This is a genomic window from Arthrobacter sp. V1I7, from assembly GCF_030817015.1.
GTDB lineage: Bacteria > Actinomycetota > Actinomycetes > Actinomycetales > Micrococcaceae > Arthrobacter.
The window spans coordinates 4,445,439-4,503,109 of the sequence record NZ_JAUSYS010000001.1; the positions used below are offsets into that span (position 1 = coordinate 4,445,439).

The 57,671-nt window shown below is 63.8% G+C and carries 50 protein-coding genes, 3 pseudogenes and 1 riboswitch; of the genes and pseudogenes, 36 read left to right on the plus strand and 17 right to left on the minus strand.

The features are described 5' to 3' along the window. Window positions 1–189 precede the first annotated feature (189 nt). Window positions 190–1,311 (plus strand): phosphotransferase, encoded by a 1,122-nt coding sequence (locus QFZ69_RS20515; RefSeq protein WP_306914056.1) that lies wholly within the window; start codon window positions 190–192, stop codon window positions 1,309–1,311. A gap of 126 nt (window positions 1,312–1,437) precedes the next feature. Here QFZ69_RS20515 and QFZ69_RS20520 read toward each other — a convergent pair whose 3' ends face one another. Beyond that, window positions 1,438–2,901: a YdiU family protein gene (locus tag QFZ69_RS20520; protein WP_306914058.1), complete on the minus strand. Its 1,464-nt coding sequence runs from the start codon at window positions 2,899–2,901 to the stop codon at window positions 1,438–1,440. 252 nt (window positions 2,902–3,153) lie between these two features. Here QFZ69_RS20520 and QFZ69_RS20525 point away from each other — a divergent pair, with 252 nt between their 5' ends. Further along, window positions 3,154–3,438, plus strand: coding sequence for a hypothetical protein (locus QFZ69_RS20525; protein ID WP_306914060.1), 285 nt, complete (start codon window positions 3,154–3,156; stop codon window positions 3,436–3,438). A 139-nt stretch (window positions 3,439–3,577) separates the two neighbouring features. Next, window positions 3,578–3,844: a hypothetical protein gene (locus QFZ69_RS20530; protein ID WP_306914062.1), complete on the plus strand. Its 267-nt coding sequence runs from the start codon at window positions 3,578–3,580 to the stop codon at window positions 3,842–3,844. 248 nt (window positions 3,845–4,092) lie between these two features. On the opposite strand, the gene QFZ69_RS20535 is transcribed toward QFZ69_RS20530, so the two are convergent. Continuing rightward, window positions 4,093–4,239, minus strand: a complete 147-nt coding sequence (locus QFZ69_RS20535; RefSeq protein WP_306914064.1) for a hypothetical protein — start codon at window positions 4,237–4,239, stop codon at window positions 4,093–4,095. A gap of 497 nt (window positions 4,240–4,736) precedes the next feature. Then, window positions 4,737–4,949 carry a hypothetical protein gene (locus QFZ69_RS20545; protein ID WP_306914066.1) on the minus strand — a complete coding sequence of 71 codons (213 nt, stop codon included), beginning with the start codon at window positions 4,947–4,949 and terminating at the stop codon, window positions 4,737–4,739. A gap of 510 nt (window positions 4,950–5,459) precedes the next feature. On the opposite strand from QFZ69_RS20545, the gene QFZ69_RS20550 reads away from it, so the two are divergent. Both QFZ69_RS20550 and ppk2 read left to right on the plus strand, forming a co-directional pair. After that, window positions 5,460–5,807, plus strand: coding sequence for a hypothetical protein (locus QFZ69_RS20550; protein WP_373461744.1), 348 nt, complete (start codon window positions 5,460–5,462; stop codon window positions 5,805–5,807). Between the two features lie 153 nt (window positions 5,808–5,960). Continuing rightward, window positions 5,961–6,896 (plus strand): polyphosphate kinase 2, encoded by a 936-nt coding sequence (ppk2, locus tag QFZ69_RS20555; RefSeq protein WP_306914068.1) that lies wholly within the window; start codon window positions 5,961–5,963, stop codon window positions 6,894–6,896. 48 nt (window positions 6,897–6,944) lie between these two features. On the opposite strand, the gene QFZ69_RS20560 is transcribed toward ppk2, so the two are convergent. Next, window positions 6,945–7,529, minus strand: coding sequence for a heme-binding protein (locus tag QFZ69_RS20560; protein ID WP_306914071.1), 585 nt, complete (start codon window positions 7,527–7,529; stop codon window positions 6,945–6,947). A gap of 215 nt (window positions 7,530–7,744) precedes the next feature. Between QFZ69_RS20560 and QFZ69_RS20565 the strand changes: the two genes are divergently transcribed. Together QFZ69_RS20565 and QFZ69_RS20570 are read left to right on the plus strand one after the other, a co-directional pair. Then, window positions 7,745–8,938 carry a sensor histidine kinase gene (locus tag QFZ69_RS20565; protein ID WP_306914073.1) on the plus strand — a complete coding sequence of 398 codons (1,194 nt, stop codon included), beginning with the start codon at window positions 7,745–7,747 and terminating at the stop codon, window positions 8,936–8,938. Continuing rightward, window positions 8,935–9,561, plus strand: coding sequence for a response regulator transcription factor (locus tag QFZ69_RS20570; RefSeq protein ID WP_306914074.1), 627 nt, complete (start codon window positions 8,935–8,937; stop codon window positions 9,559–9,561). The genes QFZ69_RS20565 and QFZ69_RS20570 overlap by 4 nt, the downstream gene beginning before the upstream one ends. A 24-nt stretch (window positions 9,562–9,585) precedes the next feature. Here the strand turns inward: QFZ69_RS20570 and QFZ69_RS20575 are convergent, their stop codons facing one another. After that, window positions 9,586–10,890: a serine hydrolase gene (locus QFZ69_RS20575; protein ID WP_307000397.1), complete on the minus strand. Its 1,305-nt coding sequence runs from the start codon at window positions 10,888–10,890 to the stop codon at window positions 9,586–9,588. 215 nt (window positions 10,891–11,105) lie between these two features. Here QFZ69_RS20575 and QFZ69_RS20580 point away from each other — a divergent pair, with 215 nt between their 5' ends. The 4 genes from QFZ69_RS20580 (at window position 11,106) to QFZ69_RS20595 (ending at window position 15,887) form a co-directional block, all read left to right on the plus strand. Then, window positions 11,106–11,432, plus strand: coding sequence for a helix-turn-helix transcriptional regulator (locus tag QFZ69_RS20580; RefSeq protein ID WP_306914077.1), 327 nt, complete (start codon window positions 11,106–11,108; stop codon window positions 11,430–11,432). Beyond that, window positions 11,429–12,157, plus strand: coding sequence for a cation diffusion facilitator family transporter (locus QFZ69_RS20585; RefSeq protein WP_373461745.1), 729 nt, complete (start codon window positions 11,429–11,431; stop codon window positions 12,155–12,157). Before QFZ69_RS20580 ends, QFZ69_RS20585 begins: the two co-directional genes overlap by 4 nt. Further along, complete coding sequence (locus QFZ69_RS20590; RefSeq protein WP_306914079.1) at window positions 12,154–13,065, plus strand: cation diffusion facilitator family transporter; 912 nt, start codon at window positions 12,154–12,156, stop codon at window positions 13,063–13,065. Before QFZ69_RS20585 ends, QFZ69_RS20590 begins: the two co-directional genes overlap by 4 nt. Window positions 13,066–13,298: 233 nt before the next feature. Then, complete coding sequence (locus QFZ69_RS20595; protein WP_306914080.1) at window positions 13,299–15,887, plus strand: AMP-binding protein; 2,589 nt, start codon at window positions 13,299–13,301, stop codon at window positions 15,885–15,887. Window positions 15,888–15,930: 43 nt separating this feature from the next. Here the strand turns inward: QFZ69_RS20595 and QFZ69_RS20600 are convergent, their stop codons facing one another. Then, a complete protein-coding gene (locus QFZ69_RS20600) occupies window positions 15,931–16,281 on the minus strand; it encodes a metalloregulator ArsR/SmtB family transcription factor (RefSeq protein ID WP_306914082.1) in 351 nt (116 codons plus the stop codon). A 112-nt stretch (window positions 16,282–16,393) separates the two neighbouring features. On the opposite strand from QFZ69_RS20600, the gene arsB reads away from it, so the two are divergent. The 5 genes from arsB to QFZ69_RS20625 all read left to right on the plus strand — a co-directional run bounded on the left by arsB (window position 16,394) and on the right by QFZ69_RS20625 (window position 20,889). Further along, window positions 16,394–17,491 (plus strand): ACR3 family arsenite efflux transporter, encoded by a 1,098-nt coding sequence (gene arsB, locus QFZ69_RS20605; RefSeq protein WP_306914085.1) that lies wholly within the window; start codon window positions 16,394–16,396, stop codon window positions 17,489–17,491. A 30-nt stretch (window positions 17,492–17,521) separates the two neighbouring features. Further along, entirely contained in the window at window positions 17,522–17,956 is a 435-nt protein-coding gene (locus QFZ69_RS20610) for an arsenate reductase ArsC (protein ID WP_306914087.1), read from the plus strand. 30 nt (window positions 17,957–17,986) lie between these two features. Continuing rightward, window positions 17,987–18,964 (plus strand): thioredoxin-disulfide reductase, encoded by a 978-nt coding sequence (trxB, locus tag QFZ69_RS20615; RefSeq protein WP_306914089.1) that lies wholly within the window; start codon window positions 17,987–17,989, stop codon window positions 18,962–18,964. A 181-nt stretch (window positions 18,965–19,145) separates the two neighbouring features. Next, on the plus strand, window positions 19,146–20,513 hold the full coding sequence (locus QFZ69_RS20620; RefSeq protein WP_306914092.1) for an FAD-dependent oxidoreductase: 1,368 nt from the start codon (window positions 19,146–19,148) through the stop codon (window positions 20,511–20,513). A 13-nt stretch (window positions 20,514–20,526) separates the two neighbouring features. Then, entirely contained in the window at window positions 20,527–20,889 is a 363-nt protein-coding gene (locus tag QFZ69_RS20625; RefSeq protein WP_306914094.1) for a PDDEXK nuclease domain-containing protein, read from the plus strand. A gap of 179 nt (window positions 20,890–21,068) precedes the next feature. On the opposite strand, the gene QFZ69_RS20630 is transcribed toward QFZ69_RS20625, so the two are convergent. Both QFZ69_RS20630 and QFZ69_RS20635 read right to left on the minus strand, forming a co-directional pair. Continuing rightward, window positions 21,069–21,497 carry a hypothetical protein gene (locus tag QFZ69_RS20630; RefSeq protein WP_306914096.1) on the minus strand — a complete coding sequence of 143 codons (429 nt, stop codon included), beginning with the start codon at window positions 21,495–21,497 and terminating at the stop codon, window positions 21,069–21,071. Continuing rightward, window positions 21,494–21,757 (minus strand): hypothetical protein, encoded by a 264-nt coding sequence (locus QFZ69_RS20635; RefSeq protein WP_306914098.1) that lies wholly within the window; start codon window positions 21,755–21,757, stop codon window positions 21,494–21,496. The genes QFZ69_RS20630 and QFZ69_RS20635 overlap by 4 nt, the downstream gene beginning before the upstream one ends. Before the next feature lie 483 nt (window positions 21,758–22,240). Between QFZ69_RS20635 and QFZ69_RS20640 the strand changes: the two are divergent. Next, window positions 22,241–22,533, plus strand: a pseudogene (locus QFZ69_RS20640) (DUF4193 family protein). A 681-nt stretch (window positions 22,534–23,214) separates the two neighbouring features. Then, window positions 23,215–23,868, plus strand: a complete 654-nt coding sequence (locus QFZ69_RS20645) for an aspartate/glutamate racemase family protein (protein WP_306914100.1) — start codon at window positions 23,215–23,217, stop codon at window positions 23,866–23,868. Window positions 23,869–24,079: 211 nt separating this feature from the next. Here QFZ69_RS20645 and pyk read toward each other — a convergent pair. Then, window positions 24,080–25,359 (minus strand): annotated as a pseudogene (pyk, locus tag QFZ69_RS20650) (pyruvate kinase); the annotation flags it as partial. A gap of 197 nt (window positions 25,360–25,556) precedes the next feature. Here pyk and QFZ69_RS20655 point away from each other — a divergent pair. After that, window positions 25,557–26,435 carry an aldo/keto reductase gene (locus tag QFZ69_RS20655; RefSeq protein ID WP_306914101.1) on the plus strand — a complete coding sequence of 293 codons (879 nt, stop codon included), beginning with the start codon at window positions 25,557–25,559 and terminating at the stop codon, window positions 26,433–26,435. A gap of 37 nt (window positions 26,436–26,472) precedes the next feature. Here QFZ69_RS20655 and QFZ69_RS20660 read toward each other — a convergent pair whose 3' ends face one another. After that, window positions 26,473–27,696, minus strand: a complete 1,224-nt coding sequence (locus tag QFZ69_RS20660) for an ROK family protein (RefSeq protein WP_306914103.1) — start codon at window positions 27,694–27,696, stop codon at window positions 26,473–26,475. A gap of 125 nt (window positions 27,697–27,821) precedes the next feature. Between QFZ69_RS20660 and QFZ69_RS20665 the strand changes: the two genes are divergently transcribed. Beyond that, the gene (locus QFZ69_RS20665) at window positions 27,822–30,980 is read left to right on the plus strand and encodes a glucan 1,4-alpha-glucosidase (protein WP_306914105.1); all 3,159 of its coding nucleotides are present in this window, start codon (window positions 27,822–27,824) and stop codon (window positions 30,978–30,980) included. A 102-nt stretch (window positions 30,981–31,082) separates the two neighbouring features. Beyond that, window positions 31,083–32,924, plus strand: a complete 1,842-nt coding sequence (locus QFZ69_RS20670) for a family 49 glycosyl hydrolase (RefSeq protein ID WP_306914107.1) — start codon at window positions 31,083–31,085, stop codon at window positions 32,922–32,924. A gap of 72 nt (window positions 32,925–32,996) precedes the next feature. Here the strand turns inward: QFZ69_RS20670 and QFZ69_RS20675 are convergent, their stop codons facing one another. Beyond that, window positions 32,997–33,977, minus strand: a complete 981-nt coding sequence (locus QFZ69_RS20675) for an ROK family protein (protein WP_306914109.1) — start codon at window positions 33,975–33,977, stop codon at window positions 32,997–32,999. 363 nt (window positions 33,978–34,340) lie between these two features. Here QFZ69_RS20675 and QFZ69_RS20680 point away from each other — a divergent pair, with 363 nt between their 5' ends. From QFZ69_RS20680 to QFZ69_RS20715, 8 genes are all read left to right on the plus strand, one after another. Then, the gene (locus QFZ69_RS20680) at window positions 34,341–36,680 is read left to right on the plus strand and encodes an extracellular solute-binding protein (protein WP_307000399.1); all 2,340 of its coding nucleotides are present in this window, start codon (window positions 34,341–34,343) and stop codon (window positions 36,678–36,680) included. Further along, complete coding sequence (locus QFZ69_RS20685; protein ID WP_306914115.1) at window positions 36,677–37,588, plus strand: carbohydrate ABC transporter permease; 912 nt, start codon at window positions 36,677–36,679, stop codon at window positions 37,586–37,588. The genes QFZ69_RS20680 and QFZ69_RS20685 overlap by 4 nt, the downstream gene beginning before the upstream one ends. Further along, complete coding sequence (locus QFZ69_RS20690) at window positions 37,585–39,324, plus strand: alpha-glucosidase (RefSeq protein ID WP_307000401.1); 1,740 nt, start codon at window positions 37,585–37,587, stop codon at window positions 39,322–39,324. Before QFZ69_RS20685 ends, QFZ69_RS20690 begins: the two co-directional genes overlap by 4 nt. Before the next feature lie 39 nt (window positions 39,325–39,363). After that, the gene (locus QFZ69_RS20695) at window positions 39,364–41,286 is read left to right on the plus strand and encodes a family 49 glycosyl hydrolase (protein ID WP_306914118.1); all 1,923 of its coding nucleotides are present in this window, start codon (window positions 39,364–39,366) and stop codon (window positions 41,284–41,286) included. Between the two features lie 456 nt (window positions 41,287–41,742). Further along, complete coding sequence (locus tag QFZ69_RS20700) at window positions 41,743–42,021, plus strand: hypothetical protein (RefSeq protein ID WP_306914120.1); 279 nt, start codon at window positions 41,743–41,745, stop codon at window positions 42,019–42,021. Between the two features lie 88 nt (window positions 42,022–42,109). Next, a complete protein-coding gene (locus QFZ69_RS20705; protein WP_373461746.1) occupies window positions 42,110–42,820 on the plus strand; it encodes an ROK family protein in 711 nt (236 codons plus the stop codon). Continuing rightward, on the plus strand, window positions 42,817–42,963 hold the full coding sequence (locus QFZ69_RS20710; protein ID WP_306914121.1) for a hypothetical protein: 147 nt from the start codon (window positions 42,817–42,819) through the stop codon (window positions 42,961–42,963). The genes QFZ69_RS20705 and QFZ69_RS20710 overlap by 4 nt, the downstream gene beginning before the upstream one ends. Window positions 42,964–43,543: 580 nt before the next feature. Beyond that, window positions 43,544–44,197, plus strand: a complete 654-nt coding sequence (locus QFZ69_RS20715) for a transposase (protein ID WP_306914123.1) — start codon at window positions 43,544–43,546, stop codon at window positions 44,195–44,197. Between the two features lie 338 nt (window positions 44,198–44,535). Here the strand turns inward: QFZ69_RS20715 and QFZ69_RS20720 are convergent, their stop codons facing one another. The 6 genes from QFZ69_RS20720 to QFZ69_RS20745 form a co-directional block, all read right to left on the minus strand. Continuing rightward, the gene (locus tag QFZ69_RS20720; protein WP_306914125.1) at window positions 44,536–45,162 is read right to left on the minus strand and encodes a hypothetical protein; all 627 of its coding nucleotides are present in this window, start codon (window positions 45,160–45,162) and stop codon (window positions 44,536–44,538) included. 419 nt (window positions 45,163–45,581) lie between these two features. Beyond that, complete coding sequence (locus tag QFZ69_RS20725) at window positions 45,582–45,875, minus strand: hypothetical protein (protein WP_306914127.1); 294 nt, start codon at window positions 45,873–45,875, stop codon at window positions 45,582–45,584. Then, window positions 45,872–46,501 carry a DUF2306 domain-containing protein gene (locus tag QFZ69_RS20730; RefSeq protein WP_306914129.1) on the minus strand — a complete coding sequence of 210 codons (630 nt, stop codon included), beginning with the start codon at window positions 46,499–46,501 and terminating at the stop codon, window positions 45,872–45,874. The genes QFZ69_RS20725 and QFZ69_RS20730 overlap by 4 nt, the downstream gene beginning before the upstream one ends. 50 nt (window positions 46,502–46,551) lie before the next feature. Then, window positions 46,552–47,241 (minus strand): hypothetical protein, encoded by a 690-nt coding sequence (locus QFZ69_RS20735; RefSeq protein WP_306914131.1) that lies wholly within the window; start codon window positions 47,239–47,241, stop codon window positions 46,552–46,554. A gap of 124 nt (window positions 47,242–47,365) precedes the next feature. Further along, window positions 47,366–49,711: a LuxR C-terminal-related transcriptional regulator gene (locus QFZ69_RS20740; RefSeq protein ID WP_307000403.1), complete on the minus strand. Its 2,346-nt coding sequence runs from the start codon at window positions 49,709–49,711 to the stop codon at window positions 47,366–47,368. A gap of 879 nt (window positions 49,712–50,590) precedes the next feature. Continuing rightward, window positions 50,591–50,932 (minus strand): metal-sensitive transcriptional regulator, encoded by a 342-nt coding sequence (locus QFZ69_RS20745; RefSeq protein ID WP_306914133.1) that lies wholly within the window; start codon window positions 50,930–50,932, stop codon window positions 50,591–50,593. A gap of 384 nt (window positions 50,933–51,316) precedes the next feature. On the opposite strand from QFZ69_RS20745, the gene QFZ69_RS20750 reads away from it, so the two are divergent. The 7 genes and pseudogenes from QFZ69_RS20750 to QFZ69_RS20780 all read left to right on the plus strand — a co-directional run. Next, entirely contained in the window at window positions 51,317–51,511 is a 195-nt protein-coding gene (locus QFZ69_RS20750; RefSeq protein ID WP_306914135.1) for a hypothetical protein, read from the plus strand. Window positions 51,512–51,542: 31 nt separating this feature from the next. Next, window positions 51,543–51,752 (plus strand): hypothetical protein, encoded by a 210-nt coding sequence (locus QFZ69_RS20755; RefSeq protein WP_306914137.1) that lies wholly within the window; start codon window positions 51,543–51,545, stop codon window positions 51,750–51,752. Between the two features lie 56 nt (window positions 51,753–51,808). Continuing rightward, window positions 51,809–52,552, plus strand: coding sequence for a transposase family protein (locus QFZ69_RS20760; protein WP_306914138.1), 744 nt, complete (start codon window positions 51,809–51,811; stop codon window positions 52,550–52,552). A gap of 547 nt (window positions 52,553–53,099) precedes the next feature. Continuing rightward, window positions 53,100–53,954: a hypothetical protein gene (locus tag QFZ69_RS20765; RefSeq protein WP_306914140.1), complete on the plus strand. Its 855-nt coding sequence runs from the start codon at window positions 53,100–53,102 to the stop codon at window positions 53,952–53,954. A gap of 77 nt (window positions 53,955–54,031) precedes the next feature. After that, a complete protein-coding gene (locus QFZ69_RS20770; protein WP_306914141.1) occupies window positions 54,032–54,562 on the plus strand; it encodes a carboxymuconolactone decarboxylase family protein in 531 nt (176 codons plus the stop codon). Window positions 54,563–54,634: 72 nt separating this feature from the next. After that, entirely contained in the window at window positions 54,635–55,945 is a 1,311-nt protein-coding gene (locus QFZ69_RS20775; RefSeq protein WP_306914143.1) for an MFS transporter, read from the plus strand. A gap of 216 nt (window positions 55,946–56,161) precedes the next feature. Further along, window positions 56,162–56,362: riboswitch (cyclic di-AMP (ydaO/yuaA leader) on the minus strand. A 338-nt stretch (window positions 56,363–56,700) separates the two neighbouring features. Beyond that, window positions 56,701–57,037 (plus strand): annotated as a pseudogene (locus QFZ69_RS20780) (leucine zipper domain-containing protein); the annotation flags it as partial. Window positions 57,038–57,671 lie beyond the last annotated feature (634 nt).

Here is a 57,671-nt window from a genome sequence, read left to right on the forward strand (position 1 = left end):
CGATGGTTCATGCTGGGCAGACTAAGCGGCTTGCGTCGGACGAACTTGCAGGGGTTAGGGCTCGGTAAACATGGGTGGAGAGAGCTTGTCAGCGGCGCGGGGGCGGCAAGGGGCGCCGAGTCCCGGAACTCCGCCGTGTTCCCGGGAGACGTCGGGTTGGCACCTCTCCCGGATCGAGGAGCTGATCCCATGACAGGCTCCTCCACGATCCCCCGGTCGGCCACCGACGAAACCGGCGCCAGCTGGCAGATTCTGCGGGCGTGGCCCTACCGGACGCCGGGAGACTTCACCCTGGAGGTCCAGGCACCGGGACGGCCCGGCGTCCGGGGAGCCCGTCTGCGTGAGGGGCACTTTGAGCTCATCCCGCTGGACGATCCGCGGCTGCCTGCCTTGCGGGCTGAAGCCCAACAGGGGGTGATCGTTCGGTACATGCCGTACAAGCGTGCCGTCGTCCGGGCGGAGGGCCGGTACATTAAGATTTTCCGGCCCGGCAGCGCCACCGTGCCGGCCGAACGCTGCGCACAAGTGGACCTGCTGGTGAATGCTGGCACCTTCATCACCCCCAGAATCCTCCGCCGGAGCTCCCAGGACGTCATCGAGTTCAGCTCCATCCCTGGACCGACGCTGAACGAACTCGGTGAGGACAACTCCACGGCGGGCGATGAACAGTTCGTCCAGGCTTGGCAGAAGTGGTCGCGGGCTTGGGTCGCGCAGCTGAACGGTCGCCATGACACTGCCCAGCAAGGCGTTCTTAACAGCCTCCCCCTCCGGTCGGCCGAGGTGCAGGCGGCGGACGTCTGGCGACGGGCGAACCGCTGGTTGCGCCAAAATGAGGGCGTCCCGGGAATATCGTCCCAGCGCAGGATCATGCTCGCGAGGGCAGAGCAGGTGGCGACAAACCTGCTCGGGACGCGACAGGATCCACTCGTCTGGGCGCACGGGGACCTTCACGATAAACAAATCATTGCCACTGCCGGGCCATCCCCGCTCGGACTACTGGACTTTGACGGAACATCCCGGGCCGAGGCGGCCCTGGACCTGGCCGGCTTGGACGTCCATCTGGAGCTTCACTTACGACAGGACCGCCTCACCCGCCCCCGCTACCTAACGGCTCACGAGCAGGTGCTGACCGCCGCGGAGGATCTCCATGTCAGCCCTGGACGGTTCCACGCCTACTCGGACGCCATCTGGTTCCGCTTTGCCTCTTCCCCGCTGCCGGGCCGCACGTCCCTGGCCCTCGCCGTTCTCGAGGAGCGGGCGAATGACTCCAGCGCCGCCACAACGAGGACGGCTCAGTTGGAAATTAAGTGAGCTACGAGATCGACATCCGGATCGAGGAAATCGACGGCAACGGGATCGGCGTGTACTTCGCCTGACCGAAGCAGGCTGGCCCTCCCGGTCGCCCTGCTGGTCCGCCAACGCCACCGCGGCTGCGGATCAGGTTCCGCAGAACGTCCGGTAGGCTCCGAAGCTTTCCGGCGCGGCGGCGGCATACCGCTCGAGGCCGGGGCGCTCGTCGTAGGGGGCAGTCACCGCAGACAAGAGCCGAGTCAGCGGGTCCAGGTCTCCCCCGGTAGCGGAGGCGAGGGCCTCTTCGACGAGGTGGTTGCGCGGAATATAGACCGGGTTGACCCGGTCCATTGCGTCGGCGTCAGGGCCCAGGGCGCGCCAGCGCACCGCCCAGGCATCAAACCCTGACGGGTCGAGGAACATGGCGCGGGCGGCTTCGGCCCGGCCGCGGGCGGCCGTGCCGAGGCTTCGGAAGAACGAGGTGTAGTCAACCTGCCCCTCCTGCAGGAGGGCGAGCAGTTCGTCCACCAGAGCCGAAGCCTCGTCGTCGTCGTGATTGCCGGGGAGTCCGAGCTTGGCCGTCATGCCGGCCGACCAGGCCGCGCTGTACTGCCGGCGGAAGGCGCCGAGGGACTCCACGGCGAGCGCGATCCCCTGCTCCTCGTCCTCGTGGAAGAGGGGAAGGAGTGCCTCTGCGAGCCGGGTGAGGTTCCACTCGGCGACCACCGGCTGATTGCGGTAGGCGTAGCGCCCGCCCTCGTCGATCGAACTGTAGACCGCGGCCGGGTCGAAAGCCTCCATGAAGGCACACGGGCCGTAGTCGATCGTCTCGCCCGAGATTGTCATGTTGTCCGTGTTCATGACCCCGTGGACGAAGCCGACGAGCATCCACTGCGCCACCAGCGCCGCCTGGGCCGTTATCACCGCCTGGAACAGCGTGAGGTACGGGTGCCCCGCCTCCGCAGCGTCGGGGTAGTGGCGGGTGATCGCATGATCCGCGAGCCGGCGGAGGAGGCCCAGGTCGCCCGTGGCCCGGGCGTACTGGAAGCTGCCCACACGCAGATGGCTGCTCGCGACCCGGGTGAGCACGGCTCCCGGTTGCAGAGTCTCGCGGTACACTGAGCGCCCTGTCGCCACGACGGCGAGGGACCGTGTCGTGGGAATGCCCAAGGCGTGCATCGCCTCACTCACAACATACTCCCGCAGCATCGGCCCGACGACGGCCAGGCCGTCGCCATTGCGAGCGAAGGGCGTGCGCCCGGAGCCCTTGAGGTGGACGTCGCGAAGGCGGCCGTCGGCGTCGGCGATCTCACCGAGCAGGAGGGCGCGCCCGTCGCCGAGACGGGGGGCGTACCAGCCGAATTGGTGTCCAGCATAGGCCTGCGCCACCGGAGTGGCCCCGAGGGGGAGCAGATTACCGGTCAGAAGCCGCAGTCCCTCGGGGCCGCGCAAGGAGGCGGGGTCGAGGCCCAGCCCGGCGGCCAACGGCTCGTTGAGCACGAGCAGTCGCGGGTCCGGGGCCTCCTCGGCCTTCCAGGGAAGGGCCATCTCCGCCAAGTCCCGGGCGAAGTGACCGTCAAAGGCGACGACTGACTGGGCTGCGGCACTCATCCTTTAACAGTACCCGTGAACCGCTACGCGGCATCCTGTTTCCGTGGCGGCAGGAGTGCGGAGTCTTCCGCTAAGGTCCACCCCCTTGACAACTCCGCCGTCGTTCGGGCATATCTGAGACGGTCGCCGGGCCAAATGAGACGTGACGTGTTGGCCCTTACTGGCGAGAAAGCGGAATGAGAAGCCACCGCAGTGTTACAGAGGCACTAACTTCTGGAAGCACTGATTCGTCGCAGATTGCAGGAGGTTCCGATGCTGGAGAAAAACGATGAACTGTCCCTCGCCCCGGAGGAGGTGGCGGCCGCCGTGCGCCTGGCCGACGAGGCCCAGGCAAATCTAAGGGATCTGGCCATGTTGGTGGTCCGCCGACTAAGCGGCAGGCCCGACCCGGGTCAAACCGCGTCAGACATCCCCCGGCCCCAATACTGGGCAGAACTCATGCCTGCGCCGGACGGCGGCACTTTGTGGAAACTCCATGAGGGAGACCAGTGTCTCGGTGTTTACGACTACGATCGGGGGGTCTGCCGCCCCTGCTGAGGGGTCAAGAGATGCCCTTGAGCGGTATGCCGGCTAGACCGGACACTGATGACGAGACGCGTGGATAACGCTGATAATGGGCATCCGTCATGCACAACAGTCATAGCAGCAACAATTCAAGATCAGCCATGGAGGAATTGTGAGCGGAACGACGTCTATCGAGAAGTTGTGGGACCAACTGGATCCGAAGACCCAGGAGTGGCTGAGAGCCAATCCGGGAAGCGTCGTGCTCCCACGGAGCGTGACTGCGGTCATCCATAAGGCCATGAGCGACGGTGACAGGCTGGACGGAACGGAACGAAACGACCGGCTCAGTCTCTCTGCGGAGGATCACGCCTTCATCAAGTCCATGGCCAATTCCGCACCCGTGGGCCATCCGGTCTCCATGACCCGGTCCACCACCTGACCACAGGGGGACCTCGACCGCGCGCTGAGGCGACGGCTTTCGCTACTCCCTTTGCTGTCCCTCAGGGCGCTTGGAAGTGCGCTCAGCGGTCTGGTCTCGCAGCGGCGGCCCTGGCAAGATCCAACGCCTCGCCCGGACCGCCGCCTACCCCGGCTTCAACGGCATGGTCGCGAACCTTACCGCCGTGGTAGATCCACGTGTACTCCCATTTTCCCCCGCCCCGGAAGTGACGTTTGGCCTGTTTACCGTTACTTTGTACGGGTCAGAACCGCCGGTGCCTCGGAATCCGTCTTTGCGGTGCGGCGCGCGCTGACGTCAGCCGGGACCATGAGGACCAGTACGGCCAGCAACGCGGCGGCCAACATGACGGATCCGCCGGTATAGGCAATGGCCATACTGTAGGCGCCCGTGGTAGGGATGTTATTCCAACCCGGCGCGGGTGGCGTCATCGAGAGAACTCCACCAGGTTAGTTAGCGGGGGTGTGACCGTAAAGGTCCGGCCGTCACGGAGGCAGGGTCGATCCGAACGAACTGGTCTTTGCGTCCCGCCTCCCAGGGAAAGAGGGGCAGCCCCACCGTGTCGAGGACCTCTTCGGTCCGGCTCACGGCGGCGGCCTGCCCTTTCACCACGACACTCCACCCACGCGACGCCCGATTCTGCATCGACACCGTCAGCCTCCAGCGTGACGGGAGTTTCGCCCAAGGCGGCATCCAGTTTGGTTCCGCTCCGGTCCTGAAAACCAAGGTTCCATGATCGACTGTTTAGTTGCCAGGAAAAATGTCCGGGTGGTCTTTCACCCAGACGGCCACGTGGCCCACCGATACGCGGCGCAACATCTCCCAGCACTGGTGGGTGTCGAGGACCTCTTTCTCTGGCGATGGTGCCTTATCGTCATGCTGTCGCTTCGCGTGACTTAGCCAGGATGAAGTCTCTATCCTCTGCTGTGAGCACGCTTTCGCCGTGCACGTCGACCACGGCGTTTTCGCTCGATTCTTTGTTGAAGATAGACGTCAGGGTGCGCGGCAGGATCATGCATCCGGGGTTGTCCATAAGCCACTGCTGCGTGGTCGGAGCGAGCATGTGCCATTGTTCCTTGATGTGCATGTCTATCACTGCTGCCTTTCAGGCATCGGTTCGGCGAAAGGACCGGGCAGGCTTTTCGCTGACCGGGAGATGCGTGCGATGACATCGGGCTGTCCGGATACGGACTGTCGACGCCCTCCCTCAGACCTCTGTTCACTTGAGGCAGGACCGAGGGGGTTCGAGGAATCCAGCGACGGTGAGTACGTCCTGGTCGATACTGCAGAGCCACTTAGTCGACGGCGGACGGGAGAACCCCTTCGTTGTCCGTTACTTCCTCCACCCTATGGGTTACGGGGCCTAAAGGACCGTCCAGCAACATGACAAACTGCCTGTCAATTCCAAAGCACTGGTGCCGGACAAAACTTTGGACCGGATCGGTTTCGGATGTCCCCATCGGACCAGGGTGGACACTGTCGGCAATGGTCGCGAGGAGAGCCAAGGATGCTGCAATGAAGTGCGAAGCATGAACCAGCCGGGAAAAAGCCCAGAATCGTCGTCGGAATAGACGGCAGCCCCTCGTCGATACTGGCCTTGCGTTGGGCCGGTGCACTCGCACCCCTGCTGGGGGCGGAAATCAGGGCTGTGACGGCGTGGGAGTTCGAGATTCCCACCGGCCACTGGACCCCCGCTGTCGCGAACCCGGATCGCGTCGCCCGGGGTGCGTGCTCTGAAGCCGTCAGCAAGGCACGCAGGGCGTCTCTGGCGTCGTCGACGTCCACAAAGGAATCCGGGGGGCACCAGACGCTCTCAAGTATCCGTGCGCTCACTCTGAGGGAATTCTTCCCGTCAACGGCCACCATTGGTCCCGGCATCATGCCGTTGATTCTAGGCCTGGACTGCGACGATGCTCGCCGACTCGCTCCCGGCGTGGGCCTCTAACGGTCCGGCGGGCAACTCCTGGGTCCATCCCTATCGTGAGCCCTACCTGTCGGCTTAGGCTGGTCGCATTCTATGAACTCAGTGAAGTATCGACGGCGGCCGGCACCTTGCGCTGCCGATGGGGGTTCGGCGACGACGGAGGGAGGCCCCGCGATGGCGCAGACGAACAGGCCATGGACGCCCGAGGATCAGGCCTGGCTCCGGGAGAACCTCCGGGAGGCCATCGACCATCTGGTGGAGATGGGATATACGGTGCGCGGGGGGCAAGGCGAGGACCCGGAATTGATCCACCCCGGCGGTTCGGCCGTGGAAACATGGCGGGAGGACTACCCGTACGACGAGCGGATGTCCCGTGAGGAGTACGAGCTGGAGAAATACCGGCTGCAGGTTGAGCTGCTGAAGTTCCAGTACTGGGGCCAGGACCAGGACCTCAGGAACGTGATCGTTTTCGAGGGTCGGGACGCGGCCGGGAAGGGCGGAACGATCAAGCGCTTCACCGAGCACCTGAATCCCCGCTCGGCCAGGGCCGTGGCCTTGAACAAACCATCCGACCGTGAACAGGGCCAGTGGTACTTCCAGCGCTATGTCGAGCACCTGCCCACGGCCGGGGAGATCGTGATGTTCGACCGCTCCTGGTACAACCGGGCGAACGTCGAGCGGGTCATGGGCTTCTGCACGGCCCAGGAGTACGACACGTTTATGTGGCAAGCGCCGGTCTTCGAGAGGATGCTGGTGGACTCCGGGATCCACTTGACCAAGTTCTGGTTCTCGGTAACCCGCCACGAGCAGCGCACCCGCTTCGCTATCCGGCAGATCGACCCGGTGCGGCGCTGGAAGCTTTCACCGATAGACCTGGCCTCCTTGGACCGGTGGGAGGACTACACGGAAGCCAAGGAAGAGACGTTCCTGCGCACCGATACCGACCATGCGCCGTGGATCACCATCAAGTCCAATGACAAGAAGCGGGGGCGGATCAACGCCATGCGCTTCTTCCTCAACCAGTTCGATTACGAGGACAAGGACACCTCAGTGGTCCACGAGCCGGATGCCCTGATCGTCCGCCGCGGCCGCGACGCCGCCGGCGACTAGGAACGCCGGATACCCCGTTCATGAGGCAGTCCCTACAGAAACGCCTGCCTACTTGGCGGCGCCCGGTGCCGCGCCGACGATGGCTTCCGCCCCGGCTGTGGCGCAGGCTTCGTCCAGCATGCCGTCCGGAGCGCCGCCCACGCCGAGGCCCGCCACGGACACCCCGTTCACCTTGAGCGGAACGCCGCCGGCCAGGAAGAGGGTGCCCGGGAGGTCCGCGATGCTTGGCCCGTTCCCATTGATGCGCTTGGCCAGCTCGCTCGTGGGCGCCCCGAAGGCCGCGGCGGTATACGCCTTCTGCCGGGCCGCTTCAATGGTGTGCTCTGCCGCGTTGTCTCCGCGGAGAAGGGCCTGAACGGTGCCGAAGCGATCGACCAGTGCCACGGTCACGAACGGCAGCTTGTCGGCCTGGCACTTGGCGAGGGCAGCCTGGACCGCAGCAGCCGAAGCACCGACGCTGATGCGGTTTTGTGCAATGACACTTTCCGGCACTGGCTGGATGTCGGCGGCGGGAACAGCCGCCGGCGCGGACCCGCCCGGGTTGGTCCCGGCATTGGCTGCAGCGCTCAGCCCTCCGGTCAGGAGCAATGCTCCGGCAACAGCAGCGACGGTGATTTTGTTGGACTTCTTCACAGGTTCTCCTCGGAGTGCGGTCTAGGGGTTTTGCCCCGGGTTGATGTTCCGGGCCCAAATCAATTTTTTCCGACCCCGGCCGGGTGGGCATCGGGCGTTGGTCTGCGGCGGCCTCCCCCATCAGGCCAAGGCTGTCAGCCAAAAGGCTGAGAGACCAGCAACGGCGCGGGCCCTAGCATGGTGAGTAGCACTCCATCCACCGGAACCGGATCCCTATGCCTCCCTCACCATCCAACCCGCCGGAACCAGCCCAGCACCGAAGCGCCGCCGGCAGGAGCCCGCTGGGCGGGATTGACGCCGTCGTTCATCTGGGTTTTGCCGTGCTGGTGGTGGCATCGGCGGCCCGTTACGGGATGCGGCACAGCCCCGCTGACAACCTGTGGGTCCTGGCTCTCGCCGCGGCGGTGTGTTCGCTATACGCCTTAATCGCCGTGCTCGCGCAGCGGCGGCGCCCATGGGCCGTATGGATGTTTGTCCTGGTGGCGCTCTGGGCGGTGTTGGTGATCGTGGCGCCGAGCTTTGCCTGGTGCTCATTCGCACTGTTCTTCCTATGCCGGACGGCATTCACTGGCTGGGTGGCGTACGTCGCTGGAGGAGCGACGGCGTTGGCGACCGCCGTCGGGCTGTTCCGACTCGGCGGCGGCAACGATGTTGCCATGCTCCTGGGCCCGTTAGCTGTGGGCGTCATGCTGACCCTGATCTACGATCGCATCGAGCATGACGCCGCGGAGCAGCGCCGCTTGCATGCGGCGGTTTCGCTGGCACAGGGCCGGCTGGCGGCCACTGAACGCAGGGCGGGCAGCATCGAAGAACGTGCGCGTGTTTCCCGGGAAATCCACGACACCGTGACCCAGGGCCTGGCCAGCAGCATCCTTCTCCTGGAAGCTGCCAACAGGTCCTGGCCCAGCCCTGCCGCACGCGACGACGTCCGCTGGGCCAGCGGGATGCTGCGCCAGAACCTTGCGGACACCCGCAATCTGGTCCACGAACTCGCTTCCTCCGGGCCGGAAACGGCGCCACTGGCCGATGCCCTGCTCAAAGCAGCATCACAGTACCTACCGGACGTTCGCCTGCTTGTCACCGGCGAGCCCCGCCCCGTCCCCGCCGACGTCCGGCACGCCCTCCTACGGGTGGTCCAAAGCGCGGCAGCCAACACGAAGCTGCATGCGTCGGCGACCAACGCCACGGTGACACTGGGCTTCCTGCCGGGCGCCGTCACGCTGGATGTGTACGACGACGGCGCGGGCTTCGATTCGTCGTCGCTGGCGCCGCCGTCAGACGCCGGGGGCTACGGCCTACGGGCCATGCGGCAGCGAGTGGAACAGCTGGGCGGCGTATTCTCGGTGGAAAGCAGCCCCGGCGGGGGAACGATTGTGGCCGCGCAAGTGCCGACCGGGGAGGAAAAATGAGCACCATTACCGTGCTCCTGGTGGATGACCATCTGGTGGTCCGCAGCGGACTCAAAGCGCTTTTGGCAACGAAGCCGGATATTGAGGTGGTAGCCGAGGCGGCCTCGGGCGAGGAAGCCCTGGCTTTGGTGGAGCAACACGGCCCGGCCGTGGTGATGATGGACCTCGCCATGGGTCCCGGCATGGACGGCATCGAAGCAATCAAGCAGTTGCGCCGGCGCAACAGCCGGCAGGCGATCCTCGTGTTCACCACCTACGACTCCGATGCCGACATCGTTCGGGCTGTGGACGCCGGGGCAATGGGCTACCTGCTCAAGGACGCCTCACCCGAGGAGATATTCGCAGCTGTCCGCGGCGCAGTCCAGGGCAAGAGCGTGATGAGCGCACCGGTGGCCTCGCGACTCTTCCAGCAACTGCGCAACCCGGACGAAATACTGACCCCGCGCGAGGCCGAGCTGCTGAGCCTCCTGACCGAAGGACTCAGCAACCGTGAACTCGGCCAGCGGCTCTTCATCTCCGAGGCCACAGTCAAGACGCATCTGGCACACATCTACGCCAAACTCGGCGTCGAGACCCGTGCTGCCGCGATCGCCACAGCCATCCGCCGGGAGGGCATGCGCTAGGCCCAGGCAGGATGGGGAGATCCCCTAACCACGAGTAGGCGTCCACCGGAACTTGAGGCGGCAGCTCGCGTTCAGCGCAACCTGAGCGAGTCCCGTCATCTCCAGCGCGATGGCGTGGACGCGCGTGGGCAGGGGCGACGGCGGGTAGGCGACCGACATCGTGAGCCGGCGATTGCCGTCGGCACTGCTGATCGCGATGGTCCCGTAGCCTGGAACATCGCCGGAATGGCCATAGTAGAAGCCGTTGGTACACCTGTCATTCCATTGGTCCAAGCCAAGGCCGTAGCCGCCGTAAACGCGGCCCTTCATCTCGATGACGCCGGCCGGAGACAGCAGCTCGCCCCGCAGCAACGCAACATAGAAAGTGTCGATGTCTTCCACGGTGGAAATCATGCCCCCGGACGCGGATCCACTCTGCAGGGCGGAGTACGCGACGTCCACAAGTCCGCCGTCGACCAGTGTGTAGCCGTGGACCAGGTTGGCCGGGGCAGGGCCGTCGCCAATCATCGTAGTGGAGCGAAGACCCAGCGGTTCCACAATGTCGGCCCGCAGGACGTCAGCAAGAGGGATACCGCGGAGCCGCTCCACCAACAGCCCCAGGGCCACATAGTCCGAACGGGAATAGCTGAACCCCAACGGCTCGCGCAGCTGCCAGGGAACCGTGCCGGCCAGCGCGAGACGCTGCTCGGGGCTGATCGGGGTGGTCAGTACTTGCCGGGGCGGAGCCGACTCCAGCAGGGGAGCGTAGAAGTCGGGCATGCCGGACGTGTGGCCAAGGAGCTGGCGAACCGACAGGGGCCCGGGCGGGTGCAGGAGTCCCTCCAACTCGGGCAGATACCTGCTTATGGGGTCGTCAAGCGCCAGCCGGCCTTCATCCACGAGCTTCAGCACGGAAACCGCCACCATGGTCTGGGTGATGCCACCCACCTGCACTGGATCACTCAGTTGCACGGGGACGCCGCCGTCGCGGCTCCTGACGCCGACCGCATGCGACCACTCCTCGGGTCCGACTTTCGCCGCCATCAGAACGGCCGGCGCACCCGCCTCGAGCATCTCCTCGCTGTAAAGCACAAGCATCGCCTGGAGCTCCCGGAGGGAGGACGACGCCGGCGCTGTCGCCGTCGTCGCTGGTGGCGGGGGCGTCGCTGGTGGCGGGGGCGTCGGCCAAGTGGTCGCCGGCGGCGGGGCCGGCGGCGCTGGCGGGCTTGGCTGGAACGGCGTCAGTTCCGGCTCACCGATACAGCCGCCGAGGAGCAGTCCGACCACCAGTGCGGCACTGCTCATCCCCCTCGCCCGGTTGGGCGATCCGCCGGTGCGAGCCGCAGCCATTTAAGAACCTTCCGTCTGTCGGTCCGCAGCAGACGCCAGACAACTGCCCCCGACACTTTGATGCTCCCCCGGCTGTCCCGGTGCAGTCAAGATGCCCGTCCCTGGACCTGGATTCGGGGCGCAAGCGGACCTGACGCACGAGGGGAAATTCACCTGTTTTCTTGCCTTGCCGCCCTCGATTGCTTCGATACATCGGTGAATGTACCGTTGGGGGTATGGAAACGCTTACTCATGCCCCGGTGCTGGCAAGGTTCGGCTACGCGGTCTCTGATCCGACCCGGGCCCGAATTCTGCTCGCACTGGCCGATGAAGCGACCTACCCCTCAGACCTGGCCGACTCCATCGGTGTCTCTCGCCAGAGCATCTCCAACCATTTGACCTGCCTGCGCGGCTGCGGTCTGGTCGTGGCAGTCCCGGACGGCCGGCGGACCCGCTATGAGCTCGCCGATGCCCAGCTCGGGCACGCAATCAAGGACCTGATCGGCGTCGTGCTGGCCGTGGACCCGGCCTGCTGCGCACCGGACGGGATGTGCCAGGCATGATGGCCCTGCAGCTTGGACCCAACCCCGTCCGCCGCGCGGTCCTAAGCCGCCGGATCCGGCTGTTGGCCGCCGCGACGATCACATACAACGTCATCGAGGCGGTCGTGGCGCTCTGGGCAGGCAACCTGGCGGACTCTTCGGCCCTGATCGGCTTCGGACTGGACTCGGTCATCGAGGTGGCATCCGCCGTCGCCCTGTCCTGGCAGTTCAGCGCCAAGGACCCGGAACGACGCGAGCATCTGACCCTGCGGCTCATTGCCATCTCCTTCTTCGCCCTCGCCGCCTTCGTCACCGTGGATTCGATCCGGTCCCTGACCGGCGGCGGCGAGGCCCAGCACTCCACTCCCGGCATTGTGATCGCAGCCCTGAGCCTGGCCATCATGCCGATGCTGTCCTGGCTGCAGCGCCGCGCCGGCCGTGAGTTCGGATCCAGGACGGCGCTGGCCGATTCCAGGCAGACCCTGCTGTGCACCTACCTCTCCGCAGTCCTTCTGATCGGCCTGGTGCTCAATAGTGCACTCGGCTGGTGGTGGGCCGACGCCGGCGCGGCACTGGTCATCGCCGGAATCGCTGTCCGCGAAGGCATCAACGCTTGGAAGGGCAACGTCTGCTGCGCCGTCCCGCACACTGGCGTGGACACTGACGCGAAAATCGACGGCTGCTGCAGCAGCGCGCCCGCAACGGGTGTCCTGCCAAACAACAACACTTCAGGGAACCGTCCGTGAGCGGCCACCACCACCCCCACGACGGGGCGGGCCAGCGGGGCAAACTGATCGCCGTTTTTGCCATTACCTTCACCGTGATGATTGCCGAAATCATCGGCTCGGTCCTGACCGGCAGCCTGGCGCTACTGGCCGATGCCGGCCACATGTTCACCGACTCGGCCGGCCTGCTGATTGCGCTCATCGCCGCTTCGCTGGCCCTGAAACCGGCAACGCTGAAGCGCACCTGGGGTTACCAGCGTGCCGAGATCGTCGCGGCGGCCGGCCAGGCTGCCTTGCTGCTCGGCGTCGGCGGCTTCGTCATCGTCGAAGGTATCCGCCGGCTCTTCGAACCTCCTGAAATCGCCGGAACCACGATGCTCTGGTTCGGGATCATCGGCCTGGCCGGCAACGCCGTAGGCCTGGCCGTCCTCGCGTCCGGGCGGAAGCACAATTTCAACATGAAGGCCGCGTTCCTGGAAGTCCTCAACGACGCCCTCGGCTCGGTGGCCGTGATCGCAGCGGCGATCATCATTGCCGTCACCGGCTGGGTCCAGGCCGACGCCGTCGTGTCCCTGCTGATCGGTGTGCTGATCATTCCCCGTACCCTCAGGCTGCTGCGTGACACTGTGAATGTACTGATGGAAAATGCGCCGGCCGGCCTGGACCTGGCTAAGGTGCGGGAACACATCCTGGCCCTGCCGCACGTCATTGACGTCCATGACCTGCACGCGTCCCTTGTCGCCTCCGGGACGCCGGTACTCTCCGCCCATGTCACCGTCCAGGACACGTGCATGACCGACGGGCACGCCGCCAGGATCCTGGCGGATCTGCAGCGCTGCGTCGCCGAAGACTTCGATGTCAGCGTCGAACACTCCACCTTCCAGATCGAACCCGCCGCCCACCGCGACCAGGAAAGCATCCACCGCTGATGACACAGAGCACGGCCAGGACAGCCCCGAATTCGGACAATCCGGCGAAGAGGATCCGCCTGGTCATGTGGATCCTGCTCGGGGTCATCGTCGTGACCGGGGTGATCTGGTGAATTCCGCCAGAAACTGATCGAAGCCGCAAAGTAAGACGGAGCACCCGCGTCGAAACGGGGCCGGGCAGGGCAACGTCACGAAGTTGAGTTAGGTTAGGCATACCTCCTAACATTCTGATGATGACCATACAGCCAGATCTGGCGGGTGTCTCCTTCGCCGCCGATCTGGCGAGGTTCGGGGACCGCACCGCTGTCCATGTCAATGGCGGCTCGCTGAGCTATCGCGAACTCGCTGGCAGGGTAGAGTCCATCGCACGATCCCTGGGACCTGTCCGCCGGCTCGTCGCCCTGGAAGCGGACAACACCTTGCCGTCCCTCCTCGTATACCTTGCAGCGCTGGCTGCCGGGCATCCGCTGCTTATCCTGCCCCCGGGCGGAGGCCATGCCTCCGAGGCCCTTGTTGCCGCCTACGATCCGGACGTCGTCGCCCACATGGTGGACGGCGAGTCGGTGATGGACGTACGGCACGAAGGGACCCGCCACGAGCTCCACCCTGAACTGGCGATGTTGGTGAGCACTTCAGGATCCACTGGCTCACCGAAGCTCGTGCGCCTTTCTGCCGAAGGCATCCAGGCCAACGCGGCCGCGATCGCCCAGTACTTGCATTTGCGTCCGGAGGATACGGCGGCCACAACACTTCCACTGTCCTATTGCTATGGGATGTCGGTGGTGAACAGTCACCTGTTGGTGGGGGCGTCGCTTGCCCTCACCGATCTGTCAGTGGTGGATCCGTGCTTCTGGGATCTCATGCGTGCCCGCGGTGCGACTTCCTTCGCGGCTGTTCCTTACACCTTTGAGCTCCTGGAGCGCGTGGGATTCGCCGACATGGAGCTGCCGAGCCTGAGGTACATCACGCAGGCGGGCGGGCGGCTCGACTCGGATCGGGTCCGTGCGTACGCAGAATTGGGTAGACGCCGCGGCTGGGACCTGTTCGTCATGTACGGGCAGACCGAAGCCACGGCCCGCATGGCCTACCTGCCTCCAGATCTGGCAGCCGGACATCCCCAGGCAATTGGCGTTCCGGTCCCCGGCGGTACGTTCCGGCTTGAACCGGTTCCGGGCCTGGACGACTGCGAGCTTGTCTACTCCGGACCCAACGTGATGCTTGGCTATGCCGAACGAGTTGAAGACCTTGCCCTGGGGCGCGAGGTGGAAGGGCTTTACACCGGTGATCTTGCTCGCTGCACCAAGGACGGACTGTACGAAATCGTCGGGCGGCGCAGCCGTTTCGTGAAGATTGTCGGGCTGCGGGTGGATCTTGGCCAGGTGGAGCGGCTCCTCGATGGCCTGGGCGTTTCCGGCGCGGTGGCCGGCATTGATGGCCAGGTGGTCGCCGCAGTTGAAGGCAGCCACGACCTTTCCTTGATCGCCAAGACCCTGGCGCAGGATCTCGGCCTGCCACGTGCCACAGTCCAGCTTCGCCCAGTGCAGGCGATCCCGCGTCTGGGCAACGGAAAGCCGGACTATCCCGCCATCCTGGACTTGCGCCCTGAAGAAGAAGCCGACGGCGGACCCGGCGCCGATGACGGCAGTGCCGGCTCACGATCCGATGATGCGCGGCGCATCTACGCGGATGTGCTGGAACGAGACGATATCCGCGACACAGACACGTTTGTGTCCCTGGGCGGTGACTCGCTGTCCTATGTCGCTGCATCGGTCCGGCTGGAGCAGGTCCTGGGCGACCTTCCCCGTGGCTGGCACCTGCTGCCGGTATGCGAGCTGGTCCCCGGCCCCGAGGGGAACCTCTCCGCGGGGGCGGCGCCCGGAGACGCTCCGAAAAGCAGGGCGGCCGGTCTGGTCCGGACGTGGCGACGCCGGCTGCTGGCCCCGATGGAGACCGGCATCGTGCTGCGCGCGGTCTCCATCATTTTCATCATTTCCACGCACATCGGATGGTTTTCCTGGGAGGGAACGGCACATGTGCTGATGGCCCTGGCCGGCTACAACTTCGCACGCTTCCAACTGACCGGTACGCGCCAGGAGCGGCTGAGAAGGCAGGCGCGGACCGTTGCCCGGATCGTGCTGCCAAGCGTGGCCGTGATCGGCTTCGCGTTCGCGGTGACCGATACCTACAGCTGGGCCAATGTGTTCCTGCTCAATGCCTTCCTCGGTCCGCCGGGGTGGAGCGATTTCTCCCGCTTCTGGTTCGTGGAAGTGCTCGTCCACATTCTGATCGGTGTTGCAGCACTCTTGTCCGTACCGGCCGCAGACCGTGCGCAGCGTCGCTGGCCGTTGGCTTTCCCGCTCGCCATCGTCGGCGCAGGCCTGCTGGTGCGCTTCCATGTTGTCGAGGTCCCGTTCCCGGGGCAAGGTCCGGTTTTGTGGCTTTTCGCGCTCGGCTGGGCGGCAGCGGTCTCAAAGACCGTGGGGCACCGGGTGGCCGTGAGCGCATTGGCCATTCTGGCCATTCCGGGGCTGTTCGAGGAGGGGTACCGCAACGCCACGATTCTGGCCGGGTTCCTCGTCCTCGTCTGGGTGCCCGCGTTGCCATTGCCGCGTGGCCTGCACCGGCTCACGGCCGTGCTGGCAAGCTCGTCCCTGTACATCTATGTCACGCACTGGCTGGTCTATCCGCTGTTCGACGAAGCCGGAAAGGGCCTGGCGGTCGCCGCCTCCTTGGCGGTCGGCGTCGGCTACTGTGCAGTTGCCACCCGCGCCATGAGCGCCGCGGAGCGCTGGTGGCGGTCCCGTCACCGCCGATCAGCCTGATTTCTGACAGAGGGCGGGCGGCGGCCGGGTGTTTCCTTTGGTGTCACAGGGTCGAGAGGAGTCCGGCTGCCTGTTCCAGCGCGCCCGGCACCAGGGAGTAGTAGGCCCAGGTGCCGCGCTTCTCACGCTTCAGCAACCCGGCCTCGACCAGAATCTTGAGATGGTGGGAAACCGTCGGCTGGCCCAGGTCCAAGGGCTCGGTGAGGTCGCAGACGCAGGCCTCCCCGGACTCGCCGGCCTTGACGATGGAGAGCAGGCGCAGGCGGTTAGGGTCGGCCAGTGCCTTGAAAACCAGAGCCCTCTGCTGGGCCTCGCCGGCGCTCAGCGCCGGCTTCTCCGACGGCGCGCAGCACGAGACATCGACCGCGGGCTCGAGCGTTTGCAGAGAATTCATGAACCCATTATGCACACAGATTGACATTCATCGATATAGGTGGGGATACTTCACATATCGACATTCATCAATCTTGCTGGGCAGCACAGGCGCACAGCAGCACAGGAGCACCGTGAGCATCCAGACGCAATCCCCGCCGCCCGCCACCGGAGAGGCCGCCGTCAGCGGCAAACTCTCCACCCTGGACCGGTTCCTGCCGGTCTGGATCGTGGCGGCCATGCTGCTGGGCCTGGCGCTGGGCAGTCTGATCCCCGGTCTGAACACTGCCCTGGAAGCGGTCAAGATCGGCGAAGTGTCTCTGCCGATCGCCATCGGCCTGCTGGTCATGATGTACCCGGTGCTGGCCAAGGTCCGCTACGACCAGACACCCCGGGTCATGGCGGACCGCAAGCTGATGATCTCCTCCCTGGTGATCAACTGGGTGCTGGCGCCGGCGTTCATGTTCGTCCTCGCGTGGATCTTCCTGGCTGACCTCCCGGAGTACCGCACCGGACTGATCATCGTGGGCCTGGCCCGCTGCATCGCCATGGTGATGGTCTGGAACGACCTCGCCTGCGGCGACCGCGAGGCCGCCGCCGTGCTGGTGGCCATCAACTCCGTCTTCCAGGTCATCGCCTTCGGCGCCCTGGGTTGGTTCTACCTCCAACTCCTGCCGTCCCTGCTCGGCCTGCCGACCACCAGCGCCGACTTCTCCTTCTGGGCCATTACCGCTTCCGTCCTGGTCTTCTTAGGGCTTCCGCTGCTGGCAGGCTTCCTCACCCGCATCGTCGGGGAGAAGGCCAAGGGCCGGGACTGGTACGAGAACACGCTCCTCCCCCGGCTGGGCCCGTGGGCGCTCTACGGCCTGCTGTTCACCATCACCCTGCTCTTCGCGCTCCAGGGCGGCACCATTACCGCCCGGCCGCTGGACGTCGCCCGGATCGCGCTGCCGCTGCTGGTCTACTTCGTCGTGGTCTTCGGCGCCGGCATGCTGATCGGCAAGTGGCTCGGACTCGGCTACGCCAAAACCACCACACTGGCGTTCACCGCCGCGGGCAACAATTTCGAACTGGCCATCGCCGTGGCGATCGGCACCTTCGGGGTCACGTCCGGTCAGGCGCTGGCCGGCGTCGTCGGACCCCTGATCGAAGTCCCCGCCCTCGTCGCCCTGGTCTACGCCGCACGGTGGGCAGGGAAGCGCTACTTCACCCACGCCCCTGCCTCCCTCTAACCACTGATACACCTTCAGGAGAACATCATTATGACCACCGAAACCACCAAGAAGCCCTCGGTCCTCTTTGTCTGCGTCCACAACGCCGGCCGCTCCCAGATGGCCGCCGCGTTCCTCACCACCCTCGGCAAGGGCGCGGTCGAGGTCCGTTCCGCCGGGTCCCAGCCGGCAGACAAGGTCAACCCGGCCGCCGTGGAGGCCATGGCTGAACTCGGCATCGACATGTCCGCCGAGATCCCCAAGATCCTCACCACGGAGGCCGTAAAGGAATCCGACGTCGTGATCACCATGGGCTGCGGCGACGAATGCCCGTACTTCCCCGGCAAGCGCTACGAGGACTGGGTCCTGGAGGACCCCGCCGGCCAGGGCGTGGACGCCGTCCGCCCGATCCGCGACGAGATCAAGACCCGCATCGAAAACCTGATCACGGAACTGTTGCCCGCGCTGCACACCGACGCCCAGTAACACCCGATCCGAACACCAAGGAGTCTTTTCGTGAGCACCGTACAGCTGATCATCATCGGATCCGGCCCGGCCGGCTACACCGCGGCGATCTACGCCGCCCGCGCCGGGCTGAAGCCGCTGGTCCTGGCCGGATCGGTCACCGCCGGCGGTGCCCTGATGAACACCACCGACGTGGAGAACTTCCCCGGCTTCCCCGAAGGGATCCAGGGTCCGGAACTCATGGACGGGCTGCAGCAGCAGGCCGAAAGGTTCGGCGCCCAGGTGGTGTTCGACGACGTCACCGCAGTCACGCTCGCCGGGCACCTCAAGCGCGTGGCCACCGGCGCCGGCGAGACCCATGAGGCCCCGGCAGTCATCCTGGCCACCGGTTCCGCGTACAAGGAACTCGGACTGCCGGAGGAGAAGACGTTCAGCGGCCACGGGGTCTCCTGGTGCGCCACCTGCGACGGTTTCTTCTTCCGCGACCAGGACATCATCGTGGTCGGCGGCGGCGACTCCGCGATGGAGGAAGCGACGTTCCTGACCCGGTTCGGGAAGTCCGTGACCGTCGTGGTCCGCAAGGGCGAACTCCGGGCCTCCCGGATCATGGCCCAGCGCGCCAAGGACAATCCCAAGATCCGCTTCGCCTGGAACTCCGCCATCACGAAGATCCACGGCGACGGCAAGGTCACCGGCGTCACGCTGAAGGACACCGTCACCGGTGAAACCCGCGAGCAGTCCGCCACCGGCATTTTCGTCGCCATCGGGCACGTCCCGCGCACGGAACTCGTGAAAGGCCAGGTCGAACTCGACGCCGAGGGCTACATCAAGGTCTATTCCCCCACCACGGTCACCAACCTCTCGGGCGTGTTCGCCTGCGGCGACGCTGTGGACCACCGCTACCGCCAGGCCATCACCGCCGCCGGGACCGGCTGCGCCGCAGCCCTCGACGCCGAACGCTACCTCGCCGCGTTGGATGACGCGGACAGCATCGCCACCGCCCTGGTGGAAGAACCCACCCACGCCTGAACCCGAACGGAGAGGAGGTGAGCTGAATGAAGACAGGATGCTGCAGCGACTCGGGTTGCTGCGACGACTGCCTGGATGACATGCAGGGCTGCTGCTAACACACTCACGCCTGCCGGCCCCACAGGGACCGGCAGGCATCTCCGCAAGTACCATCACAGCTAGGGATGAAACAGAGGAACCATTGGATTCAGCGAAGAACCTTCCCGTTGCCGTAATCGGTGCCGGGCCCGTGGGCCTGGCCGCCGCGGCCCACCTCCTCGAACGCGGACTCGAACCGCTGATCTTCGAAGCCGGCCCCTCCGCGGGCGCCGCCATCGAGCAGTGGCGCCACATCCGACTGTTCTCACCGTGGCGGTTCAACATCGATCCCGCCGCCGTCCGCCTGCTCGAAGCATCCGGCTGGGAATCGCCACGACCCACGGCCCTTCCCTACGGCGGGGAACTCATCGACGATTATCTGGCCCCGCTGGCCGCACTCCCTGCTATCGGCTCGCGGCTGCAGACCGGCGCCAGGGTCCTCGCCGTGACCCGCGCCGGTATGGACAAGACCCACACCCGTAACCGCGAGAGAACCCCCTACACCGTCCGGGTCGAACACGACGGCGGCGAGGTCCGAGACCATACGGTCGCAGCCGTCATTGACGCCTCCGGTACCTGGTCCATCCGAAGCCCGCTCGGCACCTCCGGGCTGCCCGCCATCGGCGAAGACTCTGCCGCTGACCGGATCTCATCGCCGCTCCCGGACGTCACGGGCCGCGATCGTGGAGCTTTCGCCGGACGCCGTGTCCTGGTCGTCGGCGCCGGCCACTCCGCCGCCAACACCCTGATCAGCCTCGCCGAGCTGGCCAAGGACGAACCCGACACCCGGATCCTCTGGGCGGTCCGCGGCGCGTCCGCCGAGAAGGCCTACGGCGGCGGCGACGCCGACGGACTGCCCGCCCGCGGCCAGCTCGGTGCCCGCCTGCGCCGCCTCGTCGAGGCAGGAACCATCGAACTGCACACCGGCTTCGGCATCGGCTCGCTGAAATCGCTCGCATCGCACGTGAGCGTCGAATCCGTTGACGGACGCATCCTGGAGGCCGACGTCGTGGTGCCCTGCACCGGCTTCCGCCCGGACCTGGACATTCTGCGTGAACTCCGGCTGAACCTGGATCCGGCCGTAGAAGCACCCGTGGAGCTGGCCCCGCTGATCGACCCTGAATTCCACTCCTGCGGCACCGTCCCCCCGCACGGCGCAGCACTGCTGGCCCATCCGGACAAGGACTTCTACACCGTCGGCATGAAGTCCTACGGCAGGGCGCCGACCTTCCTGCTCGCCACCGGCTACGAACAGGTCCGCTCCGTCGCCGCCGCCCTGGCCGGGGACCAGGAAGCGGCGGACACCGTCCAGCTCAAACTCCCCGAGACCGGGCTGTGCTCCTCCGATGCCGGCACCAGCTGCGACGCCCCGGCAGCAGCCGCCGTTGACTCCCAGTCCTCGTGCTGCGCGGCCCCGGAGCCCGTCGGATTCCCCACCGGGCTGTCCCACGGCCGCTCCGGCGAAAACTGACCCGATCCTCTGTATGAGTCCCGTATCGGGCGCGCGCCGCCGCCCTCTTCTACAACAGGCACCGGATGAGCGGACGGGCAAGTTCCAGCCGGAATACGCCGGCAAGCTCAACTTCTACGTCGCCCTCGTCGATGACGTGCTCCGGCGAGATCACGACAACGAAACCATCGGCATCCTCATCTGCGGCACTAAGAATGACCGCAGCGTCCGGTACAGCCTAGGACGTTCAACTTCCCCAATGGCCGTCGCCGCCTACACATACGACAAACTTCCCCTGGCCGAGCAACAAGTGCTTCCTAACGAAGGACACGTCGTTGCAGCTCTGGAATGGGCAGAACCCGACGCGAACGAGGAAGCCAGCTTTGGGCAAGCCTGAGATGTACCTCTGTCCGATTTCGCCAACGCAGTCTCGCAAGCCGCGGATGGCAATACAGCTCGAAAAGACTAATCACGTCCAGTCATGCTTTGGAAGAGTGCGAGATTTCTGGGGGAGAGATGGGAAGCCTGTGCGCTGGAATGGCCACGAACGACACGGGGAGCTGGCATCCTGACCTCCTATTCGGGCAGCTCCATCTGGAAGCCGCAGGAGCACCGCAGGACGCGGGTGGAGAGGTACACCGCAAGAACGTCCTCGCTGGCCTGGTCGGTAGCTATGGGGGAGTAGAAGCGGTGCATTTCGGAACCTGCTTTTTGCATCGGTCGGCCACAGTGGATGTAGTGCCCGCCGAAGACGAGTACATCGGGTGTTCTTCTTCCTCTGCGGTTGAGGATCACGGCAACATGCGCGACGTCGGCGGCATGGGCAAGGAACTGCCCGCAGGCGGTGCAGGTGTAGGACACCGCGACCAGGGTCTCTGAGTACGGCCGAAGTGACTCGATGGACCTGATGGAAAGGTGGCGGTCCGTGCCACAGTCAGTACACTGCAGCGGAATCGCGCGGGGCAGCTGGCCGTCAGGGGTGTACCCGTTGGGGTCGATCGTCATGGCCAGGCCGCGGGTGGATAGCTGGACAGGATGTAATCGGCCATGGCCGGGCCGGTCATCCGCAACCGGCTGTCATGGACATCGATACCGCAGCGGTGCATGGCAGCCCGGAAAGTGATGTCGGGCTTGGGCTCCAAGCCCTCGAGCAGGCACCAGCTGGTGTACAGCCCGTAGAGACAGTCCGGGCCCAGAGGGCAGTCCGTATCAGGGTCCGGGACGGTGGCTTCATCAAGGAATCGTTCAAAGTGCGAGGGGACCATCTCGGGTCTTTCCGCGAGTGTGCACCTTTGCCGCCGTTAGGCTACAGCGGCTATCTTCGCGGCCGTGCACGCGGCTGGAAGAGGAGGGGTCACACCCTGAGAGGTGGCATCCCCATTCGCTTCATAATGTAGGCATCGCTGCCGCCCGTTGTCCAGAGCAGGGCGGGCCCGGACGCGAAACCATCAGGGCGTATCGCGGGAGAGACGCATGGTGTCAACCTCTTCTCGCAGCGTCCCGCGGCACTGTACTGATTCGAGGAAACGGATCGTTTAGGTCTGAGTAGCGCGTACGACCGGGATTTTGAGACCAGCACTCGGCGACATTTCCCTTGATCTTCCGGACCTTTTTCACGTCACCAGGACTCGGCTGTCCCAGCACCACCCCACGTGTCCTTCAAGAGACTGGAACAACGGCGCAATGATGTAGGTTGCATTCCCATCCAGCAACAACACCAGAAAAGGGAACGAGCCAAGTGGCCACCGATTTACGATGAAGTTCGATCCGATGTCAAGGAATCACAGGACAATCGCTAGAAGCGCTCCGATCCGAGAACGCCCCGGACGCCCGCAGCGTCGCTCGTGAACTGGATTACTCCGATGCGCTGGACGACACCATGGTCCCGGGCGGCGAAATTGTAGCGGAGGAACTGGTCGTGGAGGTCATCCCGCAGGCCGAGGACGAATTCACCTGCTACTCCTGTTTCCTGGTGCGGCACCGGTCGCAAATCGCCCGCGAAAAGAATGACCACGTTTACTGCATTGAGCGTGAAGGATAGGGCCTGGATCCGCCGAAAAACCAGCTCGAAGGGAGTGACGTAACGACGGCTACCCTCCGCCCCTACACCCCCCCGTCCACGGCGTGAACCGTATCTGCGGATCAGCGGGTTTGGGCTGGCGGATGTGTCTGCCGAGACTGAGGGGAACCCCAGCCCGCAGCCGGACCGTATTCAAGCTGACCGGCAAATGCGGTCTCTAGGGGTGCCAGCGGCTCGGGACGCTGGGGAAGACGCCTTGAGCTAGGTGCTCCTTCGCTCGTCTGATCGCTAGCTTGACGTAAGGCCATTTATCGGCGTTTGAAAACGAGGCGGGGGAGTGGCCGTAAAAGGGGGCTCTGCACGATATCCGGTGCGGGCCTTCTCCCAGAATTTTCGGTGCTCAGGACCGGTTTGCCAGCGTCCCGTTCACAGCAGTCCGCCACCGCGGTCGTCGTCCTTGCTGCGGAGCCTGCACCGCTTGCATAGCCTTCCGTCTTCCAGTGTCCGTTATCGACGCTTTTAAATCCGCCCGGGCCGCTCGAGGGGCTCTCCTAGCACGGCCGCTGTCGGCGGGTGTGCTCCGCCGCGTGACGGTGCAGTGATCGCCCGCCCGGTGTTTTGGATGGTCATTGCGCCGTAAACCGGCGGAAACATTCACTGCTTACTGTTGCTGTGAGGGATCCAAATGGGGGAGGCAAAATCATGCATGTAGGTGTCATCCGTGCTTTGACCACGTCAGACCGGCGTCTGCTCCATTCGCACGGGAAGTTGCTGCACGAATCGTTCGGCTTTGAGGTAACGTCGCGCTGCATTCCGGGCCAGCCTTCGGGCGTCTACAACGACGAGTCACTGCGGCAGGCCGTGCCCAAGGTCGCGGAATTGGCGCTTGCCATGGCCCCCGGTGTTGACGCTCTGATCATTAGCTGCGCGGCTGATCCGGGTCTTGCCGAAGTGAGGTCACTGGTGGACATTCCGGTGATCGGCGCGGGGTCGGCTGCAGCGGCGGCCGCACTGGCGCTCGGCGGCCGGGTAGGCGTCCTGGGCTTAAAAGCCTCGGTGCCCGGCCCGATTTCCGAGACGCTCGGTGAACGCATGGTACTTATCGACGGTCCCGAAAGTGTTGAGACGCCGGAAGGGTTCCTTCTGCCCACCGGCATCTTCGACTCCCTGGCAGCTGCCCAGATGCTGGTTGATGCCGGCGCGGATGTCATCGTCGAAGCCAGTACGGGCTTGACCAGTATTGGAATGGCGGACGTGCTGCGCCGCCGGCTGGGGATACCGGTCATCGACCCCGTGATCGCCGCCGGCGCCATACTCGTCTCGGCCGCGGCAGCACGGGACCTGCAGGCCGTATAGGCAGGCTGGGCAGAACGCTATCCCCAGCACAGTTGTACGGCCGGGTATACGCGACACCTTAAATGGCGATCCTGCAGAAACCAGTTCATAAGGGTACTCCTTTGAAGGGTGACCGGTTGCTGCAGGAAACTTGGCCCGAGGTGGCATCAGCCGCGCCGCGCCACATAACAATGGAAAAGGGAGTAAGGCGGGGCGGTCAGGCCCCGGTCGGTCAAGACACGGTGCGGTTCCGCTTCTTCTTCTCTCGCCAGGGGCCGAGCTTTTCCTTGTGGGCGGCAGCTTTCCCAACAGAGATGGAGTCGGCGAGGTCGCCCACCTTGTGCACCTTCAGCGAGTTGGTGGAGCCAGCCTTTCCGGGAGGCGAACCGGCGGCAATAACCACCAGGTCGCCGTCGTTCACAAGCTCCATTTCCAGGAGGCTGCGGTCAACCTGCGCGGTCATTTCATCGGTGTGGTCCACCATCTGGACCAGCACCGGCTGGATGCCCCAGGTCAGCGCCAGCTGGTTCCAGACCTGCTCCACCGGAGTGAAGGCGAAGACCGGCTTGATGGGGCGCAGGCGCGAGAGGCGGCGTGCGGAGTCGCCGGACTGGGTGAAAGCACAGATGTACTTGGCGTCCAGCTGGTCGGCGATTTCGACGGCGGCACGGGTGATGGCGGCGCCACGGGTCTTGGGCTTGGTGCCCAGCGGGGGTACGCGTTCGAGGCCGTGGACCTCGGTGGACTCGATGATCCGGGCCATCACGTTGACGGTCTCGATCGGGTACTTGCCCACGCTGGTCTCACCGGAAAGCATGACCGCGTCAGCACCGTCCAGCACTGCGTTGGCGCAGTCTGAGGCCTCGGCGCGGGTGGGGCGCGGGTTGTCGATCATGGATTCCAGGACCTGGGTTGCCACGATGACCGGCTTGGCCGAGCGGCGGGCCAGTTCGATGGCGCGCTTCTGGACGATCGGTACTTCCTCACGGGGAAGCTCCACGCCGAGGTCGCCACGGGCCACCATGATGGCGTCGAACGCGTCGATGATCTCGTGCAGCTGTTCCACGGCCTGCGGCTTTTCGATCTTGGCGATGACCGGCACGCGGCGGCCTTCTTCGTCCATGATCTCGTGCACGCGGACGATGTCGGACGCATCGCGAACGAACGAGAGGGCCACCAGGTCGACACCGCGGCGCATGGCCCAGCGGAGGTCGTCCTCGTCCTTTTCGCTCAGCGCGGGAACGTTGACGGCAACGCCGGGAAGGTTGATGCCCTTGTTGTTGCACCATGCCGCCCACGGTCACCTCGGTAACGACCTTGACGTCATCGACCGCGGTGGCGCGCAGTGCCACCTTGCCGTCGTCGATGAGGAGGGCATCGCCCACGTTTGACGTCCTCGGTGAGGCTCTTCAGCGTGGTGGAGCAGATGTCTTTGGTGCCGGGAACGTCCTCGGTGGTGATGGTGAAGGTGTCACCGACGGCGAGGGCGTGCGGGCCATCGACATCAGCTCCGACCCCGAGGAGACACCCGTTATAAGATCCTCGGATAATTTTGCGACAGCTCGGCAGAGATAACGGAGAGACGCCCGAGTTGGGGGCACGGTGCTGGGGCAGTTCGGGAACCATTGGGATGTAATACCGTCTTCGTGAGGACGAAGTTGCGAGGCACATGCAAGGGTGCGGGCAGTTACTGGATTGGGAGTGCATGCATGCTGGAGAGAAGGCCGTTTGGCGAAACTGCTTTGAACGTCTCTGTCGTCGGGCTGGGTGCCGGTCAAATTGGTGAACACGATGTCACTGAGGCCGAAGCGGCCGAGGTGCTCAACGGAGCACTGGATCTCGGAGTAACGCTCATCGATACCGCCGCTAGCTACGGGCTGAGCGAAGAGCGCATCGGTCGGCACCTTCACCGACGCCGGGACGAGTTCGTGTTATCAACCAAAGGTGGTCCCAGCATCAACGGTCAACGGGACTGGACGCCCGGCAGCGTGTTGGCCAGCATCGAACGGTCCCTGCGCCTGACCCAGTCGGAACGTATCGACATCTTCTATTTGCACTCTTGCCCAATCGAGATTCTGCGGCGTGGTGATCTTCAGGAAACCCTGGACAAGGCCGTCGCCGCCGGGAAAATCGGTGTCGCCGGTTACAGCGGCGACAATAAGCCTCTCGCATTCGCTGTGGATTCCAGCCGGTTCGGCTCCATCGAAACCAGTGTCAACATAGCTGACCAGTGGAATCTCAGACACGTTCTCGGCCGACGGCCCGAACTAGGAGTGATCGCCAAGCGCCCGATCGCGAACGCGCCGTGGCGGTTCGTCGACCGGCCGACCGGGCACTACGCAGAACTCTATTGGGAACGGCTACAGGCACTCAAACTTGATCCAGGCGACATGGATTGGACCGAGTTCGCCCTGCGCTTCACGGCGTACGCCCCAGGTGTGCACACCGCAATTGTCGGCACTGCCAAGCTCGCCCATCTGCGCCGGAACATCACCGCAGTCAGCCGCGGGCCCCTTCAGCCTGAAGCGTTGGGAGGCATCGACCGCGCTTGGCGCGAAGTTGGTTCGGACTGGTCCGCCTCGACCTAACGGGCAGAGCTCACTGGAGTGGGCGGACGTTGCCCAGCTAGTCGAGCAGGGTAGCCAGAGCGCGGTCAAGTGCGATGCGCACGGCTCCCTGCAGCGCGGCACGGCCGGCCAGCGTTGAGGCGGCAATGCGGGGGCGGGCGGACTTGAGCCGTTCAAGTTCTTCGTCCAGCAGCGGGATCAGGACGTCCCCAGCCCCGGCGGGCCCCCCGGACAGCACCATCAGCTGCGGATCCAACAGCGTGGCGAGGACGGCGATCGCCCGTGCGGTGCGCTCCGTGACAACCTCCACCACATCGAGTGCCGCTCGGTCCCCCTTCCGTGCGGCTCCGAGCACCATCTCAGCGTCCACGGCGGCCGGGACCCTGCCGCAGAGGCGCAGTAACTCACTACCGCCGGGCGGTTCCGGCCGTTCCCCGTTGAGGATTTCCGCAGCGGCTATTGCGCCAAGTTCCCGGCACATGCCGCCGATGGCGTCTGTGTTCCCTACGCCCTCTACTAATTCCAGAAAACGCATTTCACCGGCGGATCCACCGCCGCGGATAAGTTGACCGCCGAGGCATATCCCGGCCCCCAGCCGCTCCCCGGAGAGGAGCACGACGACGTCGTCAACGTCCTGCGCCACGCCAAGCCATCGCTCTGCGATAACAGCGAGGTTGGCGTCGTTGTCGACGATCAACGGCCAGTTGAAGTCAGGGCGGAGTGCGAGACGCAGGTCCAGGGCGGCCAGCCCTGGCAGGTAGGACTCCAGCGCAACCGCGTGCCCGTTTGGTCTAACAGGGGCGGGTACTGCCATCCCCGCGGCCATCACCTTGGACGGGTCCACGCCGCACTGGGCCAGGACCTGCCGTACGCCCTGCCGGGCAACCAGTAAGCGTTCGGGTGCCCCGATATGCTCATCACGCCACCTTTCGGACCGCTCCGCAACGATGGTGCCAGCGAGGTCTGACAAGCAGAGCTGTAGTTTGGTGGCTCCAAGATCGATCCCCATCACGTATCCGGCCCGGGCATTCAGCGCGAATCGACGTGATGGGCGTCCGCTTCGCATGGCCAATCCAGGGGGCGTCTCGATTTCGGTCACCCAGCCCAGCTTGAGTAGTTCGTCGCAGACTGTCAGGACTGTAGGCCGGGAAAGGCCGGTGGCTTCCATAAGTTCGCTCGCATCCAGTCTGACGCCAGAAACGAGGGCTCCCATGACAGCGGCGGCAGAGATCTTGCGAAGCACGGGGACCGTGGCTTCTGTTTTTCTTGTGCTGCTTTTCAACGCCACCCCCTTGACCGGCTCAACTGCTGCTACCCATACTAGGGGGGCATTTGATTAACGGCGTTTATATATTCCCTCTAAGCGCTGCTGGCAGGGAATCAAGAAGCACAATCCCCAGGAGAGCAATGAAGCATCATCTTAGAACAGGCTGCGCTGCGGCAGCCTTGGCAGTCGCGGCATCGGCGGTGGCCTTCACACCCGCCAGCGCAGAAGCAGGACCGGCGCCGGGGGCGCCGGGAGCTTCCGCGACGTGGACGAAAGGCGACAAAGAGGGGGTTGGAACCTCGGTCAGTACAGCGTCAAAGGTCTGGTACACCCTCACCGAGGGGACTCTCAGTGAGGTGTACTACCCGCGGGCCGATACACCTAACACCCGCGAACTCCAGTTTGCGGTCAGCGACGGATCGCGTTCCCAGCGCGAGAATGAGGACACGACCCGGCGGGTGGAGCTGACTGACCCGCAAGCGCTGAGCTACCGGCAAATCACTGAAGACAGTGCTGGCCGCTGGCGGCTGACCAAGACCTACGTGACGGACCCCCAGCGGTCTGCTGTGATGCTCGGCGTCACTTTTGAGGTACTCGACGGCGGCGATTACCAGCTGTACGCCCTGTTCGATCCTTCGCTGGCAGGCACGTCCGGTGGAGATTCCGGCAGGACCACTGGCGGCGGTGCCCTGGTGGCAGAGGACCTCTCGATTCCGGACACCCCGGTCGCCTCTGCATTGGTGTCAAGCTCGGGTTTCAGTGCTACTAGCACCGGATACGTCGGCACCAGCGACGGAGGAGCGGATCTTGCCGCTGACGGCAAACTCGACGGCGCATACACCGACGCCGGGCCGGGAAATATCGCTCAAACGGGAAGGATTCCCCTGACAGGGGCGAAGACGGAATTCTCTCTCGCCCTGGGCTTTGGTGCCAACGCCCAGGAAGCGCTCGATACAGCAAACGCAAGTGCGAGCCGTGGATTTCCCAAGGTGTCCAAGGAGTACACGAAGGAATGGAAGCAGTACCTGCAGTCCCTGGACAAGCCTGCCAAGGCCCTGGACGGTGAACTCCGGACGCAGTATGACGTATCGCTGATGACGGTCAAGGCCCATGAAGACAAGACGTTTCCCGGTGCCTTCATCGCCTCGCTGACGACGCCGTGGGGGCAGGTGGCGAATGCTGAGCAGCACCGCGAGGGTTACCACGCGGTGTGGGCACGCGATATGTACCAGTCGGTGACTGCCCTGCTGGCGGCCGGGGACAAGGACGCTGCCCGCCGCGGAGTCGAGTGGCTGTTCAAGTACCAGCAGCTGCCCGACGGGCACTTCCCACAGACTTCCAAGGTCGACGGGACCGTGGGCCAGAATGGCATCCAGTTGGACGAAACAGCGTTCCCAATCCTGCTGGCGAACCAGATCGGCCGCACGGACGCTGACTTCTATGCAAAAGAACTGAAGCCAGCGGCTGACTACCTTGTTGCAGCCGGGCCCAAGACGCCTCAGGAACGGTGGGAGGAAACCGGCGGATATTCAACGTCGACCCTGGCCTCGCAAATCGCCGCGCTGGCAGCTGCCGGAGACATTGCCGAGCTCAACGGCGATGCCGGTTCCGCCGCAATTTACCGGGCCACCGCGGACGAGTGGCAGCGCAGCACGGAAAAGTGGATGTTCACGACCAACGGACCGGTCGGTGACGGCAACTACTACCTGCGCATCAGTAGAAGCGGCGACCCTAACGACGGTGCTGTCCGTGACTGGGGCAACGGCGCGGGCGTTCATCCGGAAAACGCCGTGTTGGACGCTGGCTTCCTTGAGTTTGTCCGGCTCGGTGTGAAACCACCCACCGATGCGCACGTCGCAGATTCCCTCGCCGAAACAGATGCCTCCATCTCGCAGGAAACGCCGGGGGGCCGTATGTGGCACCGCTACACCTATGACGGATACGGGGAAAAGGCTGACGGTTCCCCGTGGGACGGCACCGGCGTCGGACGGCTCTGGCCGCTGCTGACTGGCGAGCGGGGTGAATACGCTTTGGCGAACGGCCAGGATGCGTTGCCTTACCTGGCTACCATGCACGCCGCCGCCAATAACGGCTTTATGATTCCCGAGCAGGTGTGGGACCAGGACGAACCGACTTCTTACGGCCATGAACTGGGCCGCAGCACCGGCTCTGCCTCCCCGCTTTCGTGGGCGATGGCACAGTATGTCCGGCTTGCTGCGGGCATGAAGCAGGGTTCACCTGTTGAGACCCCGCGGAACGTCGCACAGCGATATGCTTCAGGTGCAGTCGCCGAGCCTGCCCTTGCGATTACTTCTCCCGATCACCTCACCACGTCGGACTCCCCCAGCACTACTGTGGCCGGCACGACGGCGGCGACTAAGGTCTACATTTCCGTCAACGGGAAGATTGTTGAGGCCCCGCTTACCCCGGCGGGGGGCGGCACGTCCACTTTCTCGTTGGATGTCGCTCTTCCGGGAGTCAAAAACACGGTGACCGTGGCCGCCGTGGGCGCCGACGGAGGCACTGCCGTCGAGGACCGGACCGTGCTGCACTATGGCAGCCGGATTGGCGGACTGCAGGACCCATCAGGAGATGACAACGGCCCGGGCAGCTATACCTACCCGACCAACCCGGTCTACGTCCCCGGCGCTTTCGATCTCACCGGTGTCGACGTCTTTGACGCTGGCGAGAACTATGCATTCGTCACCACGATCGCCGGCGACGTCACCAACCCTTGGGGCGGTCAAGGCATCTCTCACCAGCGGATTAACGTCTACCTCAGCAACGGCAATACGGCCGCCGTGCCGGCGCTGCCGGGTACGAACGTGAACGTTGAGAATGCCTGGGATTCCGTCGTCGTTACCGACGGGCGCTTCGATGGTGCAGGCGTTTTCGCCCCTGACGGCACGCGCACGTCGGCAGTCACACTGCTGACGGTGCCCGAAGCCCGCCAGATCGTCACTATGGTGCCCAAGACTGCTCTGGGTGACCTGGATCCTGCCTCCGCAGAGTTCGCCGTGGCCATGTTCGGGAACGCCGAGTCAAGTGAAGGCATCGGCAACGTACGGCCCGTGTACGACGGCGGATACTGGGCAGCCGGAGATCCCTCGTGGGTTAAGGAGTGGCGCTTCGGCGGCGGTGCCGGCGTGTTCGACGGCAGCACACCCTCCCGGGACACCGACACCAGCGATCCAAATGCCCTGGATGTGATTGTCCGCGAGGGCCAAAGCCAGGCCGCGGTGCTTGACTGGCACGCAGCCTCACCCGTGGTGGTTCCCATGGTCGAACTGAAACCATAATTTTCAAATCCAAGGCGGGGCCGGAACTTCCGGTCCCGCCTTCCCTTTACATAGGCATACTTAGAACAGGGGAACGCAATGAAGCACTGCCTCCGTCTTTTAATGTCAGGACTCGTCCTGCTGCTGCTCCTGCCATGTGCTGGCCCGTCGCCCGCCCGGGCGCAAACGCAACAGACGGCCTTCACCTCAGCGAGCACCGAGCTGCGGACCTGGTGGCATGACAACTACGAGTTCAATGCAACATCTCCAACCTCGGAAGACCGGGTCCGCCGTTCGTCCTTTTACGACGTGAAGGTGGCCACGGCAGCAGCTCCCGGAATGCGTTACGATTCCTTCGCATATATGAGCATTCCCCGCAGCGGGAAAGGTAAACCCGGCTACACAGAGGAAGACGGCGCAGAGTTCTCATCGTCAGCCAACCTCTCCATGAGTTGGTCCAGCTTTGAGTACTCTACGGACGTTTGGGTGGACGTGAAGCTCACGACTGGCCAGACGATCACTTCCGCGGACCAGGTGACCATCCGGCCCAGCAAATACACCTTTGAGAAACAGCTTGTGGACTCCAGCACCATCCGGGTGAAGGTCCCCTACTCGCTGTCGGGCTACCGGTTCTCGGTGGAGTTCGCGCCACAGCTCTTCACCGCATACAACGACATGTCCGGGACCAGCGGGGTGCTGACCGAGACTTCAGGCGGAGACCACCGTGCTATCCACACCGAGCCGCGGAATTCGATGATGATCTTCGCCGAACCTGTCCTGACGGGTGCTGAGGCGGACCGGCTCATTCCCACCCCGGCATCGGGCAGTACCTACTACCCGCAGGAAGGCCTGGTGAATGACCTCTCGTCGGTGACGGAGGACATCATCTACTTCCGGCCCGGCACCTACTACATGGGTTCAGATCTTCACTCCTCAATGCCAGCGAACGTCAAATGGATCTACTTGGCGCCTGGGGCCTACGTGAAGGGCGCCTTCGCGTTCTACAACTCCACCCAGGGCGTCTACAAGGTCACGGGCCGCGGAGTGCTCTCGGGCGAACAGTACGTCTACGAGGCTGATACAACCAGCGGCTACAACCATCTCAGCGGTGACGGAAACTGCCACGAAACGTGCGTCAAGATGCTGCAATTCTCCTCTTCGGCAACCATGCAGCAGTACCTGGATGTTGAGGGGATTACCATCAGCGAGCCCCCATACCACTCCTTTGTGATATACGGGCCGGAGAACGCCTATGACATGAAAATGCGGGTGGACAACTACAAGCAGGTGGGCAGCTGGTATTGGCAGACCGACGGCATGGAACTCTACGAGGGCGGGCGGATGAACAATACTTTCTTCCACTCAAATGACGACGTCCTGAAGCTCTACCACAGCAACGTAGCGGTGGATAACACTGTGATCTGGAAAAACGAGAACGGACCAGTCATCCAATGGGGCTGGGCACCACAGAACATCGAAAATGTGGTGGTGACCGACACAGACGTCATCCATAACCGCATGTACTGGAAGGACGTCAAATACAACACGTGCATCATCAACTCGTCCTCCCATTGGGCCGACATGGGTTCCACCACCAAGGCGAATCCGGCCACCACGATCAAGAATTTCCGGCTGGAGAACATCACCGTCGAGGGAATGACCAACTGTGCTGTCAGGATCTATGCGCTCTCCAACACCGAGAACATCCACATCAAAAATTTGAAAATTGGAAGCTGGAACGGGCTGGACTACACCTCCCAGGTAAGCCACCTGAAACGCCATTCGGACACTGCCAACAACAAGGTCACGCTGGGCAACGAAACGACGGACAGCAGGGGCATCAAGCTGGAGAACTACACCGTCGGTGGCCTCGTGATCGACAAGACTAGGACCAACTGGAGCAACACTCAGCCAGGCCGGCTCGGTTTCGACGGCGAAACTTGGGATAACTGGAACGCGTGGTGAACCCGGAGTTGGTGGACTAGGAGTCGCTGCTCACGTCACTAGCCGGGGAGCCGCAGTAGTCGGTCTCCCCGGCTAGCCAACCCTGTGTGCATCGTCCCTCAATTCCACGCCGGGCAGTGTGCCGTGGACGAAGGCCTGTATGGCGAGAACAGCAGCCCCACGACACCATTGGACGTTGTCTTTGGTTCCCAGAACAATGGGCGGAGTTGAGGCGCGGGGGTCGCGGTCCATAGCTATGCCTTCCCTCATTGCGTCCCCTGCAATGTACGCGAGGCGGACGCCCTCGCCCGCGATGATGATGCGTTGCGGCAGGGTGAGGTTGCAGATAGCAGCGATGAGGCGCCCAAGGCCCCGCCCGGCGTCGTCCGTCACCCGAGCCGCAGCGGGATCTCCCGCTTGGGCCAGGTCAAGCGCCTGCTCGTAGTCCACCGTTCGGCCCAGAGCATCCGATACGTGCCGGGCTATGGCCGCCGAGTTCAGGACGCTTGTGGCGCACCCGCGGTGGCCGGCAAAGCACAGCGGCCCGGTGGGGTCGAGGGGCCAGTGCCCTACCAGGCCAATACCGTAATCGTCGCCGGTGACGATGGTGCCGTTTGCCACCAACCCAAACCCGGTGCCGGCCCCCAACGTGACCACGGCGAAGCGATCGTCCTCACGCCCCTCACCGAACCATTGCTCATACTCGGTGAAAGCAACAAGATCGTTGTCCACCAGGGTGGGAATACCTGTGGCCTCACCTACCAGCTTCGCCAGCGGCAGCTCAGTCCAGCCAAGGAATGTCGCGTCCACCACGTATTCCCGGTCCCGAATCAAGCCTCCGATGCCGATCCCGATGCCGTTAATTTCCGCACCTTCGCCCAGCTCCCGGGCAAGCAGGGCAATTTGTTGGACCACTGCCTCCGGGTCCCGGTCACTGACCTCAACCGTCCGGTGTCGCTGAATCTCGCCCCGAAAATTTGTCCGCGCGGCAATAATTTCGTTCTCACGTAGCTTCATCCCCACAAAGTGCCTGGCGTCGACGTCCACATCCAGCAGCCGCGTGGGCCGCCCCACGCGCCCGTCATTGTGCTCCCCCACCTCCCGCAGCAGGCCGCCTTCCAGCAGCGGGGCACTTAGCCGACTCAGTGACCCGGGCGAAAGCTGAAGCCGCCGGGCTATAGCCGCACGGGAAATCGGACCCCTTCGGAGAACTTCAATAGCCACGGGAAGGGAGGCATCCGTGGGAGGGACCGACCAGGTTGAGGGGCTCTTCACCTCTTTATCTTTGCACGGCATTTTAGTTCCGTCACAAAAGATATCACGCCCCCCAGCGGGAATAATGTGATGCTTGACACTGCTAATAGTTCTGGTCCAGAATAAACCCCAGCCCGGAGGCGGGAACCTAACTTGGACCAATGGAGGTCAGCAGTGCTAGGCATGAAAAAACCTTGGAAGGCGGCGTCGGCGCTAGTCGCAGCAACCGCAATCGCAACGATGGGACTTTCCGGATGCGCAGCTCCGGCAAACGAACCAGAAAGCAAGACCCTCAAGGTCTGGTGGTGGGAAAACGACGACAGCGCACTGGCCACTGGCTGGAACCGGGCCATCGAGATCTTCAAGGAAAAGCATCCGGACGTGACGGTTCAATACGAACTCAAAACCTACGAACAGATGCAGCAGTCGGGTCAGCTCCTGCTCGACTCCAACGACGCACCGGACGTGCTTGAGTACCTGAAGGGCAACGCCACCGCCGGAGTGGTCTCGCAGGCCGGACTCCTGACTGACTTGACGGACGTGGCCAAGGAACGCGGCTGGGATCTGGACAGCACGGCCCAGGACGTGGGCCTCTACAAGGACGGCGTGATGGGCTCCGGCCAGCGCTACGGCCTCACCAACTACGGCGAATACGTTTCGGTCTGGTACAACAAGGACCTCTTCACCAAGCAGAACCTGACGGTGCCCACCAACCTGCAGGAATTGGAACAGGCCATGGACAAGTTCGCCGGTGCAGGCATCACCCCGCTGGCACTGGGTTCCCAGGACTACCCGGGCACCCACCTGCTGTACGAACTGGCGCTGGCCAACATGGACAAGGACGCCTGGTCCGCCTACCAGAAGTTCGAAGGCGATGTGGACTGGAGCGCCTGGGAAAAGGCAGCCCGGACGGTGCAGGACTGGACGCAAAAGGGCTTTATCAGCAAGGACTCCACAGGGATCGCCGCCCAGGACGCAGGCAATGCCTTCGTGGCCGGGCAGTACCCCATTTTCGTTTCCGGTACCTGGTGGGCAGGCAGCTTCGCCGATGAGATCAAGGACTTCCAGTTCGATCAGTTCCTCTTCCCGGCCAATAACCTGCACCCGGGCTCCGGCGGCAACCTGTGGGTGGTGCCCGAGAAGGCACGCAACAAGGAACTCGCCTATGACTTCATGGAGATCACCATGAGCCCGGAGATTCAGAACCTGTTGGGCAACGAAGGCGCCGTTCCGGTCGCCGCGGACGAGGCGGCCATCACTTCCCCGATCGGCAAGCTCACCACGCCGCGGTTCAACGAACTGTTGAACAGCAATGACGGCGGCTTGGGCTGGTACCCCGACTGGCCGGTGGCAGGACTTAACGATGTCCTGGTTGCCCAGACCAGCGACCTGGTCCAGGGGCAATGTGACACCCGAAAAGGCCGTGGAAAACATCAAGGCAGCTTACGAACAGGGCAAGCCCAGCAAGTAGGCAGGCACCAACACGTGTGGCGGCGCACCGCTCGGCACATCGATTCAACGCGCCGCCACACTCCCAAAGGACCTATCATGACCGCAGTCACCCCAGCCCCACGGGCCACCGCCTCCCGAAAGCTCCAGTACAAAACAGGAATACCGCGGCGAACCGCACGGGAGACCTCGCGCGGCTACTGGATCTACCTCCTGCCCGGCGCCGTCGGCTTCATCGCCATTGTGGCCATCCCGTTCGGCATGAACCTCTACTACAGCCTCACCAGCTGGCGCGGCGTGGGCACCCCCAAGTTCGTCGGCCTGGACAACTACGTACGGCTGGTGGCTGACCCCGCGTTCTGGGCATCCTTCCTGCACAGCGGCGCCTTCATCATTGCCATGGCCGTCATTCCCACCGCACTTGGCGTCTTCGTGGCCGCTATCCTCTTCGACTACATCGCCCCCAAGTTCGGCACCCGCGCCGCCAGCATCCTCCGCGCCACTTTCTATCTCCCGCAGATCCTCCCTATCGCCGTGGCCGGCGTCCTGTGGAAGTGGCTGTACCAGCCGCAGTACGGAATCATCAACACAGTCCTGGACGGCCTGGGACTTGGCTGGCTCCAGCAGAACTGGCTCGGCGACTCCGACACCGCCATGCTCGCCGTCATGAACGTCCTGATCTGGCTGCAGATCGGCTACACCGTGGTCGTATTCATGGCAGGGCTGTCCCGTGTTGACCCTGCCCTCTACGAGGCCGCGGAGATTGACGGCGCAGGCTGGTTCCAGCGCTTCTGGAGCATCACCATCCCGCAGCTGCGCCCGGAGATCGCCGTCGTGCTGATCACCACCTCCGTGGCAGCGCTAAAGGTCTTCGCCCCGATCTACGTCCTCACCAAGGGCGGACCGGGAACCAGCACCATCGTCCCCGCCTACTTCTCGTACTCAAACTTCTTCACCACCACCCAGGTGGGCTACGGCGCCGCCGTCGCCTCACTCCTGGCGCTGCTCGTCACCATCATTGCGATCGTGCTGCTGCGCTACCAGACCCGCAACGCAGAGGGATTCGAAAAGTGACCACCACCCTAGCCTCCCCTGACACCGCCCCAGCAGCACCCGAACGCCGGCAGAAGCCCGCCCGCACCAACAGGAGCGCCAGGTCCCGGCGCGGCATCAGCGGCTGGACTATCCTGATCCTCCTGGCCGCGGCCGCTGTCCTGATGGTCTTCCCGTTCTGGCTGGCCCTGATCAACGCGTTCAAACCATCTGCGGAGTACATCGCCGACGGGCCCATCGGAATCCCCACCGAACTCGACTTCACCGCGATCATTGACTTCTGGATCGGCGTCAACTTCAACCAGAAACTGCTCAACAGCGTCATCCTCTCCGGCAGCGTTGCCTTGATCGCCGCCACGCTGAGCCTGCTGAGCGCCTTCGCCATTGGCATCGGCCGGATCAAGGGCAGGGTCTGGATCCTCGCCGTCTTCATGCTGGCTTTCACCATCCCGCAGGAAGCGCTGGTCTACCCGCTCTTCGTCCTCTCCCGGGAACTGAACCTCTATGACTCCCTGGTCGGCGTGACCATCATCCTGGCCGTCCTGCAGAGCGCGTTCGGCACCTACATGCTCGCCTCCGTGCTGGGATCCTTCCCCGTGGAAGTCCTCGAAGCCGCGCGCCTTGACGGTGCCAGCCGCTTCCAGATCCTCCGGCTCATCGTGCTGCCCCTCACCCGCTCAACCCTGGCCGTACTGGTGACCTTCTTCTTCATCTGGACCTGGAACGACTTCTTCCTCCCCCTGGTCCTGCTGCCATCGGCCGCCAACCAGACCGTGTCCGTGTCCCTCGGAGCGCTCAGCGGCCAGTACACCAGCGACCCCACCGCCCTTGCAGCGGCATCCATGGCGGGTATCCTTCCCGCCCTGATCTTCTTCCTACTCTTCCAGCGCACCCTCATGCGCGGCGTTAACATCGGAGCCATCAAGTGACCACCCTCCAGCCCGCACTACAGCACCCCAGCCTCCGCCCCACCGACGAATGGTGGAAGGCCGCCGTCGTCTACCAGGTCTATCCGCGCAGCTTCGCCGATTCCAACGGCGACGGCGTCGGTGACATCCGCGGCATCATCAATCACTTGGACCACCTCGAGGACCTGGGTGTCGACGTCCTCTGGCTCTCCCCCGTGTACGCGTCGCCCCAGGACGACAACGGCTACGACATCAGCGACTACTACGCCGTGGATCCCATGTTCGGGACCCTGCACGACCTCGACGAACTCATCGCGTCCCTGCATGCCCGCGGCATGAAGCTGGTCATGGACCTGGTGGTCAATCACACGTCCGACGAGCACGCCTGGTTCCAGGAATCCCGCGCCGACCGAAGCAGCACCAAACGCGACTGGTATATCTGGCGCGACCCCCGCGACGGTGCAGAACCCAACAACTGGGGCTCCTTCTTCTCCGGCCCGGCATGGGAACTGGACCAAGACAGTGGGCAGTACTTCCTCCACCTCTTCTCCCGGAAGCAGCCGGACCTCAACTGGGACAACCCGGAAGTCCGCGCCGCCATCTACCAAATGATGAATTGGTGGCTGGACCGCGGCATCGACGGCTTCCGGATGGACGTCATCAGCTTTATCTCCAAGCATCCTGCCCTGCCGGACGGGCTGATTGACGACGGCGGCACCTGGGGCAACGGGATGCCGTTCTACGGGTCCGGGCCACGGGTCCACGAATACCTCCAGGAGATGCACCGTGAGGTTTTCGCCCACCGGGACGCCGACCTGATGACCGTGGGCGAGATGGTGGACGCCACCCCGGAGCTAGCCAGGCTTTACACGGACCAGGCACGGCAGGAACTGGACATGGTGTTCCACTTCGAACACGTAGGACTGGACCACGGGCCCGGCGGGAAGTTCACCCGCAAGCCCCTCGACCTGGTAGCCGTGAAGCACTCATTCGCCCGGTGGCAGGAAGCGCTGGCAGACGGCGGCTGGAACAGCTTGTACTGGAACAACCACGACCAGCCCCGCGCCGTCTCCCGCTTCGGCAACGACACTGACTACTGGTACCAGTCCGCAACCGCCCTGGCCACCGTGCTGCACCTGATGCGCGGCACACCCTACATTTACCAGGGCGAAGAGTTGGGCATGACCAACATGCCCTTTTCCAGCATCGACGACTTCCGCGACCTGGAGAGCTTGAACTACTACCGGGAAGCAGGCGCGGGCAGCGACGGCAGCCGGGCAGCGGAAATTCTGGCTGGCATCGCGATAGGCGGACGCGACAACGCCCGCACTCCCGTGCAATGGGACAACAGGCAGCACGCAGGGTTCACAACGGGCAAGCCCTGGATTCCCGTCAACCCCAACCACACGTGGCTCAACGCGGCTGCCCAGCGGACTGACCCGGGTTCCGTGCTCGCCTGGTATCGCCGACTGATCCGCCTCCGGCACGAAGAACCCGTCATCATCGAGGGCCACTTCAGCCTCCTCTACCCCGAGGACCCCCAGCTCTTCGCATACACGCGCGCCAATGCCTCCACGAGCCTGCTGGTCCTGGCAAACTGCTCGACGCAACCAATGGCACTGAACCTGGAACTCACCAGGAATCTTGCCACGGACTGGGCCACGGCCGAGATCCTCCTCCACAACCAGCCCGGCCACCGCTGGGCACACCAGGAACTGCAGCCGTGGGAGGTGGTCGTCCTTCGCCGCGTTATCTGAGGCTCCCAACCTTCCGATCCATCCACGAGAGGAACCACCATGCCCGGAACAGGGCTAGGCCAACTGGCCAAACGCATATCCGCGGCAGCCGCCGTCATAGTTTTCAGCAGCGGTGCGGCGTTGCCGGCGCAGGCAGCTGCAGTATCTACCGCACCCTCTCAATCGGTGCCCGCCGCAGCCGCGAAAGACACCCCCATCACTACCGCCGACAACGGCAATCTGCACACCTGGTGGCATGACAACGGAGTCTTCAACACAGAAAGCCCTATCAGGAACGACGAGGTCCGTCGTTCCTCCTTCTACGACGTTCAGGTGGCCTCGGCCAACCAACCGGAGAAGGCCTACGACGCGTTCACCTACATGAGCATTCCCCGCAGCGGAAAGGACAAGATCGGCTACACCAAGGAAGACGGCGCCGAGTTCTCCTCCCAAGCCGACCTGACCATGAGCTGGTCCAGCTTCGAATACGCCAAAGACGTCTGGGTGGATGTCAATCTCAAGACGGGCCAGACCATCACGTCGGCGGACCAGGTCCAGATCCGCCCCAGCAGCTACAACTTCGAAAAGAAGCTCGTGGACGCGGACACCGTGAAGATCAAGGTGCCCTACTCCGATGCCGGCTACCGGTTCTCGGTGGAATTCGAGCCGCAGCTGTACACGGCCTTTAACGACATGTCCGGGGACAGCGGCAAGCTGACCACCGAGGCCGAGGGCAACCGCGCCATCCACACCGAGCCCCGGAATTCGATGATGATCTTTGCGGAGCCGAAACTCCGCGGCGAGCAGAAGGAGCGGCTGATTCCCACGGAGGAGTCGGGCAGCATCCACTACCCTGCGGAAGGCGAGGTGACGGACCTCAACTCTGTTACCCAGGAAATTATCTACTTCAAGCCCGGCACCTACAGCATGGGTTCGGACTACCACGCGGTCCTGCCGCCCAACGTAAAGTGGGTCTATCTGGCGCCGGGAGCGTACGTAAAGGGAGCCTTCCGGTTCCTCCACGACAACCAGAGCCAGTACAAGGTCACCGGCTACGGGGTCCTCTCCGGCGAGCAGTACGTGTACGAGGCGGACACCAACGACGACTACAACCACCTCAGCGGAGCATCCAACTGCCACGCGTCTTGCGTTAAGATGCTGCAATTCGCCTCGGCCGACGCCGAACAGAAACTGGACCTCCAGGGCGTCACGATCAACGAACCTCCCTACCACTCCTTCGTCGTCTACGGCAACGAGCAGACCTTCCGCATGAACGTGGAGAACTACAAGCAGGTGGGCAGCTGGTACTGGCAGACAGACGGCATCGAGCTGTACAAAGGCAGCACCATGAAGAACACCTTCTTCAACGCGAACGACGACGTGCTGAAGATGTACCACAGCGACGTCACCATCGATAACACCGTGATTTGGAAGAACGAGAACGGACCCGTGATCCAGTGGGGCTGGACTCCCCGGAATATCGACAACGTCAACGTCACCAACACCACAGTCATTCACAACCGGATGTACTGGAAGGACGTCAAATACAACACCTGCATCCTCAATTCCTCCTCACACTGGGAGGACATGGGCTCCACCACCAAGGCGGACCCCAACACCACAGTGAAGAACATGCGGTTCGAAAACATCACGGTTGAAGGCATGACCAACTGCGCCATCCGCGTCTACGCCCTGTCCGACACGGAGAACATCCACGTGAAGAACCTCAACATCGGCGGCTGGAACGGGCTCGACTGGACCTCCCAGGTCAACCAGCTCAAGCGCTACACCAACCCGGCCGGCGAGAAGGTCATCATCGGCAACGAGATTCCTGAGGGTCAGGGGCTCGCGCTTGAGAACTACTCGGTGGGCGGTGAAGTGATCGAGAAAGCGGGCGGCAACTGGGCTGACTACCAGCTGGGCCGGCTCGGTTTCGACGGCGACAACTGGGACAGCTGGAACGCCTTCAAGTCAACGCCGTGAGCAGCGGCTGAGCAAGCATAGATCCTGCCACAAGTGGGCAGCAGGCCAACAAGCTGCAGCCCACTTCTGCCATCAATGACGTGCATTCGAGTCACTACACCCCGGTTAGCCAACCCCGATTCTGTCGGCGAGGCTATCCCAGATCGCGGATGAGCTCTCCGCAGGATACGAAGGCCCAGACCCTGCCGCGACTGTAGGCGCGCCCTGCCCGGTGCGTCAGACGGGGACCTCTAAGTCAGCAGCGAGCCGCGCCCTTCTCAACTCTGCCGTCCCGTCGCCGCCGACTTCGCTATAGTCCTTGTGGCACTCACCATGACCGCTCTGAACAGCCACGCCTGCGACTGACCATGTCCTGAAAAGGCGGAAGGGTCCGCCTAGGAGCGGGCCCTTCCGTCCAGGTCCGATGGGTTCCCGCCCATCCTCCCCAGCTATGTATTCACCACCTAAGGAGGGCTCATGTCTCACAATGTTCACCGGCCACGCACCAACGACAGCCCCATCACAGTCAAAGACCTGCTCCCTGGCCACCCAACGCTCCCGCTGTCCCTTGAGGTCACGACGGGCGACGACCCGCTAAGCCGGGACAGCAACCTCAGCGAAGCGGTCGACCGGGTGATACCTGCCGCGTTGAGGTGCAGGCACGGCATACTCGTCACTCAACGCGACCGCGGCAGGTACACCGTGCAGGTCGATCCCGGCGTGCCCTGCGGCACCATCCACGAAAAGCGCTGCTGAAACAAACACTTCGGCACACCGCTGCCCACCAAGGGCCGCCTGCGGCCGCCCCCTTCCCTGCCCGCTCCTGCCTCGAACGGAACCCCAATTGGACGAGAAGCTGCACAAGAACCTCCCGCTGATCGGCATCGACATCGGTGGCACGGGAATTAAGGGCGGCATCGTCGACCTGAAAAACGGCACGCTTCTGTGTGCACCATTCCGCGTACCCACCCCGCAGCCAGCCACCCCTGAGTCCGTTGCCGAAGCCGTGGCGCTGGTGGTCGCCGAGCTCTCGGCCAGGCCGGAAGCCCCTGCTGCCGGATCCCCCGTGGGCGTCACCTTCCCCGGGATCATCCAGCACGGCGTGGTCCACTCCGCCGCGAACGTTGACAAGAGCTGGCTCAACACGGACATCGGCGCCCTTCTGACGGCGCGCCTCGGCCGGCCCGTTGAGGTCATCAACGACGCCGACGCCGCCGGGCTTGCGGAAGCCGCTGCAGCGCAGACCATCGAGGCCGACGGTGGACTGGACGTGCTCGTTAACAACGCCGGCATCGAAGGACGGGCGCGAAACGGAGGTGTTGCCGGTGCCGCAGAGGTGACCGCAGACATGATGCGGACCCTGTTCGAGACGAACGTCTTCGGCGTTGTGCGCGTCATCCACGCATTCCGGCCGCTGCTGCAGCGCTCCACTGCCCCGGTCGTGGTCAACCTCAGCAGCGGCCTGCCTCCATTACCCGGGTCACCGCGCCGGGCACGCCGACATATGCTTACCCAGGGGTCGCCTATCCGGCGTCGAAGACCGCGGTCAACATGATCACCGTGCAATATGCCAAGGCGTTCCCGGGCATGCGGATCAACGCGGTCGAGCCCGAATACACCGCTACGGACCTGAACGGGAACACAGGCACCCAGACCGTTGAGCAGGTGCGGAGATCATCGTCCGCATGGCGCAGGTAGGCCACGACGCCCGACCGGAGGCTACTTCGACGTCGACGGACCCCTCCCCTGGTAAGAGAAGGACACCCGGTGCAAAGGAGCAGCTCGATTTACCAGCAGGTCGCCGCATGGGGAACCTTGGGTTCTTGCGGTGAATGAAATCTCATCCCGACTGAAGCGGGTGCAGTTTCTAAGAATCCGTGCAGCGCTCATCCAGACGGATCCGCCATCAATGTGATACTTGGGCGTCCAGGGCAAACTTTGATGCGTGGTACCAACCACCCAGGGGCGAGCTGAACTCCCCTGGGAGGCTGGATACCAACGTCGGATGTTGCGACCGCTGCGCTTCGCCGCCATAGCCGACTTTTTCGGGCTTGTGTTGCGCCCGGCCCGCCGATCATCCACACTGACTACAGATCTGCAGGAGAGTGCTTCCGCCGATCCAGCCCGCCGGACACCGGCCAGGCACCGCCCCATCAGAGACTGTCGGGCAACCCCTCTCGAACCACCGCTTCCTGCCTCCCCGGGTGCGCCCGGACCGGAAACCCGTGCCCACTGAGAGCCCCGGCCATCCCGCCGAGAAAGAGACCAACATGATCAAATGCCACTCGGACGTCGTCCTGGAAATCATTGCCCACGAGATCCGTTCCGCGGCTACGCCAACGCGATCCGCGACGAGCTGCCCGAAGCCATCACCGTCCTGGATCCATTCCATGTCGTGAAACTGGGATCGGCCATGGTCGATGAGGTCCGCCGCCGGGTCCAGCAGGACACGCTGGGGCACCGGGGCCGCAAGGGCGATCCGCTCTACGGGATCCGCCGGACCCTGCAGATCGGCGCGGAACATCTGACCGAGAAACAGGCTTCCCGGCTCGATGCGAAGCTCACTGCCGGAGACCCGGGCCAGGAGGTCACGCTGGCCTGGCATTGCTACCAGAAGCTCCGCAACATCTACCACGGCCGCCCGGAGCGCGGTAGGGAACTTGTGGCCGAGGTGATCACATCGTTCCCGACCTGCCCGATCCCGGAAGTCGCCCGCCTCGGCCGGACACTCAAACAATGGAAGACGGCGATCCTGGCCTACTTCGACACCAACGGCGCCTCGAACGGGCCCACCGAAGCGATCAACGGCGTCATCGAAACCACCCGAAGGATCGCCCGCGGCTTCCGCAACTTCACCAACTACCGGCTCAGATGCCTACTTGCCGCCGGTGGACACCGCCCTTACCGGATCCAAAAGACCAACCATGCCTAAATGCGAAGGGCCCCTTATCCTGTCTTTGCCGATGAGGTGGGCCGACGATTTCAGCCAGAGAACTTTCCAGATCACCTCGAACAGGAGAATCGACTGTTTTCCGATGGGCTATCTGACGTCTAGGAATGCCGCCAGCCAAATCGCTATCAGAATGCAGACGGCTCCCCCTCGTCACTGGCGTGAAGCCGCGTAGAAAAGGACCGGCCACTTGACGGTCCTGAAGCCTACGGCCACCAACAACAGCATGGTTGACGCTTCCGGGTGTCTCAGCGCGACCGCCACCGTTTCCCGAACTTCGGAGCCGAAGTTTCCGAGGCACAAGTGAACTTAGACCGAAATCAGGCCTCTTGCCGGGCCGGTGCCGCGGTCTGGTCGGCGTATTCGTTAGGGATGTTCCGGAGCATCCATATCGCCAGCCAGATGGCGGCCACGGCTAGGCCAACCAAACCCAGCTGAAGCACAGTTTCCGGAAAGACAGTACGCAAGGAGATGGGCATGGCACTCGCCGTGTAGAGGAAGATCGCGCCCTTCGGCACAACTGAGGTGCGCCAGAGCGCCACCATGAAGAGCACGGTGCCGAGCAGAAACAGAACTGATACCGCTGTCAGGGCGGTACCGAGCGGGCCCGCACGCAACGCACTTATTACACCAGGATCGACGTAGGGAAAGACAAGGTTGAGAACAAATTCGACCCCGACGAGCCCAGCCAACGAAGTTACGCTGAGCAGGGCACCTGAGGTGGCCAGCGCCCCGATTTTGCGCGCAATCAGCAGGTAAATACCTATCACCAGTCCCATAGCGGCGAGTTGGGCGACCGGTGCGGCCAGCTGGGTGAAGGGCGACGTAGGGATGATTCCAGCCCGTTTAGCCGCGTTCACCACCAATATGGCTCCTGAGAGTAATCCCGCGAAGGCGAAGATCTTAATCAGTACGGCAGGTAGGAATACCTGAATTTTGGAGGACATTTGAGGCTCTTGTCTGTTTGGGTAATGCGGGAAATAACGAGTGCTTCAACATTCGTCATGCCGGCGTGGGTGCCAGCGACAATTGAAAGCTACCGGCGTGGGTGGTGACCGGGCATCACCCTCCGTGGTGATTAATGTGGTGATTAACGTGGTGATCGGATTCTTGGTGGTGCGTTAGATCAGGCACACTCTTGGCGATGGGAGCGGGGGATGACGACCAGGGTCGCGACCGTTCCAACAACTGAGGAGCCTGTTTGTCTGGGCACGTACACGACAGGGCGCTGGTCATCGTCGTCGCTCGCGGCAGGTACGTCGAACGGCTCAGCTGAACCATGGGAAAGGGGACCTGCAGGAGGTGTGCTGGATGTCAGAAAAGTCCAGTTCGAACGCTCCGAATCATTTGCCGACCGCTCAGTTCTCTAGCGGCCCGGGGCCTGGTTAGTGGTTTCGCCCTCCCACGCAATGCCGTCACCGACGCTGCCGATCTGGTCCGTTGCCTCGATTGGCTCCACGGAAATCAGGAGGATGCCGAGGTCACGGATCTTTGTAAGCAGCCCGTGCAGGGCAGCTTGGTCGGTGACGGGACCGCTGAGGCTTGTCGTGCCGTCGTTTTCGCGGGTCAGGGTGAGGTAATCGAACCAGACTGACCAGTGGTCCGGAAGATGCCCGTCGACCCGAAGCCGGTAGCCGTGGGGTATGTGGGACTGACTCATGAGAGCAGGACCTCGCCCGTTGCCCTGGCTGCTCGGTTGCCGCCGCTGCGGATGATGAACTCCGCAGCAATAAGATTCAGGGCCCATCCTGCCCCCAGCATGAGGTCCGTGGTGAGTTCGCTGACGCCGAAGACGGCATTCCCGATGCCTTGGGTGAAGACCTGGGTGCCGGCGCCGAGAGCCAGCGCGTAGGCGCGTGTCATCCAGGCCCGGTGACGTGCTACGTCGGCGTGGCAGACCGCTGCGAGGCCGAGGATGATGCTGGCCGCCATGCCAGAACCGAACGCCAGCCGGAGGAGGTAGGCGAGCTCCCCGGTGCCGGGCTGTCGGGGGTAAAACTGCGTCATCCACAGCGCGGAGAACGCAACGGTGAGTCCCAGGATCACGAGGACGTGTCCGGCCGCACGGTGCCAGGCCGGCCAGCGACGCCGGCACCCGGGGGAGAACTGGAAAGCGCCCAGGACCGCGTAGGGGATCGCGCTGACGATGTGCACGACCACGGGCACGGGTGAGGCCGTCATGCTGGCGTTCTCCGGGATAAGAGTCTGGCCGCCGGCCAGCTCGATAAGCCGTAAAGGGCCGGCTGCGGCGGGGACGAAGACGAGGGCGACCAGTGCGAACGGCACCCACCCGGTCGATCGTGTCGACCAGGTGGGGCGCGCTGCCTTGTGCATCGTCACTTGGCGCCGGCAGAGTTGAGCGGAAAGCTTATTTTCTGGGACGGGGATCGAACCGCCCCGGAGCGCTGGTCCCGCCACAACGAGTATCCCAGACCCACCAGTGCGACACCGGTGGGTATGGCGAACAGCCTTTCGTTGACTTGCGGAAGCAAGGGGATGGCCAGAGTTGCCACGGAGCCGACGGCGAGCAGCAAGGCGGCCCAGCGGGCGAGGACCTTGGCGCGGAAGAGGCCGATCCCGAACAGAAGTCCGCCGCCCAGGAACGTGGCTGCCGAAACGAGGATAAGGACTTGCATCAGGCCGATGTCGCCGCTGGCGCGCCCGCCGGTAACCACGGCAAAGACGTCGTTGACGTATCCGGGTGAGGTGTGGGCAAGAGTCGAAAAGACAACGGCCCCGATCACTTCAACGCTCATCATAATGAGGTAACCGGCGCCGAACACGAAGTACCCGATCAGTCCCAGCACTCCGGCCTGCTTCACCTGGCGCAGGTACATCCCGGTGATGCCGGCCAGCGACAACCCGGCCATGAGCACCTTCAGGCTTTGGCGGACCGTGTACTCGGTGGTCGTGGCGAACTCCGCATCCAGTTGGGGGTGGTTAATTTGGACGCCGATGAACAGCAGGCCTGCAGCGACGGCGGACAGGCCGGCCGCCCGTGTGAGGTTGGTGGTGGTGATGGACATCTTCGGCTCCTGGGTCTGGGTTCCCGCATCAGGGCGTCGCGGGATGATCCAAACCTAGGGACGGGCTGGGTGAGCAGGCATCACCCCATGATGTGACTTACAGGGTGAGATTTGGCTGTCCCGGTTACGTGAGGCCCCGGTCGCGCGCCTGGCGGACCGCGGCCTGGCGGGTGGTGACGGCGAGCTTCGTGAAGATGTGCCTCGTGTGGGTCCGGAGCGTGTTGAGCGAGATGAACAGCGCCTGGGCGATCTCCGGACCGCTCAGCTCGCTGTCGAGGAGCCGGAGCACCTGCAACTCGCGCCCGCTCAACTTCTCTCCTGCCGACGAGGTCAGCCGGTACCCCTGAAGGAAGGCTTGCGCTTTGGGCGGCGCAGCCAGGTCGAGTAGTCGCTGGGGGTGGTCTTCGGCGATTCCGTGGTCGGCGGCGTCACGCAGCAGCTTCAGCATCGGCGCCCCTTCGGCGATGAAGAGACCGGCATACCCGGCAGGTTCGGGCGCCTCCTCGAAAGCCCTGCCAAGGATCCCGCGGGCCCGCCCCCGGTGTCCCTGAAGGGCCTGGGAAAGAGCCTGCAGCATGCGGATCTCGACCATGCTCCCGGCGCGTCCGCTTGTCTCTGCGGACGCGAGCAGCCGTCCCAACAGGCGATCGGCTTGCCCGGACGCGCCGCGGTCGGGATGTTCAAGGTTCTGCGCTAAGAGCAGCCGCACGAGCGTGAGGTGGTCGAACTCGCTCAGGTAGCGGACTTTATCCGTTACAGACACCCCTCGTGCCTGTGCCCACTCAGCAGCTTCCGATGTCTTGCCTTGGACGATCCAGATCCGGGCTCTCATCGCTCCAATCGGCCGCACCTCCGGAAAGAATCCTGGCCGGTAGATCTGCTCAGCCTGGTCAAGCAGGTCGGTGGCTTGGTCCAAGCTTCCCTCGGCACGGGCAATCAGCGCCCTCGCTACGAGCCACCGGTAGCGGCTCTCGGTCATCGGCGCCCGTTCGAAGAACTCACCGGCGGTCGTGAGGTGCCGTGTCGCGGCAGCGAGGTCTCCGGCCTCCCGGTCAATATCGCCCAGACCCACATGCAGCTCGGCGGTCGCCCTGGCGACGGGCTCACCCTGAGCCTCGGCCAGCTGCAACGCATCCTGGTAGAGCCGCCGCGCCTTGCCGGGCAGGCCTGCCACGAGCCACATGTCACCGAGCACGACGGTGCTGCTGAGCGCGTCAATATGGTTGCCGGAGGCGCGCAGGCTGGCCACGGCCTGCGTGAACGTATGCAGCGCAGACGACAGCTCCCCGTTCGCCCACGCGGCGAGCCCTAGAAAACCCTCAGCAGCGCCGCGTGCAAGATGGTCACCGGGGCCGGCCAGGGCAAGGGCGTGCTGGGCGTGCTCGGACGTGTCTGCCGCATCCCCCCGTGCCTGCGCAAGGGAGGCACGGTAGACGGCGATGGTCGCCGGCAGCGTCCGGAGCTCCTCAGTGACGGCCCAAGGCGGAGCTGCCCCGGACGGGATCGCAGCCATTGCACGTTCCGCATCCGCAAATCGCGGCTCCACCCCGTGGAGGTCCCCGGAGACCATGAGCATGAATCCGTAAAAGACGCTAAGCACTGGGCTGGACCGGACGGCGTCGGCCGGCAATGCCTTCAGCCAGCTGAACAAGATTGCATCCTGCCGGTTTCGCCGGATTATCGGCACGGCTAATTCCACCAGGTGGGCCGCGCGGTTATAGTCCTGGGCTTCCAAGGCATGCCTGACCGCTTCTTCCATCAGGTCCCTGCGCTCGTACCATGCGCTGGCACGCTGATGAAGCAACGGCATCAATCCAGGCTGTTCGTTGAGCAGACGCGCCCGCAGCACGTCCGCGAAGAGGGAGTGGTAGCGATACCACTCCCGACGGTCATCCAACGGGACGATGAAAAGGTTGGCGCGCTCCAGTGACGTGAGCATCTCCGTCCCGTCACTGCGGCCCGTCACCGCATCACAGAGGGGCCCGTTGAAACGGTCGAGAACGGCTGTGAGCAACAGGAAACTGCGAACCGGATCGGGTTGATGCTCAAGTACCTCCTCGACGAGGTAGTCGACGATGTACCGGTCATTCCCGGCGAACCCGGCAATAAAACCGGCAACGTCCTCGCGGCCCTGGAGCGAGAGCGCTGCCAGCTGCAGCGCTGCTACCCACCCCTCAGTACGCTGCTCCAACGCCTCGACGTCTACGGCGGAAAGATCCAATCCTGCTACCTCATTGAGGTATGCGGTAGCCTCCTCGGACGTAAATCGCAGCTCCGCTGCACGCAGCTCGACAAGCTCGCCGCGCACCCGCCAACGGGACAAAGGGAGCTCGGGGTCCGCGCGCGTGCTGATCACAACGTGAACGTGGGACGGAAGGTGGTCAAGCATGAAGACCATCCCGTTGGCGACCTCGTGACTGTCAACGAGGTGGTAGTCATCGAGCACCAACCAGACATCACCCGGTGCCATGGCCAGATCGTTCAGCACCATGGTGAGCACGGACTCGGCCGAGACGACTGAAGAGGAGCAATGAGCTCCAATGCCAGACGGCCCGACACTGGGCACCGCCGTTTGCAACGCGGACACAACATAGGTCCAAAAAGACGCAGGGTCGTTATCAGCAGCGTCGAGCGAAACCCACGCAATACGACGGTGGTCCTCGTCCATTCCGCCGAGCCACTCGGCAAGGAGTGTTGTCTTTCCGAACCCGGCCGGAGCAGACACCAACGTCAATCGCGACTCAGTTCCCCCACGCAGGCGATCCAAGAGCCGCAGGCGCGTCACAACATGGCGACGCACTTTTGGGATGAACAGCTTCGTTGCGATCAGCGGACGTGCCATACGAACCCCGCTCCAAGCCTGTCCCTAACCTCCAGTGGTGGCCACGGATGGTCGATAAAGTTCCCTACAAAAAGGGAAGGACCGCCAGAGGAGCTGTGGTTCCGTGGACTGTTCTCGAAAAGCGACGCCCGGCGGACATCCATCAGGGCCACGGCCGCTGTTCTCCGCGTTCGTTGAAACGATCGACTTCACCCGCATCGTTTTCCAACCCCGTCCCAGCAGCGCTGGTCGTCGGGGCCACGCTTTTCGGGGCCGGCTTTGGGCTGCGCGGCGCAGCATTCTGGCCTTCAATCATCCACACATCACCGTTTATGTGGGGCGTGAGTTGAGCCCGGAGGGGGCTTGCACCGCAACGACACTCGGGTCTGACTGCGTGCAAGATCACCGATACAGCGTGCGGACGCACGTTTGACTGCTTCGTGCCGCCAGCGCAAATGGCTGCTGAAATACGTTGTCTGGGGTGTATGCCGGGGGACCAATCATCCATTGCCGGGCTGGCTTCAACAATTAGGCGCGAACGTAGCGCGCGATAGCCTCTGTGGCCTCCTGCATTTTGGCCCGTCCGGCCTCATCACCGAGCTGCGCTGCATCCAATACGCAGTGCTTCATGTGGTCATCCAGCAGTCCCAATGCGACGCCGCGCAATGCGGCTGTCATTGCTGAGACCTGGGTGAGGATGTCGATGCAGTACTGCTCCTCATCGACCATCCGGGCAATGCCTCGGACCTGACCCTCGATGCGCTTGAGGCGGGCAAGGTAGCGCTCTTTGTCAGTGATGTAGCCGTGGGTCGTGAGGCATTGCTCGTCGACGTTGGAGGCGGCAGGCCGTTTGGTGGTGGGTGTAGTCATAATTTTCCTTGGGGTGAGGTGGTTGAGGGGGATCCTGCGGCCCCACGGGTTGCCGTGTCCTGCAGAATTTGGGCGGTGACATCGGCCGCGCACCGAAGCAGGCAGCCCGCTGCCCAAGCGATCACTTTACTTATGGGGGCGTTGCGCTGGCTGACGCTGAAGATGATATTGCCACGGGACTTCACTCGGCATCCCTCCTGGCTCACCTACTTATATACCCCCTAAGGGTATCGTACTCCAATAGCAAGCTCAAGCCCCCGCGTTGACTCGTAGAAAACCTCCGCGTAGCCGGATACGTTGCCTCAATTGAAAACCTCCGCGTAGCGGCGTGGTTTCCGGCCGGGGCGGCGGATGGGGGTTATGCCCGTTTTCATGGAGCTAACGATGGACCAGCGGCAAGCTGTGACAAAGAAGAAAGCCCTCGCCTATAAGAGCGCCGATCGTGCAGGGAAATCCCGGATCCTGAACGAGCTGGTCGAACTGACCGGTTGGCACCGCGACTATGCCAGGGTAGCCTTGCGGGAGGCCCTGGTCCTGAAAATCGTCAAGCCCAGACAGGACGCCGGTCTACGGCCCTGATCTGCTCCCGCCGCTGATCAGGTGCTGGGCGGTGCTGCGGGCTCCTGCCGGCAGGCTGCTGGCCCCGATGCTGCCGGTTCTGGTGCCGCTATTGCGGCGGGACAAGGAGCTTGCGATCACGGATGATCAGGCTGCTTTGCTGATGCGCATGAGCGCGGCGACCATCGACCGGAAACTCGTCGGTGACGGGCGAAACTTTTCCCGCCGGGCCGGTCACACACCAAGCCCGGCACCCTCCTGAAATCCCAGATCCCGATCCGGACCTGGGCCGAGTGGGACGACGCCGTCCCGGGATTCGTGGAGATCGATCTGGTCGGCCACGAGGGCGGCAACAGCTTCGGGGAATTCTGCTTTACCCTGACAGTGACCGACATTTCCACCGGCTGGACGGTGAATCGGTCCGTGCGGAACAAGGCGGCCAAATGGGTCTTTGAGGCCCTCGAACACGTCACCGCTGTGTTCCCGTTTCCCATCATCGGGATCGATTCGGACAACGGCTCGGAGTTCATCAACGAGCACCTGCTCGCCTACTGCCACGGCCACCAGATCACGTTCACCCGCTCCCGTCCCGGGAACAAGAACGACGGCGCGCACGTGGAGCAGAAGAACTGGGCCAGGGTCCGGGAACTCGTCGGCTACCTCCGCTACGACACCGCCGCGGAACTCGAGAAACTCAACGAGATCTGGGAACTGGACCGGATCTTCACCAACTACCTGCTGCCCCAGCAAAAGCTCCTCGAGAAACACCGGCACGGCGCGAAAGTGACCAAGAAACACGACGCACCTGCCACGCCCCACCAGCGCGCCATCCGGCACGAAAAGATGCGCAAGCGCCCGGTCATTCGGATGAACGCCGCCTTCAGGCAGATCAAACCCGGCGCACTCTCACGCCAGATCCTGGCACTCACAGCGCAGCTCGAAACACTGGCCCGAGCCAAACAGCCGGGCGCGGTCAAACCCGTCAACAGGGCCATGAGGCAACGAATCACCTTTCCCGGAGGTATTGCAATGAGGCAACAGGGCCCCGCGCTGCCTCATTAATAATCCTACGGCTGGGTGCCGGTTGGTGCCGGGGGCTACGCCGGGTGATTGGGATTGACGATGGCTGAGCGCAAGGCCGTGACGAAGCATCTGGCCAGGTCCTATCAGGCCGGTGACAGGGTCCGGAAAGGAAGGATCCCGGACGAGGTCGTTGAGCTGACCGGCTGGTACCGGGACCATTCCGGGCGGTGCTGCGGCATGCCCTTGATCCTCCCAAGCCCAGGCGGGTGACGCCGGGCCGAGCACCGGTATGCGGCGCGGATCTGCAGCCCGCGCTCCGTTGGCCTGCTGAGCGGTGCTGCGCGCACCGGCCAGCAGGCAGATCATATTCAGCACACTCTGGGATGGGCTATTCGTTGTGGCCGATAAAGGGGGCGTCGACGAAAAGAGCGCCGCTTCTGTGATCTGGATCCAGCGACGAGGGGTGCTCGTTTCATCAGCACCCTTGCCCGGGGATACCCCCATGGGGTATATTTATATGTATGAGATACCCCCTGGGGGTATCTATGGAACGAATGCCAGCAACGACTGCAGAGGTGGAATCATTATGATGACCAGTCACGACCAGGGTCACGGCGGGCATGAGGGCCACGGGGCTGCCCAGCCCGGCGGCCTTCTGGTGTCCGAGCACGGGTACACCCTGGAGCTGGATACCCCTATCCTCAGCAGCGGCACACAGACGGTGACCTTCCGGGTCACCGGCCCTGACGGGCAGGCGGTGACCGACTTCGAGCTCACGCACGAGAAGGAGCTGCACTTCATCGCCATCCGGCGCGACACCATGGGTTTCCAGCACGTGCACCCTGTGATGGACCCGTCGGGGACATGGAGCACCGACCTGGATGTGACCCCCGGTGTATGGCGGTTTTTCGCGGATTTCGACCCGGCTGGACACGGTCAGCCCATGACGCTGGGCATCGACGCCTCGGTCGCCGGGGAATATGACCCGCAGCCGCTGCCGGCGATCACCCGGACCACCGAGGTCGGGGACTACACCGTCACCCTCAAAGGCTCACTCTCATCGGGCGAGGCGAGCGAACTTACCTTCAGCGTCCAGAGGAACGGAAAGCCGGTGATCGACCTGCAGCCATACCTGGGCGCCTACGGGCACCTCGTGGCGCTCCGGGACGGCGACCTGGCCTACCTCCACGTGCACCCGGAGGGAGAGCCCGGTGACGGCAGGACCGTGCCCGGCCCGGAGATCGCGTTCATCGCTGCCGCTCCGTCGATGGGGTCGTACCGCCTGCATCTGGATTTCCAGCACGAGGACATCGTCAGGACCGCGCAGTTCACGGTGTCGGCCGGCGGCAGCGTCCACGGTTCCGGGCACCAGAACGGCCACAACCCGGTTCCGCCGGCGGAAGAGCCAGCTCACCACGGCGGCCACGGGCATCACGCCTAACCCACAGACGTCGGTGGCCGGACGGCCGGCCGATGTCAACACCAAGATCTACGCTCTCGAGCGCAAAAGGACCCATCATGCCTCGTTTTACCCGACTCACACCCGCCACAGCAGTTGGCGCCTCCCGTGGTCTGCTCTCCGACCTGGTCTCCCGTCATGGCCAGGTCGGTGGCATGGTCTCGATGATGGCGCACTCCCCCGCAGTCCTGGGCGGCTACCTTGAACTCAGCCGGGCGATGAAGCGCGCCAAGCTCAACCGCAAGCTCAGTGAGCGGATCTCTATCGCGGTCCAGGTCCAGCAAGGCTGTGGACAGTGCCTTGACTCGCACGTGAACGCCGCCCGCGCCCTGGGAATCGACGAGGACGAGATCGAATGCGCCCGCGCAGGCACCTCGGCCGATCCCGCGATGGCGGCGATCATCACGCTGGCGCTCCAGATCTACCGTGAACCAACGACAATCACCGACGAGCAGATCAACGCACTGCGCGGCCACGGCTACAGCGACCGGGAGATCGCCGACGTCGTCGGCATCGTCTCCCTCAACATCCTCACCGGCGCTTTCAACCTCGTTGCCGGGCTTAGACAACTTCCCCAACCGGTCCCCTAGGGACCATTGACCCCACCTCGGGGGCGCGCCTCAGGCAAGGCCACCCCCTCTTGCATGGATGAAAGGAACACCATGCGTTTGTTCGCAATCCGCGACTACCGCCATCTATTCAGCGCCCAGGTGATCGCCCTGTTTGGCACCGGGCTGGCGACTGTAGCCCTGGGCCTGCTCGCCTACGAGCTTGCCGGCCCGCGCGCCGGGGCCGTTCTTGCTACCGCCCTGACGATCAAGATGGTCCTGTACGTCCTCATCGCCCCTCTCGCTGCTGCCTACGTCGATCGACTCCCGAGGCGAGCGTTCCTTGTCATCCTGGACGTGGTGCGTGCCGCAGTGGTTCTCGCGCTGCCGTTCGTCACCGAGGCCTGGCAGATCTACGTCCTGATCGGCCTGCTCCAGTCAGCTTCCGCGGCGTTCACCCCGACGTTCCAGGCCGTGATTCCCGACATCGTGACCGACAAAGCCGCCTACACCCGTGCTCTGTCCGCCTCCCAGGTCGCCTACACCATGGAGAGCCTGCTCAGTCCCGTGCTCGCTGCAGTCGCGCTGAGCTTCATGACATTCAACTGGCTCTTCCTGGGCACATCGGTAGGATTCATCGTCTCCGCCGTCTTGGTCCTGTCCACACGCATCCCCAACGCCCAGCCCAGTGCGCATGCCAAAGCATGGGACAGGGCTGCGGCAGGAATCAGAACATTCGTCAGGACACCGCGGCTGCGCGGCATCATGGCACTGAACCTGGTCGTCGCAGCCGCGGGATCGATCGTCATCGTCAACACCGTGAACTACGTCCGCGACCAACTTGGCGGTTCCCAGTCGGACGTCGCGTGGATGTTCGCAGCCTCAGGCGGCGGAGCTCTGCTGGCAGCTCTCGCTCTCCCGCGGATACTCGACCGGATCCCAGAGCGCACCGTCATGATGACCGGCGCCGCAATCCTCGTTGCCGGCACTGCAGCCGCGCTCACGCTCGGCGCAGCGGGGCTCCTGACGTGGACCGCCACCGCAGTAACGTGGGTGGTGATCGGCGGTGGCATGGCGATGATCGTCACGCCGACGGGCAGGGTCCTTCGCGCCTCGGTCGACGCAAACCGGATACCGGAGGTCTTCGCAGCCCAGTTCTCACTATCCCACCTTGCCTGGCTGATCACCTATCCCATCGCCGGCTGGCTCGCCGCGAGCTCGGGCTTGACCATCACCTGGTCAGTCCTGGCAATCCTCGCTCTGGCAGGCGCCGCCGGGGCCCTCTTCCTGTGGCCTCGCCATGACACCCTGACCGCAGCTGCCGCGCCCGCACCCGGGCCCGCCGAAGTGGACACACTCAGGGAGATGGAAGCCGCAGAAGGCACTCTGGCAGCATGCCAGTGCGCTTCCGTCCGCACAGCCTGAGTGAAGCAGAGGAGACAACTCCTTGAATACAGGATTCTCAGAGCCGGAAGCCGGGACCCTTGGACGGTCCCGGCTTCCGTACATTCCCCACACAGTGCATCGGCGGAATGCCCCATGCTGTTGCCAGTAGCGGCTCAGATCCACAGGCGGCCCTGCTCGCCAACAGCAGCAGTTGGCCGCGAGCCGCCGAGGCGACTTTACCGGTCTGCGCTAAGAGCGTCCTCTCGGCGCTGGCGGAGTTAGCTGTCGGATTCGGACGAGAGTGGACTGTCATGCTGCCCTGACGGATGCGTGCAACACGGCATGCAGGGCAGCTTCACCCCATGGCGCGCCCACTGGCACACCGTTAATTGGGTCCCCCGCCCCCGCCAGGACAAGTAAGGAGAAATGACCGGCGGGGTTCGGCAAAGCGATCATGAGCATACCTATACCCCCACTGGGTACATGGTATTAGAGATCCGGAGAACATCATCTTTATCACCGGCAACCGCTGAACCAAAGGTCGCATTTTCAGCCAGCGTGGCAAAAGTGTTGGCGCGTTGAATCGACGGTACCCGCCCTCCCGGAGAGCAAAGAGACGTACTGCGCCTAATGGGGCGATTGCCATGGCCCTGATGTCCAGATACGCACTCTTACGGCGGACGCTAGCTGTATGGACCACGGACGTTAGGAACATGCGGCGTGGTTAGGTGATAAAAAGAAGGCCTCCAAGTGGAGCGGGCTTGTCTAGAGTCCCAACCACAAAGAGGTCTTCAATTTCCCATGCTAACGCGGTCCTGACACCCAAATGGCGTGCTCCGCTTTGCCCGATGCATCGTCGAAGACAAATGGCCGTTGCGCCGGGCAGCTGAGCGATCCCAGGTCGCCACGACCGCCGCGCGGTGGACAGCCCGGTTACCGGGAGCATGGTGAGCGCGGGATGCGCGATCTTTCCAGCGGGCCTGCCAGCGCCCCCGGCAGACCTCCGTGCGGCGGAAGCGCCCGATCATCGCGATCAGGGTCAACCATCGGTGGGGACCGGCCAGGATCGGCTATCTGCTGGGCATCCACCCCTCCGCGGCGCACCACCGGGTGCTGTCCAAATTTGATCTCAATCTGGGTCAGTACTTTCGCCTTAATGGTTGCTTGTCAGGCCAGGCCTTGTTACGTGTAATCCATACCGGAGCTTTTAGCGTCATGCTCAGGAACGTTGGTAACCGATGCTTTGAGTTTGCCCTGCTTGGCTTCCCGCCGCTAGGGGAATGCCCCCGTTGCCCTAGCTCTGTTGCGGGCCTGTCCGTCCACGAACCTAGTATGAGCTGCCATGAAGTTACTACTCCCGATCGGCAGTTTCGCGCTCCGCTTTGAATACCCGCGCTACATCAGCGAGGAAACCTCCGAATGTGTCCTGGCAGTCGGTGCAACTTGCGATGTGCAGGAGGCCCTCCTCGTCCGGGATGTCGTCATGGGTGGGGTGCTGAACGCCTGCCGGGTCAATCTTCATGGTTCTCCAGGTGGTCTCTGCATCCGTATATCCGTGAGGGCAGTGCGGTTCTCGTGTCCGTTGGTGGTGCCGCATTTTCCGCAGTGCCGGCTAATCGAGGGACCCCATCGTCTAGGGCCGCGTTCGCGCGAGCGCGGCTAGCCGTTCCCTGTCGTGTGCCTTGCGTGCGCTGACGTTCCCGGACATCCCGCCGCTGAGTTCGCACCCTTCTAGGTAGTCCTCCTGCTCAGGAGTGAGCCGATC

Bases quoted from the DNA above. Each gene is read 5' to 3' on its own strand.
- QFZ69_RS20515 (WP_306914056.1), top strand. From the start codon at position 190: ATGACAGGCTCCTCCACGATCCCCCGGTCGGCCACCGACGAAACCGGC.
- QFZ69_RS20520 (WP_306914058.1), bottom strand. From the start codon at position 2,901: ATGAGTGCCGCAGCCCAGTCAGTCGTCGCCTTTGACGGTCACTTCGCC.
- QFZ69_RS20525 (WP_306914060.1), top strand. From the start codon at position 3,154: ATGCTGGAGAAAAACGATGAACTGTCCCTCGCCCCGGAGGAGGTGGCG.
- QFZ69_RS20535 (WP_306914064.1), bottom strand. From the start codon at position 4,239: ATGGCCATTGCCTATACCGGCGGATCCGTCATGTTGGCCGCCGCGTTG.
- QFZ69_RS20545 (WP_306914066.1), bottom strand. From the start codon at position 4,949: ATGCACATCAAGGAACAATGGCACATGCTCGCTCCGACCACGCAGCAG.
- ppk2 (WP_306914068.1), top strand. From the start codon at position 5,961: ATGGCGCAGACGAACAGGCCATGGACGCCCGAGGATCAGGCCTGGCTC.
- QFZ69_RS20565 (WP_306914073.1), top strand. From the start codon at position 7,745: ATGCCTCCCTCACCATCCAACCCGCCGGAACCAGCCCAGCACCGAAGC.
- QFZ69_RS20570 (WP_306914074.1), top strand. From the start codon at position 8,935: ATGAGCACCATTACCGTGCTCCTGGTGGATGACCATCTGGTGGTCCGC.
- QFZ69_RS20575 (WP_307000397.1), bottom strand. From the start codon at position 10,890: ATGGCTGCGGCTCGCACCGGCGGATCGCCCAACCGGGCGAGGGGGATG.
- QFZ69_RS20580 (WP_306914077.1), top strand. From the start codon at position 11,106: ATGGAAACGCTTACTCATGCCCCGGTGCTGGCAAGGTTCGGCTACGCG.
- QFZ69_RS20585 (WP_373461745.1), top strand. From the start codon at position 11,429: ATGATGGCCCTGCAGCTTGGACCCAACCCCGTCCGCCGCGCGGTCCTA.
- QFZ69_RS20595 (WP_306914080.1), top strand. From the start codon at position 13,299: ATGACCATACAGCCAGATCTGGCGGGTGTCTCCTTCGCCGCCGATCTG.
- QFZ69_RS20600 (WP_306914082.1), bottom strand. From the start codon at position 16,281: ATGAATTCTCTGCAAACGCTCGAGCCCGCGGTCGATGTCTCGTGCTGC.
- QFZ69_RS20610 (WP_306914087.1), top strand. From the start codon at position 17,522: ATGACCACCGAAACCACCAAGAAGCCCTCGGTCCTCTTTGTCTGCGTC.
- QFZ69_RS20625 (WP_306914094.1), top strand. From the start codon at position 20,527: ATGAGTCCCGTATCGGGCGCGCGCCGCCGCCCTCTTCTACAACAGGCA.
- QFZ69_RS20630 (WP_306914096.1), bottom strand. From the start codon at position 21,497: ATGACGATCGACCCCAACGGGTACACCCCTGACGGCCAGCTGCCCCGC.
- QFZ69_RS20635 (WP_306914098.1), bottom strand. From the start codon at position 21,757: ATGGTCCCCTCGCACTTTGAACGATTCCTTGATGAAGCCACCGTCCCG.
- QFZ69_RS20645 (WP_306914100.1), top strand. From the start codon at position 23,215: ATGCATGTAGGTGTCATCCGTGCTTTGACCACGTCAGACCGGCGTCTG.
- QFZ69_RS20655 (WP_306914101.1), top strand. From the start codon at position 25,557: ATGCTGGAGAGAAGGCCGTTTGGCGAAACTGCTTTGAACGTCTCTGTC.
- QFZ69_RS20665 (WP_306914105.1), top strand. From the start codon at position 27,822: ATGAAGCATCATCTTAGAACAGGCTGCGCTGCGGCAGCCTTGGCAGTC.
- QFZ69_RS20670 (WP_306914107.1), top strand. From the start codon at position 31,083: ATGTCAGGACTCGTCCTGCTGCTGCTCCTGCCATGTGCTGGCCCGTCG.
- QFZ69_RS20680 (WP_307000399.1), top strand. From the start codon at position 34,341: ATGAAAAAACCTTGGAAGGCGGCGTCGGCGCTAGTCGCAGCAACCGCA.
- QFZ69_RS20695 (WP_306914118.1), top strand. From the start codon at position 39,364: ATGCCCGGAACAGGGCTAGGCCAACTGGCCAAACGCATATCCGCGGCA.
- QFZ69_RS20700 (WP_306914120.1), top strand. From the start codon at position 41,743: ATGTCTCACAATGTTCACCGGCCACGCACCAACGACAGCCCCATCACA.
- QFZ69_RS20710 (WP_306914121.1), top strand. From the start codon at position 42,817: ATGATCACCGTGCAATATGCCAAGGCGTTCCCGGGCATGCGGATCAAC.
- QFZ69_RS20715 (WP_306914123.1), top strand. From the start codon at position 43,544: ATGCCACTCGGACGTCGTCCTGGAAATCATTGCCCACGAGATCCGTTC.
- QFZ69_RS20720 (WP_306914125.1), bottom strand. From the start codon at position 45,162: ATGTCCTCCAAAATTCAGGTATTCCTACCTGCCGTACTGATTAAGATC.
- QFZ69_RS20725 (WP_306914127.1), bottom strand. From the start codon at position 45,875: ATGAGTCAGTCCCACATACCCCACGGCTACCGGCTTCGGGTCGACGGG.
- QFZ69_RS20735 (WP_306914131.1), bottom strand. From the start codon at position 47,241: ATGTCCATCACCACCACCAACCTCACACGGGCGGCCGGCCTGTCCGCC.
- QFZ69_RS20740 (WP_307000403.1), bottom strand. From the start codon at position 49,711: ATGGCACCGGGTGATGTCTGGTTGGTGCTCGATGACTACCACCTCGTT.
- QFZ69_RS20745 (WP_306914133.1), bottom strand. From the start codon at position 50,932: ATGACTACACCCACCACCAAACGGCCTGCCGCCTCCAACGTCGACGAG.
- QFZ69_RS20750 (WP_306914135.1), top strand. From the start codon at position 51,317: ATGGACCAGCGGCAAGCTGTGACAAAGAAGAAAGCCCTCGCCTATAAG.
- QFZ69_RS20765 (WP_306914140.1), top strand. From the start codon at position 53,100: ATGATGACCAGTCACGACCAGGGTCACGGCGGGCATGAGGGCCACGGG.
- QFZ69_RS20770 (WP_306914141.1), top strand. From the start codon at position 54,032: ATGCCTCGTTTTACCCGACTCACACCCGCCACAGCAGTTGGCGCCTCC.
- QFZ69_RS20775 (WP_306914143.1), top strand. From the start codon at position 54,635: ATGCGTTTGTTCGCAATCCGCGACTACCGCCATCTATTCAGCGCCCAG.